At 40.0% G+C, this 57,671-nt stretch carries 54 protein-coding genes (1 of these 54 running past the window's edge); 45 read left to right on the forward strand and 9 right to left on the reverse strand.

What is annotated here, in order from left to right; genetic code table 11:
- Positions 1-374: 374 nt before the first annotated feature.
- Positions 375-764 carry an FxsA family protein gene (locus tag IEX94_RS00585; protein ID WP_188855602.1) on the forward strand — a complete coding sequence of 130 codons (390 nt, stop codon included), beginning with the start codon at positions 375-377 and terminating at the stop codon, positions 762-764.
- Here IEX94_RS00585 and ytvI read toward each other — a convergent pair.
- Complete coding sequence (gene ytvI / locus IEX94_RS00590; RefSeq protein WP_188855603.1) at positions 761-1,873, reverse strand: sporulation integral membrane protein YtvI; 1,113 nt, start codon at positions 1,871-1,873, stop codon at positions 761-763. The genes IEX94_RS00585 and ytvI overlap by 4 nt on opposite strands.
- A 271-nt stretch (positions 1,874-2,144) precedes the next feature.
- Between ytvI and citZ the strand changes: the two genes are divergently transcribed.
- The 14 genes from citZ to IEX94_RS00660 all read left to right on the forward strand — a co-directional run bounded on the left by citZ (position 2,145) and on the right by IEX94_RS00660 (position 19,858).
- Positions 2,145-3,263, forward strand: coding sequence for a citrate synthase (gene citZ / locus IEX94_RS00595; RefSeq protein ID WP_188855604.1), 1,119 nt, complete (start codon positions 2,145-2,147; stop codon positions 3,261-3,263).
- A 79-nt stretch (positions 3,264-3,342) separates the two neighbouring features.
- A complete protein-coding gene (gene icd, locus IEX94_RS00600; RefSeq protein ID WP_188855605.1) occupies positions 3,343-4,611 on the forward strand; it encodes an NADP-dependent isocitrate dehydrogenase in 1,269 nt (422 codons plus the stop codon).
- A gap of 310 nt (positions 4,612-4,921) precedes the next feature.
- Positions 4,922-5,617 carry a response regulator transcription factor gene (locus tag IEX94_RS00605; protein ID WP_188855606.1) on the forward strand — a complete coding sequence of 232 codons (696 nt, stop codon included), beginning with the start codon at positions 4,922-4,924 and terminating at the stop codon, positions 5,615-5,617.
- Entirely contained in the window at positions 5,614-6,975 is a 1,362-nt protein-coding gene (pnpS, locus tag IEX94_RS00610) for a two-component system histidine kinase PnpS (protein ID WP_188855607.1), read from the forward strand. The genes IEX94_RS00605 and pnpS overlap by 4 nt, the downstream gene beginning before the upstream one ends.
- Before the next feature lie 121 nt (positions 6,976-7,096).
- The gene (polA, locus tag IEX94_RS00615; RefSeq protein WP_188855608.1) at positions 7,097-9,733 is read left to right on the forward strand and encodes a DNA polymerase I; all 2,637 of its coding nucleotides are present in this window, start codon (positions 7,097-7,099) and stop codon (positions 9,731-9,733) included.
- Between the two features lie 13 nt (positions 9,734-9,746).
- Positions 9,747-10,574, forward strand: coding sequence for a DNA-formamidopyrimidine glycosylase (gene mutM / locus IEX94_RS00620; protein WP_188855609.1), 828 nt, complete (start codon positions 9,747-9,749; stop codon positions 10,572-10,574).
- 13 nt (positions 10,575-10,587) lie between these two features.
- Positions 10,588-11,196, forward strand: coding sequence for a dephospho-CoA kinase (gene coaE, locus IEX94_RS00625; protein WP_188855610.1), 609 nt, complete (start codon positions 10,588-10,590; stop codon positions 11,194-11,196).
- 174 nt (positions 11,197-11,370) lie between these two features.
- Positions 11,371-12,405, forward strand: coding sequence for a glyceraldehyde-3-phosphate dehydrogenase (locus tag IEX94_RS00630; RefSeq protein WP_188855611.1), 1,035 nt, complete (start codon positions 11,371-11,373; stop codon positions 12,403-12,405).
- Positions 12,406-12,685: 280 nt separating this feature from the next.
- A complete protein-coding gene (nrdR, locus tag IEX94_RS00635; RefSeq protein WP_188855612.1) occupies positions 12,686-13,168 on the forward strand; it encodes a transcriptional regulator NrdR in 483 nt (160 codons plus the stop codon).
- A 16-nt stretch (positions 13,169-13,184) separates the two neighbouring features.
- On the forward strand, positions 13,185-14,540 hold the full coding sequence (locus tag IEX94_RS00640; protein WP_188855764.1) for a replication initiation and membrane attachment family protein: 1,356 nt from the start codon (positions 13,185-13,187) through the stop codon (positions 14,538-14,540).
- A gap of 25 nt (positions 14,541-14,565) precedes the next feature.
- Positions 14,566-15,492, forward strand: coding sequence for a primosomal protein DnaI (gene dnaI / locus IEX94_RS00645; protein WP_188855613.1), 927 nt, complete (start codon positions 14,566-14,568; stop codon positions 15,490-15,492).
- Between the two features lie 699 nt (positions 15,493-16,191).
- Positions 16,192-17,043, forward strand: coding sequence for a sporulation protein YtxC (gene ytxC / locus IEX94_RS00650; protein ID WP_188855765.1), 852 nt, complete (start codon positions 16,192-16,194; stop codon positions 17,041-17,043).
- Between the two features lie 356 nt (positions 17,044-17,399).
- The gene (gene thrS, locus IEX94_RS00655; RefSeq protein ID WP_188855614.1) at positions 17,400-19,346 is read left to right on the forward strand and encodes a threonine--tRNA ligase; all 1,947 of its coding nucleotides are present in this window, start codon (positions 17,400-17,402) and stop codon (positions 19,344-19,346) included.
- A gap of 203 nt (positions 19,347-19,549) precedes the next feature.
- Positions 19,550-19,858: a YlaH-like family protein gene (locus IEX94_RS00660; RefSeq protein ID WP_156857592.1), complete on the forward strand. Its 309-nt coding sequence runs from the start codon at positions 19,550-19,552 to the stop codon at positions 19,856-19,858.
- Positions 19,859-19,868: 10 nt separating this feature from the next.
- Here the strand turns inward: IEX94_RS00660 and IEX94_RS00665 are convergent, their stop codons facing one another.
- Positions 19,869-20,072 carry a YlaI family protein gene (locus tag IEX94_RS00665; RefSeq protein ID WP_156857593.1) on the reverse strand — a complete coding sequence of 68 codons (204 nt, stop codon included), beginning with the start codon at positions 20,070-20,072 and terminating at the stop codon, positions 19,869-19,871.
- A 161-nt stretch (positions 20,073-20,233) separates the two neighbouring features.
- Between IEX94_RS00665 and IEX94_RS00670 the strand changes: the two genes are divergently transcribed.
- Entirely contained in the window at positions 20,234-20,533 is a 300-nt protein-coding gene (locus IEX94_RS00670) for a YbyB family protein (protein WP_188855615.1), read from the forward strand.
- 48 nt (positions 20,534-20,581) lie between these two features.
- Here IEX94_RS00670 and IEX94_RS00675 read toward each other — a convergent pair whose 3' ends face one another.
- Both IEX94_RS00675 and IEX94_RS00680 read right to left on the reverse strand, forming a co-directional pair.
- On the reverse strand, positions 20,582-21,175 hold the full coding sequence (locus IEX94_RS00675) for a YhcN/YlaJ family sporulation lipoprotein (RefSeq protein ID WP_188855616.1): 594 nt from the start codon (positions 21,173-21,175) through the stop codon (positions 20,582-20,584).
- A gap of 645 nt (positions 21,176-21,820) precedes the next feature.
- Entirely contained in the window at positions 21,821-22,303 is a 483-nt protein-coding gene (locus tag IEX94_RS00680; RefSeq protein WP_188855617.1) for a hypothetical protein, read from the reverse strand.
- Between the two features lie 223 nt (positions 22,304-22,526).
- On the opposite strand from IEX94_RS00680, the gene IEX94_RS00685 reads away from it, so the two are divergent.
- From IEX94_RS00685 to pyc, 3 genes are all read left to right on the forward strand, one after another.
- Entirely contained in the window at positions 22,527-22,811 is a 285-nt protein-coding gene (locus IEX94_RS00685) for an Fpa/YlaN family protein (RefSeq protein WP_156857597.1), read from the forward strand.
- A 416-nt stretch (positions 22,812-23,227) separates the two neighbouring features.
- Complete coding sequence (ftsW, locus tag IEX94_RS00690) at positions 23,228-24,421, forward strand: putative lipid II flippase FtsW (protein WP_188855618.1); 1,194 nt, start codon at positions 23,228-23,230, stop codon at positions 24,419-24,421.
- A complete protein-coding gene (pyc, locus tag IEX94_RS00695; RefSeq protein WP_188855619.1) occupies positions 24,399-27,839 on the forward strand; it encodes a pyruvate carboxylase in 3,441 nt (1,146 codons plus the stop codon). Before ftsW ends, pyc begins: the two co-directional genes overlap by 23 nt.
- A 42-nt stretch (positions 27,840-27,881) precedes the next feature.
- Here pyc and IEX94_RS00700 read toward each other — a convergent pair whose 3' ends face one another.
- Complete coding sequence (locus tag IEX94_RS00700) at positions 27,882-28,832, reverse strand: COX15/CtaA family protein (protein WP_188855766.1); 951 nt, start codon at positions 28,830-28,832, stop codon at positions 27,882-27,884.
- A 437-nt stretch (positions 28,833-29,269) separates the two neighbouring features.
- Here IEX94_RS00700 and cyoE point away from each other — a divergent pair, with 437 nt between their 5' ends.
- The 6 genes from cyoE to ctaG all read left to right on the forward strand — a co-directional run bounded on the left by cyoE (position 29,270) and on the right by ctaG (position 35,223).
- Positions 29,270-30,214 (forward strand): heme o synthase, encoded by a 945-nt coding sequence (gene cyoE, locus IEX94_RS00705; protein ID WP_188855620.1) that lies wholly within the window; start codon positions 29,270-29,272, stop codon positions 30,212-30,214.
- A 68-nt stretch (positions 30,215-30,282) separates the two neighbouring features.
- The gene (gene coxB, locus IEX94_RS00710; protein ID WP_188855621.1) at positions 30,283-31,338 is read left to right on the forward strand and encodes a cytochrome c oxidase subunit II; all 1,056 of its coding nucleotides are present in this window, start codon (positions 30,283-30,285) and stop codon (positions 31,336-31,338) included.
- A 96-nt stretch (positions 31,339-31,434) separates the two neighbouring features.
- Positions 31,435-33,231: a cytochrome c oxidase subunit I gene (locus IEX94_RS00715; protein ID WP_188855767.1), complete on the forward strand. Its 1,797-nt coding sequence runs from the start codon at positions 31,435-31,437 to the stop codon at positions 33,229-33,231.
- A gap of 1 nt (position 33,232) precedes the next feature.
- Positions 33,233-33,877, forward strand: coding sequence for a cytochrome c oxidase subunit 3 (locus IEX94_RS00720; RefSeq protein ID WP_188855622.1), 645 nt, complete (start codon positions 33,233-33,235; stop codon positions 33,875-33,877).
- A gap of 1 nt (position 33,878) precedes the next feature.
- Complete coding sequence (locus IEX94_RS00725; RefSeq protein ID WP_156857604.1) at positions 33,879-34,202, forward strand: cytochrome C oxidase subunit IV family protein; 324 nt, start codon at positions 33,879-33,881, stop codon at positions 34,200-34,202.
- A gap of 124 nt (positions 34,203-34,326) precedes the next feature.
- Positions 34,327-35,223, forward strand: coding sequence for a cytochrome c oxidase assembly factor CtaG (gene ctaG / locus IEX94_RS00730; protein WP_188855623.1), 897 nt, complete (start codon positions 34,327-34,329; stop codon positions 35,221-35,223).
- A 72-nt stretch (positions 35,224-35,295) separates the two neighbouring features.
- On the opposite strand, the gene IEX94_RS00735 is transcribed toward ctaG, so the two are convergent.
- Complete coding sequence (locus IEX94_RS00735) at positions 35,296-35,673, reverse strand: YugN family protein (RefSeq protein ID WP_188855624.1); 378 nt, start codon at positions 35,671-35,673, stop codon at positions 35,296-35,298.
- Positions 35,674-35,850: 177 nt separating this feature from the next.
- Here IEX94_RS00735 and IEX94_RS00740 point away from each other — a divergent pair, with 177 nt between their 5' ends.
- The 7 genes from IEX94_RS00740 to coaD all read left to right on the forward strand — a co-directional run bounded on the left by IEX94_RS00740 (position 35,851) and on the right by coaD (position 40,459).
- Positions 35,851-36,912 carry a CAP domain-containing protein gene (locus tag IEX94_RS00740; RefSeq protein ID WP_188855625.1) on the forward strand — a complete coding sequence of 354 codons (1,062 nt, stop codon included), beginning with the start codon at positions 35,851-35,853 and terminating at the stop codon, positions 36,910-36,912.
- A 304-nt stretch (positions 36,913-37,216) separates the two neighbouring features.
- A complete protein-coding gene (gene ylbD / locus IEX94_RS00745) occupies positions 37,217-37,627 on the forward strand; it encodes a spore coat protein YlbD (protein ID WP_188855626.1) in 411 nt (136 codons plus the stop codon).
- Positions 37,628-37,638: 11 nt separating this feature from the next.
- Complete coding sequence (locus IEX94_RS00750; RefSeq protein ID WP_188855627.1) at positions 37,639-37,875, forward strand: YlbE-like family protein; 237 nt, start codon at positions 37,639-37,641, stop codon at positions 37,873-37,875.
- Between the two features lie 57 nt (positions 37,876-37,932).
- Positions 37,933-38,373 (forward strand): YlbF/YmcA family competence regulator, encoded by a 441-nt coding sequence (locus IEX94_RS00755; RefSeq protein ID WP_188855628.1) that lies wholly within the window; start codon positions 37,933-37,935, stop codon positions 38,371-38,373.
- Between the two features lie 208 nt (positions 38,374-38,581).
- A complete protein-coding gene (locus tag IEX94_RS00760; RefSeq protein WP_156857610.1) occupies positions 38,582-38,857 on the forward strand; it encodes a YlbG family protein in 276 nt (91 codons plus the stop codon).
- Between the two features lie 547 nt (positions 38,858-39,404).
- A complete protein-coding gene (rsmD, locus tag IEX94_RS00765; RefSeq protein WP_229782515.1) occupies positions 39,405-39,959 on the forward strand; it encodes a 16S rRNA (guanine(966)-N(2))-methyltransferase RsmD in 555 nt (184 codons plus the stop codon).
- Positions 39,960-39,973: 14 nt separating this feature from the next.
- On the forward strand, positions 39,974-40,459 hold the full coding sequence (gene coaD, locus IEX94_RS00770) for a pantetheine-phosphate adenylyltransferase (RefSeq protein WP_188855630.1): 486 nt from the start codon (positions 39,974-39,976) through the stop codon (positions 40,457-40,459).
- A gap of 38 nt (positions 40,460-40,497) precedes the next feature.
- Here coaD and spoVV read toward each other — a convergent pair whose 3' ends face one another.
- Positions 40,498-41,715 carry a dipicolinic acid transporter SpoVV gene (gene spoVV, locus IEX94_RS00775; protein ID WP_188855631.1) on the reverse strand — a complete coding sequence of 406 codons (1,218 nt, stop codon included), beginning with the start codon at positions 41,713-41,715 and terminating at the stop codon, positions 40,498-40,500.
- Positions 41,716-41,903: 188 nt separating this feature from the next.
- Here spoVV and IEX94_RS00780 point away from each other — a divergent pair, with 188 nt between their 5' ends.
- Positions 41,904-42,926 (forward strand): SepM family pheromone-processing serine protease, encoded by a 1,023-nt coding sequence (locus IEX94_RS00780; protein WP_188855632.1) that lies wholly within the window; start codon positions 41,904-41,906, stop codon positions 42,924-42,926.
- A gap of 207 nt (positions 42,927-43,133) precedes the next feature.
- Here IEX94_RS00780 and IEX94_RS00785 read toward each other — a convergent pair whose 3' ends face one another.
- Positions 43,134-44,354, reverse strand: a complete 1,221-nt coding sequence (locus IEX94_RS00785) for a nucleotidyltransferase (RefSeq protein WP_188855633.1) — start codon at positions 44,352-44,354, stop codon at positions 43,134-43,136.
- A gap of 177 nt (positions 44,355-44,531) precedes the next feature.
- On the opposite strand from IEX94_RS00785, the gene IEX94_RS00790 reads away from it, so the two are divergent.
- The 4 genes from IEX94_RS00790 to IEX94_RS00805 all read left to right on the forward strand — a co-directional run bounded on the left by IEX94_RS00790 (position 44,532) and on the right by IEX94_RS00805 (position 46,706).
- Complete coding sequence (locus IEX94_RS00790; protein ID WP_188855634.1) at positions 44,532-45,071, forward strand: YceD family protein; 540 nt, start codon at positions 44,532-44,534, stop codon at positions 45,069-45,071.
- Positions 45,072-45,108: 37 nt separating this feature from the next.
- Positions 45,109-45,282: a 50S ribosomal protein L32 gene (gene rpmF, locus IEX94_RS00795; RefSeq protein WP_188855635.1), complete on the forward strand. Its 174-nt coding sequence runs from the start codon at positions 45,109-45,111 to the stop codon at positions 45,280-45,282.
- 109 nt (positions 45,283-45,391) lie between these two features.
- Positions 45,392-46,150 carry an enoyl-CoA hydratase/isomerase family protein gene (locus IEX94_RS00800; RefSeq protein WP_188855636.1) on the forward strand — a complete coding sequence of 253 codons (759 nt, stop codon included), beginning with the start codon at positions 45,392-45,394 and terminating at the stop codon, positions 46,148-46,150.
- A 67-nt stretch (positions 46,151-46,217) separates the two neighbouring features.
- Entirely contained in the window at positions 46,218-46,706 is a 489-nt protein-coding gene (locus IEX94_RS00805) for an RsfA family transcriptional regulator (RefSeq protein WP_188855637.1), read from the forward strand.
- A 44-nt stretch (positions 46,707-46,750) separates the two neighbouring features.
- Here the strand turns inward: IEX94_RS00805 and IEX94_RS00810 are convergent, their stop codons facing one another.
- The gene (locus IEX94_RS00810) at positions 46,751-47,248 is read right to left on the reverse strand and encodes an N-acetyltransferase (protein ID WP_188855638.1); all 498 of its coding nucleotides are present in this window, start codon (positions 47,246-47,248) and stop codon (positions 46,751-46,753) included.
- A 782-nt stretch (positions 47,249-48,030) separates the two neighbouring features.
- On the opposite strand from IEX94_RS00810, the gene IEX94_RS00815 reads away from it, so the two are divergent.
- The 8 genes from IEX94_RS00815 to IEX94_RS00850 all read left to right on the forward strand — a co-directional run.
- On the forward strand, positions 48,031-48,411 hold the full coding sequence (locus tag IEX94_RS00815) for a DUF3397 domain-containing protein (protein WP_188855639.1): 381 nt from the start codon (positions 48,031-48,033) through the stop codon (positions 48,409-48,411).
- 73 nt (positions 48,412-48,484) lie between these two features.
- The gene (bshC, locus tag IEX94_RS00820; RefSeq protein WP_188855640.1) at positions 48,485-50,101 is read left to right on the forward strand and encodes a bacillithiol biosynthesis cysteine-adding enzyme BshC; all 1,617 of its coding nucleotides are present in this window, start codon (positions 48,485-48,487) and stop codon (positions 50,099-50,101) included.
- 206 nt (positions 50,102-50,307) lie between these two features.
- Positions 50,308-50,739 carry a division/cell wall cluster transcriptional repressor MraZ gene (gene mraZ, locus IEX94_RS00825; protein ID WP_156855542.1) on the forward strand — a complete coding sequence of 144 codons (432 nt, stop codon included), beginning with the start codon at positions 50,308-50,310 and terminating at the stop codon, positions 50,737-50,739.
- 135 nt (positions 50,740-50,874) lie between these two features.
- On the forward strand, positions 50,875-51,852 hold the full coding sequence (gene rsmH, locus IEX94_RS00830) for a 16S rRNA (cytosine(1402)-N(4))-methyltransferase RsmH (protein WP_188855768.1): 978 nt from the start codon (positions 50,875-50,877) through the stop codon (positions 51,850-51,852).
- A complete protein-coding gene (gene ftsL, locus IEX94_RS00835; protein WP_188855641.1) occupies positions 51,852-52,229 on the forward strand; it encodes a cell division protein FtsL in 378 nt (125 codons plus the stop codon). Before rsmH ends, ftsL begins: the two co-directional genes overlap by 1 nt.
- A gap of 11 nt (positions 52,230-52,240) precedes the next feature.
- The gene (locus tag IEX94_RS00840) at positions 52,241-54,508 is read left to right on the forward strand and encodes a penicillin-binding protein (RefSeq protein ID WP_188855642.1); all 2,268 of its coding nucleotides are present in this window, start codon (positions 52,241-52,243) and stop codon (positions 54,506-54,508) included.
- Positions 54,509-54,588: 80 nt separating this feature from the next.
- Positions 54,589-56,511 (forward strand): stage V sporulation protein D, encoded by a 1,923-nt coding sequence (locus tag IEX94_RS00845; RefSeq protein ID WP_188855643.1) that lies wholly within the window; start codon positions 54,589-54,591, stop codon positions 56,509-56,511.
- Positions 56,512-56,575: 64 nt separating this feature from the next.
- On the forward strand, positions 56,576-57,671 hold the 5' portion of the coding sequence (locus IEX94_RS00850; protein ID WP_188855644.1) for a UDP-N-acetylmuramoyl-L-alanyl-D-glutamate--2,6-diaminopimelate ligase. 377 nt of this gene lie beyond the right edge of the window; 1,096 of the gene's 1,473 nt are visible here — the first part of the coding sequence; the start codon lies at positions 56,576-56,578; the stop codon falls past the right edge of the window.

Consider the following 57,671-nt stretch of genomic DNA (forward strand, 5'->3'; position numbering starts at 1 on the left):
GATAATTTCTTTTTAAAATAATCCTTTAGATCAGTTCAGTTGCCCGGCGGACGGTGACTCCTACGGGAAAAGCACGAGTCCAGACCTGAGCAGGAAGCGGTTTTCTTCCGAGGCAGACTAAGTTCGCCACGTCCTGTGGCAACGTCTGCATTAGCACGTCCTGTGCGTCGAGGCTTCGGCCGTGCCCGTGGAAAGCATCCGTCCGCCGGGCAACTGAACGGTAATTAGAACGCCAATAAAATAAATGCACAAAATACTTACGCTGAGTGAAAGTATAAACGATTCTGGATAAGTTCTATAAGGATTGGCTAGAAGGTTAAGGCTGTGAAAGCCGGTTCTATATCATAAAGTTAGCATGAAAGGTTGTGAAGAATATGCGAAATTTTTTAATTGGCTTTCTTTTATTCAGCTTGCTCGAAATCGGTTTACTCGTTTGGATAGGCAGCCATATTGGAGTCTGGTGGGTGCTGTTCCTAATTGTAGGCACAGCTGCACTTGGACTTATTTTTGGTAGAATACAAGGATTTGAAACATGGAATCGGGCGCTTCGTTCCATGGAGAGACAAGAAGTACCGACCGCCGAAGTTACAGATGGTCTCTGCATTATTATTGGAGCTATTTTGCTAATTTTACCAGGCTTTATCTCAGATGTAATCGGATTGATTCTACTTATGCCATTCACAAGAAATTTTCTTAAACGCAAAATTGCGAACATCCTCAATAAAATGGTGCAAAAAGGGGTCATTATTTATAGGAGATTTTAAGTTTTCCCATTGACATAATGGATCAGCCAGCGGAAAAATCCGGAATCATACATTCCCTTAAACAACACGATAAAAATCGGTGCAAGGATTAATCCGGCAATCCCAAACATTTTAAGTCCGATAAAAGCAGCAATTAGCCAGGCGAGTGGATGGATTGCCAAATTCACCGAATAGACTTTCGGTTCGATTAATTGTCTTACAACGATTACGATGCAGTAAACAACTGCAAGGCCAATCGTCAGACTATAGTTTTCCGATAAAAAAGAATAGCCGATCCATGGAATGAATAAAAGGCCTGTCCCAACGAAAGGAATTAGCTCGACTAATATCATAAATAAGGCAATCGTTAGAGCATGCTCGACTCCGATTAATAATAATCCGCAGAAAATGATATGAAAAGAAATCGTAATTAGAATGATCTGTGCCTTCACATAACCTAATATTGATCGTTTCATATAATAAACAAGGTGCTGCAGCCATTCACTCCATTTTTTCGGAACATGCCCCGCAAAGAATTCTTTCACGCGGGGGAAATCTGCTGATAATAGGAAACTTGCAAATAAGATGAAGAAAGCGATGGCTAGTGATTCTGGGATTATCGCAAGATTCCGCGGCACGGACAATAATAATTGTTGGAAGAAAACGCCAACGAGACTACCGAAGTGTTGGAATAAATTGCTGAAATAATCTTGAATGAAGAGCTGATCGCTTGGTGAAAGTTCATTAAAAAATCGAAAGATCTGTTCATAAAGTGGTAAGATGGTCGTTTGGAAGTAATATTCCACAATCGCACCAAACTGATGAAACCGTTCTGGCAAAATTTCTGCTAGATAAGCAATCCCTTCATAAATCTCCGTTACGACAAGAAACAGTATTCCCATCAACAGAAACAATAAAATAAATAGAATAACGATACTAGCAAGCGGGCGAGGGAATTTAGCCTTTTGTTGTAGAAATTTTACAGCTGGTTCCATGGAAGATGTTAGCAAAAGAACGAGCGTGATCGGGAGAATGATTGAAAATGAGTAGCGGATAAGAAAAAAACCACCGATACAAACTAGTAAAATGATGCAGACTTTAAATATTTTTGTTAATATTGACTTGTCCATAGAAATCCCCCAAATCATTCTTTCTTTAAGATACTATGCCAGCAGGTGAAAAATTAAAACTGCAAAACGAGGAATTTAATGGCGTTTTTAAGTATTTAAGCACTTTCAATTCACTTTAACCGGCAATTACTATATAATTAATCTGGGGAAGACAATATTATATCGAATCAGTAATAGATAGGATTTGGAAGGACTAGCTAAGCAAAAGAAAGCCATTACATATAATATTGTCATGGAGTGTATGAATATATAGAAAAGGAGAGGTTTAAGTATGACAACTACAAAGGGGTTAGAAGGTGTAGTAGCGGCCGAATCATCAATTAGTTCTATTATTGATGACCAACTTACATATGTTGGTATTCCAATTGATGACCTAGCAGAAAATGTGATCTTTGAAGAAGTGGTTTATCTACTTTGGCATTTAAAACTACCAAATAAGTCAGAATTAGAAGAATTACGTAAAGAACTAGTCGAGCATATGAAAGTTCCGGAAGGCTTAATTAATCATTTTAAATCTTATGACTTGAAAGCCGTTCATCCAATGGCAGCGCTCCGAACGGCAATTTCTTACATGGCGCTCGGCGATCCGGATGCCGATCAAGTTGACGCGGAAGCAAATAAGAAGAAAGCAATTCGTATCCAAGGGAACATGGGCGCAATTGTGACAGCGTTCGCAAGACTCCGTAAAGGGGAAGAACCTGTTCAGCCAAAACCGGAGTATACATTTGCTGAGAACTTTATTTACATGCTGAATGGCAGAGAGCCGAAAGATATTGAAATAGAAGCAATTGACAAAGCGCTCGTTCTTCATGCTGACCATGAACTTAATGCATCGACATTTACAGCTCGTGTATGTGTGGCTACGCTATCTGACATGTATTCCGGTATCACTGCAGCAATTGGGGCACTAAAAGGACCACTTCACGGCGGAGCCAACGAAGCGGTAATGAAAATGTTAAGTGAAATCGGAGAAGTCGATAATGCGCTGCCGTATATTAAAGAAAAACTTGCCAACAAAGAAAAGATTATGGGAATGGGCCACCGTGTCTACCGTAACGGGGACCCTCGTGCAAAGTATTTGAAAGAAATGTCCAAACAGCTCACCGGATTAATCGGCGAAGAGAAATGGTATGAGATGAGTGTTAAAATAGAAGATTATATTAAAGAAGAAAAAGGATTGCCTGCGAACGTTGACTTCTACAGTGCATCCGTTTACCACAGCTTAGGGATAGACCATGATTTATTCACTCCGATTTTTGCAGTAAGCCGTACATCTGGATGGCTTGCACATATTCTAGAACAATATGAAAATAACCGCCTGATTCGCCCACGTGCAGATTATGTTGGTCCGAAGCATGCGAAGTTTACCCCACTTGAAAATCGCGAGTAATTAAGTTATAGATAGTTAATAGGAATAGCTGGATATCTTTCCAGCTATTCTTGATGAATACATATAGGAGGTTGTTGTAATGACACAGGGAGAAAAGATTGTAGTAGAGAACGGTGAATTAAAAGTACCAAATCAGCCGATTGTTCCATTTATCGAAGGAGATGGAACTGGTCCAGATATATGGGCAGCAGCGAGCCGTGTAATTGATGCATCTGTAGAGAAAGCATATAACGGTGAAAAGAAAATCGAATGGATGGAAGTATACGCTGGGGAAAAAGCATACAATAAGTTTGGCGAGTGGCTTCCTCAAGACACACTCGATAAAATCGACGAATATAAAATTGCAATTAAAGGGCCATTAACAACACCAATTGGTGGAGGATTCCGTTCCTTAAACGTTGCTTTACGTCAAGAATTGGATTTATATACATGCTTACGTCCAGTTCGTCACTTTAGCGGTGTTCCTTCGCCTGTAAAACGACCTGAAGATGTAGATATGGTTGTGTTCCGTGAAAACACAGAAGATATTTATGCAGGTATCGAGTGGGAAAAAGGCACGGACGAAGTAAAGAAAATCATTGATTTCTTACAAAACGAAATGAGTGTTAAAAATATCCGTTTCCCGGAATCTTCTGGTATTGGAATCAAACCGGTTTCTGAAGAAGGGACAAAGCGTCTCGTTCGTTCTGCAATTGAGTATGCAATAAATGAAGGACGTAAGAGTGTTACGCTAGTCCACAAAGGTAACATTATGAAGTTTACAGAAGGTGCCTTCAAGCAGTGGGGTTATGAAGTAGCTGAAGAAGAGTTCGGCGATAAAGTATTCACTTGGGATGAATATGACCGCATTGTTGAGAAAGAAGGTAAGGATGCTGCAAACAAAGCGCAAGATGAAGCATTAGCTAGTGGCAAAATCTTGATTAAAGATGCAATTGCAGATATCTTCTTGCAACAAATTCTAACACGCCCACGTGAATTTGATGTTGTAGCGACAATGAACCTGAACGGAGACTATGTTTCTGATGCGCTTGCTGCACAAGTAGGTGGAATCGGAATTGCTCCAGGAGCTAACATCAACTATGACACTGGGCACGCAATCTTTGAAGCAACACATGGTACAGCACCTAAGTATGCAGGCTTAGACAAGGTTAACCCTTCGTCTGTAATTCTATCCGCGGTTCTTATGTTAGAACACTTAGGATGGAGAGAAGCAGCAGACTTGATCACAGCTTCCATGGATAAAACAATCGAGTCCAAGGTTGTCACATATGACTTCGCACGTCTCATGGATGGCGCAACCGAAGTTAAATGTTCCGAGTTCGCTGATGAACTAATCAAAAACCTATAAAATTACTAATCCAAACCACCATTCTATATTTTCATAGAATGGTGGTTTTTTGCTTGAAGTCCCGATACCCTTCGCTGTTCGTGGGCGGCTGATGAGCCTCTCACAGGAGTCTCAAGGTATCGGGACTGCGGACCTTGGATAGAGGCTGCTTTTCGTTATATTTCTATTCATATCCGTCCATACTAATTAAAGGTAAATTATGTTAAGATTTCTTAATAATATGTTATTTGATGTACGGTATGCTGCTTGAGATGGTATGATAGAAACGTACAGACAGATAACTAGTTGGTGGAGGAGACGAGAAATCAAAATGAGTCAAAAAATTCTTATCGTGGATGATGAAAAACCTATCGTAACATTATTAAAGTATAATCTGGAAAAGTCAGGGTTCACTACCGATGAAGCCTATGACGGCCCGGAAGCAGTTCGTAAAGCTGAAACGCAAGAATTTGATTTAATTGTACTTGATTTAATGCTCCCAGAAATGGACGGAATTGAAGTTTGTAAATATTTGCGGAATAATAAAATTGATACACCAATCCTTATGCTTACGGCAAAGGATGAAGAATTTGATAAAGTTCTCGGACTTGAGCTTGGGGCGGATGACTATTTAACAAAACCATTCAGTCCAAAAGAGGTCATCGCGAGAATCAAAGCAATTTTAAGACGCACTATGAAAACGAACCACAATCATTTCAGCTCTATTACAATTGGCAATTTGGTTATTTATCCGGAACGATATGAAGCGGAACTTCATGGAGAGATGATCTCGTTCACTAGAAAAGAATTTGAACTACTTTATTATCTTGCCAAAAATAAAGATAAAGTGATTTCACGTGATCAGTTGTTGAGTGGTGTATGGGACTATGATTTTGTAGGGGATACTCGGATTGTCGATGTACACATCAGTCATTTACGGGATAAAATTGAACCAGATACAAAAAAACCGATTTATATTAAGACGATTCGGGGGCTAGGCTATAAAATGGAGGAGCCTGCTGAATGAAAGGACCTTTTTCCAAAGTATTACTCTCCTACATTGTCGGTTTATTCATCATCGTTCTTATAGCCGGACTGATTATTTCCACCTTTGTCGAGAATATTATTTTCTTGATCGCAGTGCTTTTCATTGTGTTTTTTTCTGTTTGCCTTCTGTTTATCCGGATTTATAATAATTATATTTTACCAATTGAAAAGGCATCGAACACCATTAAAGAAATCGGTAAAGGGAATTACCACGCAAGATTCCATTATACGAGAAATCCATTGCACAATGAGTTAAGCACCAATATTAATAAACTGGCTAGAGAATTGACAGAGTTTTCTCTTCAGGAACAAATCCAATCCGAACAGCTTTCGACCCTAATCGATAATATGGCAAGTGGTCTAGTGTTGCTGGATGAGAGAGGGTATATCCATCTTGTGAACCGTAAATTTATTGATTTGTTCGGTAAAACGGAGAAGGATTATGTCGGCTCATTGTATTATAATGTGTTGGAAGATGAGACGATCCAGGAGACAATCCAAAAGGTATTCCTTTATGAGGGAAGAGTAAAAGATACGTTCAAGCATTATGTCGGGATTGAGAATATGTATTTTGAAATATCCGGTGCGCCGATCATTAATGAACGTAACATCCCTAAAGGAGTTGTACTCGTTCTTCATGATATAACAGAACTGAAGAAGCTTGAGAGTATGCGAAAAGACTTTGTCGCGAATGTCTCCCATGAACTCCGCACACCTATTACATCGATTAAGGGATTTTCAGAGACATTATTGGACGGTAATCTTGATGATAAGGAGGCGGTCAGTCAATTTTTGGAGATTATTTATCATGAGAGTAATCGAATTCAGATTTTAATCGAAGACCTGCTATCTTTATCGAGATTGGAAAGTGATAATTTCAAGCTCGTCCTGCATAAAATTAATGCTTTGGAATTAGTGGAATCGCTTATGCCAGCGCTCACTTATAAGGCAGAGCGGAAAGATATCTCATTTACGACGGAAGTGGAAGATATTCAGTTTAAAGCAGATAAGGATCGCATTACCCAGGTGATCATTAACCTTGTGAACAACGCTCTGAACTATACACCGGCAAGAGGGGACGTTTCCCTGCGAATCTACAAAGAAGATGAGTTGGTGAAAATCGAAGTCTGTGATACAGGCATTGGGATCCCAGAGAAAGACTTACCACGTGTATTCGAACGGTTTTACCGTGTGGATAAAGCGCGGGCAAGGGATTCTGGTGGAACTGGTCTTGGGCTTGCCATTGTAAAACATATCGTGGAAGTGCATGAAGGGGAGATATTAATCGACAGTGAAGCGGATCAAGGTACAACGATTACAGTCTGTTTACCAGCATAAGCAACTAGCTTATGCTTTTTTTAAGTCAACCAGCGCCAGGTCGGGAATTTCGTTATTTTTTCCTTTATTAGCGTAGAGTGATAAAATGAATATAACGAGAATGTAAATTGGAGGAATCCGGATGGGAAATAAATTAGTACTTATCGATGGAAACAGTATTATTTACCGCGCATTTTTTGCTCTGCCTTTATTAAATAATGATAAAGGTGTTTACACAAATGCCGTGTATGGTTTTACGACGATGTTATTAAGAATTTTGGAAGAAGAAAAGCCAACACATATGCTAGTTGCTTTTGATGCGGGTAAGACAACCTTCCGTCATGACACGTATAAAGAATATAAAGGAGGCAGACAGAAGACCCCACCTGAATTGTCCGAGCAATTCCCAGTTCTTAAAGAGTTGCTTGAAGCTTTTCAAATTCCGCATTATGAACTGGAGCAGTATGAAGCAGATGATATTATTGGAACCTTTTCCAAATTAGGGGATAACGATGACTGGGAAGTTACCGTCATTTCGGGAGATAAAGACCTGCTGCAGCTTGTGTCTGATCACGTGACTGTTCATGTGACTAAAAAAGGAATAAGTGAGATTGATAAATACACTCCTGCCTTTCTTAAGGAGAAAATCGGTATCTCACCTGAACAAGTAATTGATTTCAAAGCTTTGATGGGTGATAGCTCCGATAATATTCCTGGGGTGCCGGGTGTTGGTGAAAAAACAGCATTAAAATTGTTGAAACAATACCCGACATTAGAAGAAGTATATGAGAACATTGATGCAATCGGTGGGAAGAAATTAAAAGAAAACCTCACAACCCATAAAGATGAAGCGTTTATGAGTAGAGAGCTCGTTACGATTCACCGGGAATCTCCTGTAAGTATTTCCATTGATGATATTCAGTTTAATGGGTTTGACAAGAACCAAGTAATTAATATCTTTAAAGAACTCGGATTCAATTCACTTCTAAACAGATTTTCCGGAGAAGGTGAAGAGGCGGAAGAATCAGTGGAAATGGCAAAGCTTGATTACGAGATTGTTTCGGAAGTGGATGAAACAATTTTTAATGGGGCCAGTGCATTAGTCGTTGAAATCATTGAAGAAAATTATCATCAGGCTCCGATTATCGGATTTGGTCTAGTCAATGAATCAGGTAATTATTTTATCCCAACAGATCTAGCCCTTGAATCAGCTGCATTCAAAACATGGGCAGAAGATCCGGCACAGAAAAAAGCGGTATTTGATGCGAAAGAAACGGTAGTTGCTCTTCTAAGAAATGATATTGAAATAAAGGGAATTACCTTTGATATGCTATTAGCATCTTATCTCTTGAACCCGGCGGAGAACAATCATGATATCCCGTCGATTGGAAGTAGGTATGGCTATACAGATGTCCTCTTTGATGAAGAAGTATACGGGAAAGGTGCCAAGATGAAGGTGCCTGAAGAGGAGATTACTGCAGAACATATTACAAGAAAAACTCTTTCCTTATTTAAATTACAGGCTCGTATGACGGAGCAATTGAAAGAAAATGAACAATATGAATTGCTTGCTGAACTGGAGATGCCGCTTGCTTTAATTCTTGGTGAGATGGAACATCAAGGCGTATTAGTTGATACAGACCGCCTTAAAGAAATGGAAGCGGATTTGAAAGCAAGATTGGATACGTTAATTCGTGAAATCCATGAGCTTGCAGGTGAAGAGTTCAATATTAATTCACCGAAACAGCTTGGCCCAATTCTGTTCGATAAATTAGGGCTCCCTGTTATTAAGAAGACGAAAACGGGATACTCGACTGCCGCAGACGTACTTGAACAGCTTCAAATGGAACATGAGATCATTCCGAAAATCTTGTTATATCGTCAACTCGGAAAGTTACAATCGACTTATATTGAAGGTTTATTAAAAGTCGTGGACAAAGATACAAGCAAGATTCATACCCGCTTCAACCAGGCGCTTACTCAAACAGGAAGACTTAGTTCGGTGGATCCTAATTTACAAAATATCCCAATACGACTGGAGGAAGGAAGAAAGATCCGGCGTGCATTCGTACCTTCAGAGAAGGACTGGATTATCTTTGCTGCGGATTACTCACAAATTGAATTAAGAGTGCTCGCTCACTTTGCAAAAGATGAGAAGCTGGTTGATGCTTTCCAGCATGACATGGATATTCATACAAGAACCGCAATGGATGTATTCCATGTCGAGGAAGATGCGGTCACAGCTAATATGCGTAGACAAGCTAAAGCGGTAAACTTTGGAATCGTCTATGGAATTAGTGATTACGGTCTTTCACAAAACCTAGGCATAACTCGGAAAGAAGCGAAACAATTTATTGAACGTTATTTCGAAAGTTTCCCAGGTGTAAAGGATTATATGGACAGTATTGTTCAATCAGCGAAACAACAAGGGTATGTAACGACAATCATGAACCGGAGAAGATATTTACCAGAGATTACGAGCCGTAATTTCAACAGAAGAAGCTTTGCGGAGCGGACCGCAATGAATACGCCGATTCAAGGAAGTGCAGCAGATATCATCAAGCAGGCGATGATCGACCTTCATCATAAATTAAAAGAAGAGAAACTTGAAGCCCGCATGCTGCTTCAAGTCCATGACGAACTGATTTTAGAAGCACCGAAGTCGGAATTGGACCGATTAATTGAAATTGTGCCAGCAACAATGGAAGAGACGATTGATATACTCGTACCACTCAAAGTGGATTATGAGTATGGGGAAAGCTGGTTTGACGCTAAATAAGGAGATAGAAGAAATGCCAGAGTTACCAGAAGTAGAAACAATAAAGCGAACTCTTGAACATTTAACCATTGGGAAGACAATTGAAGCAGTAGAAGTTCATTGGGGAAAGATTATCAAGCATCCCGATGATGTGGAGCAATTTAAACATTTGCTAGTCGGCCAAACGGTTCAACGTTTGGGTCGGAGAGGGAAGTTCCTCTTATTTTATTTGGATGACTACTGCCTCGTTTCCCATTTGCGTATGGAAGGAAAATATAGAGTCCTACCGGAAGAAGCAGAGAAGGATAAACATACGCATGTTATTTTCACATTTACAAACGGGGAAGCACTGCATTATCATGACGTGCGCAAATTTGGTACGATGCATCTCTATCCGATTGGGGATGAGATGACACACGATCCACTTCGTAAATTAGGACCGGAGCCCTTCGATTCGTCCTTTAGTTTTCCCTATTTTAAAGAGAAGCTGAACAAGACGGAACGATTGATTAAAGCAGTATTGCTTGATCAATCAGTCGTAACAGGGCTGGGTAATATTTATGTGGACGAGACATTGTTTAAAGCAGGCGTACACCCGATGAGAAGGGCGAACACATTAAAAGACAGTGAGATTGAAAAAATTAAAGATGCTGCAATCATGACCTTGACAGAAGCTGTGGAAGCGGGAGGTACAACGATCCGTTCCTACGTGAATTCTGAAGGGGAAATGGGCATGTTCCAGCAGAAGCTGTTTGTCTACGGCCAGGAAAATGAACAATGCACAGACTGCGGACAAGAAATAGTAAAAATAAAAGTGGCTGGTAGAGGAACACATTTATGTACCAAGTGCCAGCCTCTCTAAGGGGTGAAATTTTTTGAGTTTAGTCATCGGTTTAACCGGAAGTATAGCGACAGGAAAAAGTACCGTTGCCAAGATGTTTCGACAACTTGGCATCCCAGTTATCGATGCTGATATATTAGCAAGAGAAGTAGTGGAGCCAGGGGAAGACGCTTATAAAAAAGTGATTGAAACCTTTGGAGAGGATATCCTGCTCGACGATAAGACGCTTAACCGGAAACGGCTCGGTGAAATTGTGTTTACCGACGAGACGAAACGGAAACAATTAAACGGCATCGTCCACCCTGCCATTCGGAAAAGAATGCTTGAGAAAAGGGATCACTTCATCCGTGAGGGTTATCAATGTGTTGTTCTGGATATTCCATTACTGTTCGAGAGTAAGCTTCAAGAATTTGTAGATAAGATTCTCGTCGTGTATGCTGATCAAGAGATTCAATTACAGCGTTTAATGGCGAGAAATGAGTTTTCAGAAGAAGAAGCAATGCAACGCATCCAGTCGCAAATGCCAGTAAAGAAAAAAGCGAGTCTTGCTGACGCGGTAATTAATAATAATAGCACGAAGGAAGAAACATACGAACAGCTGCGGCAATTGCTAGAAAAGTGGCAAATACTTGAAACTAATTGACTTAGCAGTGCCGTAATAAAATGGAGTGCATAAGATACGAATAAGGTAACCAACTTTCTTAATATTAAAACATCTGGATTATGATGAAAATAGCACACATTCCAAGTTTAATGTGTTATACTAATTGCAGTAATACATAATAAAGTATAACTTATTGGGAGGAATGGGGTAAAGATGGGTAAAATTCGTATTGCAATTAATGGGTTTGGACGTATCGGGAGAATGGTGTTTCGCCAGGCTATGGTGGATGAACAATTTGAAGTTGTAGCAGTTAATGCAAGCTACCCGCCCGAAACGTTAGCGCATTTAATTAAATATGATAGTGTTCATGGTATTTTTGAAGGGGAAGTGAAAGCGCTTGACAAAGCGCTGCAAATTAACGGTAAAGAAGTTAAGCTTGTCAGTTCCAGGGAGCCGGATAAGTTGCCTTGGAATGAACTTGATATAGATGTTGTTATTGAAGCAACAGGGAAGTTTAAGACAAATGAAACAGCAGGATTGCATCTTCAGGCAGGTGCGAAAAAAGTTGTCATTACGGCACCTGGTAAAGAAATCGATAAAACTATCGTTATCGGTGTAAACGATGATGAATATAACGGAGATATCCACCATATTGTATCAAACGCATCATGTACAACTAACTGTTTAGCACCAGTCGTAAAAGTCCTTGATGACCGTTTCAAAATTGTTAACGGATTAATGACTACAGTCCATGCATTCACAAACGATCAGAAGAACTTGGATAATCCACATAAAGACCTTCGCCGTGCCCGTGGCTGTACACAATCCATTATTCCAACTTCTACAGGAGCAGCAAAAGCACTTGGCGAAGTATTACCACATTTGAATGGTAAATTGCATGGAATGGCTTTACGTGTTCCAACTCCAGACGTATCGCTCGTTGACCTAGTTGTTGATGTAGAAGAAAGCGTTACGGTGGAAGAAGTGAATGGTGCCTTTAAAGAAGCGGCTGCAAGGGACTATAACGGTATTATTAGCTATACGGAGGATCCACTTGTGTCAATCGACTTTACAACAACCGATTCATCAGCTATCGTTGACGGATTATCAACGATTGTAATGGAGGATAAAAAGATTAAAGTCCTTGCTTGGTATGATAATGAATGGGGCTACTCCGCACGCGTCCTTGATTTGGCGAAACTAGTTGGTGAGTCACTATTGTACAAACAAACTGCTAAAATTTCATAATCAATCAAATCGCTATAAAGATGCATTTTCCGTTCCGGGGGCAGCCGAACGAAGATGCATCTTTTTATTGTATAAAAAACTATATTACAGACCGTTGCGTGGAAAAATAAAAATGCTGTGATAACTTAGGTATTCAGGACTAGCCATGTCCGGATTCTAATCGAATAGAAGATTTTGCGGAAACATGTTAAAATAAAGGATATATTATTTTTTACATTTAGAAGTGTAGGCTTCTATCCTAATAAATGAAACTTGTTTGAAGGTAGAGAGGTGAGCGAAGTTGCGTTGTTCAAACTGTAATTATAAAAATACAAAAGTAACCGATTCCCGTCCGATAGAAGACGGAAGAGCGATTCGGCGCCGAAGAGAATGTGAACGATGTGGTCAGCGTTTCACAACATTTGAACGGATGGAGGAAGTTCCATTAATCGTCGTTAAAAAAGACGGTATGCGTCAAGAATTTTCTCGGGATAAGCTGACCCGCGGATTAATCCGTGCCTGTGAGAAACGACCAGTTCCGGTTGAAACGATGGAAGAGATTGCTCTTGAGGTTGAAAAAGGACTGAGGAATCTTGGTTCATCAGAAGTGGACTCGGAATTAATCGGGGAAATGGTGATGGAAAGACTCTCTAAGGTTGATGAAGTGGCCTATGTTCGCTTTGCCTCTGTCTATCGTCAATTCAAAGATGTTACTGTTTTTCTAGATGAATTGAAAGAATTGATTAATGCGGAAGAACAAGATGAAGCGGAAAAGGAAGAATAAAAAGGGTGAATATCCAGTGAAAAGCATAGGACAGCTATTACCTGTTGATGGGTATTTTGTTCGAATGGATAAAGCATTACCAGTTGATTATCTGCAATCTTTAACACATTTGTACCAACCGCTTATTGGTACAGAGGCACTTATGCTTTATTTAACCCTTACGAATGAAGTATCCTTGCAGGAAGAAGGAATACCGCAAACACATCATACGTTAATGAATTACATGATGCTGCCACTAGATAGAATTTATGATGCCCGTTTAAAGCTGGAAGCTATCGGCTTATTACGTACGTTTAAACAAGAAATGGACGAGTTTACAATTTACACGTATAACTTGCAATGTCCGTTTGATTCAAAAAGTTTCTTTGAAGAAGCAATGTGTTCATCCCTGCTTTATCATCACCTTGGTGAGCAGAAATTCAACCAGCTAAAAGATCTTTTCGCAAAAGACAGTGTACCGGAAGCTGGCGAGAATATTACTGCAGATTTCCAGGAAGTATTCCAGACTACCCCTAAAGAAGGAATGGTTCAAGTGACTGTTCATGAAGATGAAGCAGTAGCCGTTGAGGAAGACGGGACAGTAGACTTCCAGTGGCTGGAACAGATGCTGAAGCAACGGATGATCCCTGTTTATCGTGTTCTGACGAAAGAAAACCGTAAGTTGATTGCTCATATGCTCATTCTCTATGAATTGGAAAGCTTTGAGATCGATAAAGCCGTTAATTGGTCATTAAATGAGGAGAATTATCTCGACAGGGAAGAATTTAAACAGGCTTGCCATGACATTTATCGAGCAAAAAGCAATAGTCAGCCAATCCGTCTTGTGGAAAAGAAAGAACTTAATAAGCAAGTAATCAAAGCGGAAGAACCGGAAAAGCCACTTACAAGAGAAGATTTATTAATTCGTGAGTTAGAAACAATTACGCCGAAACAATTACTGGAAGATTTATCAAGTGGAAGTTCCGCTTCGGCTCAAGATCTGAAGCTGATCAGCGATGTGATGACGAATCAAGGGCTTCCGCCAGCTGTTATGAATGTTCTCATCCATTATGTGCTATTGCAGACAAACATGAAATTGTCCAGAGCTTATCTCGAGAAGATTGCAAGTCACTGGTCTCGGGCGAAATTACAGACAGCAAGAGAAGCTATGGAATTTGCGAAGAAGGAAAAGGCCAGTTATGAAGAAGCGAAGGCAAAGCGGGCGCGGAATCATCAAGGTAATTACGGGCGTGCGTCAAATAATGATATTGTTCCAGATTGGTATAAGTCAGGGAAACATAAAGAGAAAAAAGAAGAGAAAGAATCCCCTGCAATGAACAAGGAGCAATGGAAGGTCGCAAAGTTGCTGCAACAATATTCAGAAGGAAATTAAACCAGTCTTTAAAAGGGTGATTTTAGTGAAACCAATACAATCGAACTTAAAAGCGTGGATGAACAAAAGCGAAAGTTTTAAAGAAAATTATCAAAAAATGAAACAAGAGTTGCTTCAAGATTCAGAAATCAAAGAATTCCTCGCTATTCACCCGGAGTTGGGTCAAGAAGAGATTGATAAAAACCTGATTAAACTATATGAGTTCAAATCCCAATCAAAGCAATGCGATCAATGTGCTTCCTTTGGTGAATGTAAAAACATGATTCAAGGGTACTCGCCGATTCTGCAAGTGACAGGGGATGAAATTCATATCCGTTATGAGAAATGCCATAGCAGATTACTCGCTGAAAAGGAACAGGAGCAGAATAAATTAATTCAAAGTCTATACATGCCAAAAGAGATTTTGCAAGCGAGATTTTCCGATATTGATAATGATTCTTCCAGGACGCAAGTGCTCCTAAAGATATTCGACTTCCTTGAACAAGCAAAACATGAGATTCCGAAGAAGGGAATATACTTACATGGAATTTTCGGTGTAGGGAAAACCTTTCTGCTAGGAGCTCTTGCGAATGAATTGAAAAAATACAATATATCATCAACGATTATTTATATGCCGGAATTCGTAAGAGAAATGAAAGCATCATTGAAAGATGATTCCGTCAACGAGAAGATGGATCTATTTAAAAAGACGGATATCCTCATGCTGGATGATATAGGTGCTGAAATGCATTCCGCATGGTTTCGGGATGAAATTTTAAGTTCCATTCTGCAATACCGGATGATGGAAGGACTTCCTGTCTTTTTCACATCCAATTACAATTTGGAACAGCTGCAAACACATCTTGCAACAACGCGAACAGGTGTTGAAACACTAAAGGCCGCAAGAATCATTGAACGTATCCAACAAGTAAGTGACATCATGCATGTTCAGGGCTATAACCGCAGAAAATAAAAACCTCCCTTCTAGTAGAAACCGGACTCAATACTAGAAGGGAGTTTTTTGCATTTAATTATCAATTTTCCTACTTATACACCCCCTAAAATCAAACTAGCCGAGCCAATTGCTTTCATACAGCGTAAGTGTCTTTGCACGTTCCTTTAATTTAGAACTCTAATCGCCGTTCAGTTGCCCGGTGGACGGATGCTTTCCGCGGGCACAGCCGAAGCCTCCTCGGGCTACCGCCCTGCGGGGTCTCCGGACTCGTGCTATTCCCGCAGGAGTCACCGTCCACCGGGCAACTGAACTGGTAAAGAGGGTTATTATTAATGGAAACCCTCCCACTGCGATAAGTATTCCATTCCTAAAATGAAAAATAGAGTTCCAAATTAGGTTTACCCTCGGAGCAGTCCAGACACCTCGAGACTCCTGCAGGAGGATAGGCTTGGTGAGACCCCACAGGGCACCAGCCCGAGGAGGCTCACCAGCCGCCTGCGGAAAGCGAGAGGTGTCTGGACTGCGGACCTTCAGAAGAGAGTTACAGACACTTACGCTGTATGTAAGGGATTGGAGCTTTTTAAATTACATTAAGATATGTCGAATTGATTGGGCCTGTAAAAGTCGAGTAATTAGTTTCAATAGTTTTATCATTTTTTTCACAACCAGTCCATATAATATAGCAGTTTGGTTGTAAATGAGGGTGATGTGAAAAAAATGGATATTTTCTTTGAGTCGGACAAGGAGGTCATATGTTTTTGCGAACGATTATTTCAGCAAAACAAACAGATCGCCGTATATTGGCAAGTCAATGCAAAGCGGGGAAATCAGCTTACGATCAACGAGGAACCATTAAATGAAATCATCTACCAGTCGATCGCAGTATCTTTAGTTGATGTCTATGTCAAGCATCGTTTAAGAAGTATTATCAATGAAATCATTCAAGATACTTATTATTTTTCTGATGGACATGAAATCGAACAAATTTATGAGCTTGCGGAATGGATTGTAACTGGAGAGGATAAGGATTGTAAAATGCTTCGTAAAAATAAGCATCCCATCCAATTATTACGTGCAATTTTCCTTATGCATATCCGCAATGCGCAAGATGTACATTTCGATTGGATTGTTCAGACGGGGATGAAGGCGTTTAAGCAAGATCTCATCCATTATGTTGGACTGGCCATTGATGAATTCAAGCGCGAAGAAGAGCATCAATCATTTATTAATACGTTAAGGGAATACATCATTAAGAAAGAACCTGCTGTTCCACTTATCCACGTTGTTGGAGGAAATACATTTAGTTATTATCACTTTACCGGTAAACCTTATTCTAAAGTAGAGCTGCGTTCTATTATGAAAAAAGTTCCCCTTTATTTGTTCGGATTACCTGAGGATGAATGGAATCTTACACCATTGATTGCGCTTGCCCCGCAGAAAATTAAATTGTATGTGGACGACTCTTCCAGTCCGCGGACACAAACGGTACTGAATATATTTCAAGAAAGGGTTGATATTCAATCATTTAAGGATTTTCCGTATACCTATTTCACCTTTGGAAATAAATAGCGTATATAAAAAATTATTCAGAGGCTTGATTTTCCAATAAACGGGCGTTATAATACAATTAATCATATAAATTCAGCAATGAAGAGGACATGATTATTTGTATCCCTGTATAGATAAGAGAAGAAAGCCTTGGCTGAAAGCTTTCCGTATGCAGTCAAATAATTACCACCTCCGAGCACTGCCGTGGAACAACAGTAAATGGCAGCGTCTAATCTGCGTTAAAGATCTGAAGCGATTTTTATGAATCGGAAACTGGGTGGAACCACGTTATAGAGATATACCGTCCCTTTGCATGAATGCAGAGAGACGGTTTTTTTATTGTATTTTAATAAATTGGATATAGGAGATGACTTGTGATGGCAGAAGAAATTACTTTAGTCTTCCCAGATGGGAATAAAAAGGACTTCCCTAAAGGTACGACAGGGGAAGAAGTTGCGGCATCGATTTCACCAGGATTAAGAAAGCAGGCATTAGCGATTAAGCTTAATGGTGAACCATGGGATTTACGGCGCCCGATTGAAAATGGGGGAGAGATTCAAATCTTAACATACCGGGATGATGAGGGTATCGATATCTTGCGTCATTCAACAGCACACTTACTTGCTCAAGCTATCAAGCGTCTCTATGGTGACGTGAAATTCGGAGTTGGTCCAGTCATCGAAGAAGGATTTTATTATGACATCGATATGGAACATGCCTTAACTCCAGAGGACTTGCCGAAAATCGAAAAAGAAATGCAACGTATTGTGGATGAGAACTTGGAAGTTAAGCGTATCGAGGTTTCAAGAGAAGAAGCGAAAAAACGTTTTGCGGAAATAGGCGATAATCTAAAACTTGAATTGATCGATGATATCCCTGAAGGGGAGCAGGTGACGATATATGAGCAAGGTGAATTTTTCGACCTATGCCGCGGTGTTCATGTACCAAGCACGAGTAAGATTAAAGTGTTTAAGCTGCTCAGTATTTCCGGTGCGTACTGGAGAGGTGACAGTCAGAATCAACAGCTTCAACGAATTTATGGAACTGCTTTTGAAAAGAAATCTCAGCTTGAAGAGTATCTGAAAATCTTAGAAGAAAGAAAAGAAAGAGATCACCGTAAGCTCGGTAAAGAACTTGATTTATTCACTGTTTCTCAAAAAGTCGGTCAAGGACTGCCTTTATGGTTGCCAAAAGGTGCGACAATCCGGAGAATTATCGAGCGTTATATCGTTGACCTCGAGGAAAAACTAGGCTATGACCACGTATATACACCTGTTCTTGGCAGTAAGGAACTTTATGAAACAAGTGGCCATTGGGATCACTATCAAGAAGACATGTTTCCATCGATGGATATGGATAACGAAACATTAGTGCTCCGGCCGATGAACTGTCCGCATCATATGATGGTCTTTAAAAATCAATTATGGAGTTACCGTCAGTTGCCAGTGCGGATTGCTGAACTTGGCTTAATGCACCGTTATGAGATGAGCGGGGCGTTAGCAGGTTTACAACGGGTTCGGGGTATGACGCTAAATGATGCTCATATATTTGCTCGCCCTGATCAACTGAAAGAAGAGTTCAAACGGGTTGTTGAATTAATCCAACATGTTTATAAAGATTTTGGTATTGAAGATTACAGCTTTAGATTGTCTTACCGTGATCCGGAAGATAAGGAAAAATATATTGATGATGACGCAATGTGGGAAATGACACAACGTCAATTAAAAGAAACGATGGAAGAGCTGGAGCTTGATTATGTGGAAGCAGAAGGGGAAGCGGCTTTCTACGGACCGAAGCTTGATATTCAAGTAAAAACGGCACTCGGTAAAGAAGAGACACTTTCGACCGTACAGCTTGACGTATTGCTGCCAGAGCGCTTTGATTTAACTTATATCGGGGAAGACGGAAAAGAACACCGACCGGTTGTTATTCACCGCGGTGTCGTTTCTACAATGGAACGCTTTGTTGCATTCTTAATTGAAGAATACAAAGGTGCATTCCCAACATGGCTAGCTCCTGTACAAGTGAAAGTAATCCCGGTATCTCCACAAGTACATTTTGATTACGCAAAACAAGTTGCTGAATCATTAACGCGAGAAGGGATCCGGGTCGAGTTGGATGAGCGTGATGAGAAAATTGGCTACAAAATCCGTCAAGCCCAAACCGAAAAAGTCCCATTCTCTCTCGTACTTGGAGACAAGGAAGTTGAAGAAAACACTGTTACCTACCGCCGCTACGGAGAAAAAGCAACAACAACTCTCTCGGGGGCTGCATTTAAAGATCTGCTAAGAGAAGAAATTGCTAATAAATCGGATCACGAATAAGATATAATTTGTTGTAATAAACCTAGGTATAACCTCAATGTATGGATTTTTCATCATAGTTTGGGGTTATACCTTCGTTTTATTTTCGGTTAAATGGTAACCCTGTCCTTAGATTGTAATAAATTATTCTCCCTTTTACCTAGCATGAATTTAAAAGATTTAGTATGATGGAATGAGCGAATGTTATTGGGGGATTAATTGGTATGACAGGATCGTTTAGTTTCGTATTAGATTATATCTTAGACAATTATGGCACGGACAATATTTTTTGGACGATGTATTTCATTAACCTTATACTTTCAGCAATCGCCTATAAGCTTGGTTTTGCAAGAAAGTTATCGGTGGGAAAAAATATATTCGTCTACTTCATGCTCGTTCTCGGTAATTATATTACGACTATATTCAGCATCATGAAGCTGCCGATGACAGAAAGCCTTGTTGTCATCTGTATTGTACTTATAATTTATCGTACAAGACTTCATATGCAAAGAAAAGCAAAAAACGCCTCATAAGGGCGTTTTTTTAAATATATTCATCTTCTTCCTTATTCTCTTCATAAAGCCGGAATTTACCTGTTGCATGTCTTGCTTTTGTTTTTATTTCAATCCGCTCATAACATTCGTCACATAGGTACATATACGTCCGGCGGTTTCTTAAACGTTTCGCTTTAAATGAGTCGTCAGGAAGTTCATTAATTTCATCGCATATTGTACATTTAACTTGCATCCTTTCACCTCATATATCCTGATGATGAAACAAGTATACCATAATAGGTAAATGCTAGGAAAATCTTTTTTACCAAAATCTTTTTTATCGAATAAAGGTTTTATTCTTTTTTATGGGGGAATATAAAGATAACTTCACGTTTGGAAAGGAAGGTAAAGTTGATGAAGAAGCGTAATATTATTACAGCTGTGGGTGCAGGTGTTATCGGAGCAGGCGCAGCAAGCTACTTTCTGCTGAATGACTCACAAAAATCAAAGATAAAAGAATCGGTAAATAATCTTCTTAATAACCAGATGAATCCAAGTGAATCGACGTTTGAAAAAGCTGGTCATCCAGACCAGATGGATATGAGGGATAACGCTGATTTGGAAAATGCTAAAATGGTATCGGAAGGGTCGCAATTTGGAGTTCAGTACTACAACGAAAAAAACGAAAAACAAGAAAATACACAACTTCAATAAACAAGTATACGGAGGCGTCCTTGAAAACAAGAACGCCTCCACTTTTCGTTATTCTTTTCTATTATGTGACTGTTCGTTTTCTATTTCTTCCAATTCATTTTTATCTTCTTCATCAAGCATTTCTTTATTATCACCTTGCTCTTGTGGCAGGTCATCCATTACAGGGAATTCAGGTATTGCCCTCCCGACAATTGCAGAAAGTTCATCGACAATACCTTGGATAGGATAGCCGGCTTGGATTTGCTCGCCCATCCCGCGCACTCTAGCCATCAAGTCGGCATCCGCGACTACTACTGCCGTTTTCCCCCAAGGGTCGTGATACAAGGCTTCAGAAACGGAGTATTTGATCGTCCCGACTCGTGAACGATCCATGTCTTCCTCGACATCAATAGCAACGACTGTGTAAGGACCGGCAACTAAGGCAGATGCTTCGTTAACTCCTGGTACATTGTTTGCAACGTTTGACAGATGCTCAGCTATTTCCGTATTCGTCAGCTGCACATCATCCGTATCATTCCTATTCTCCACTTGCATGAACCGGTTATTTGGCTGCGTTTCCTCTTGTGCTGCATTGTCTTTACCTTGACAACCGTAAAGGGCAGCAAGACATAAAATAAGAAAGCCCCATTTACGAATATTCATTATTCATACCTCCTCATAAAGCTTTGTTTATTTTTAGCAGAATAAATTAAAATATTCGTAGGACTTCCTGTCATATGAAAATAATTATCCAAAAGATTGCTATTTAAAATGAACCGCTGACACCGTTCGCTTTCATTCAGCGTAAGTTTTTGCACATTCACTAATTTTGGCGTTCTCATCGCCGTTCAGTTGCCCGGCGGACGGATGCTTTCCACGGGCACAGCCGAAGCCTCGACGCACAGGACGTGCTAATGCAGACGTTGCCACAGGACGTGGCGTTCTTAGTCTGTCTCGGAAGAAAACCGCTTCCTGCGGGGTCTTCGGACTCGTGCTTTTACCGTAGGAGTCACCGTCCGCCGGGCAACTGAACTAGTAAGAATGATTATTTTGAATGGAAATTATTCCGTCACGATGAAGATTATATTTCTGAAATATTTATATAGTGTTCCAAATTAGGCCCTCCCTCGGAGCAGTCCAGACACCTCGAGACTCCTGCGGGAGGATAGGCCTGGCGAGACCCCACAGCGCGTTAGCGCGAGGAGGCTTGCCGGCCGCCCGCGGAAAGCGAGAGATGTCTGGACTGCGGACCCCGAGACGATAGCTGCACTTACGCTGATTGAAAGTAGTTAGGCTGCGGGATTTTGGTTAGTTGATGATGATTTCGGTAACTCCTTTAATCGGGTCGTCTTTATTCGTGCCATCACTGAAATAAATATGTACAGGACCGTCTTCTTTTAGTGGTTTGCCCTCAAAAGAAAACAAAAAGTAACTATTTGCAAGTTCTTCCAAGTCGAGTGTTATCTCATTGCCGTCTGCTTGTACGATTGTAGCACTGGTTGCTTCCTCGTTCGCTCCTGCATTTTCAAAAAATGGTTTAAAAGGTATAACGTAAGTCGACTTTAAAATTTCATCCGCATCTTTACGGGGAATGGGTTTATTATCATTTGTTGCTTGAACTACTTCCCGGTTAAACCGCTCCTCTGAACTGAAAGTATGCTCCTGTTCTTCGCGCGGATCAAGCCTATCAGAAAATGCTTCATCAAATTTAATTCTTCTGTCATCAAAAATCCAGACACTTGGATCAAGTGTAATTGGAAACTTTACATTCCCCTTTATTGGAATAATCATTTCTTGTGCCCCCATCTTTTATTAATTCCCTATGAATCTCTTTATTCATATCAGGCAATCGATACGTTATAATTCTATCAAATTGATTCAATATTTTCACCTAATCGAGATATTTACAAGAGAAGAGCAATTCTTTTCCGGGATATCCTTCGATTTTGTTTGCATTTTTTTTTAGCAACCGCTAATATATAAGAAAGAGTCTTTATTACTGGAGGGGATTATAATGGTTCCTGAGGTGACAGTTAATCATCGTGAAAAAGCCTACGCCCTTCTGAAGGCTGACGCTGACAAAATTTTACGATTAATAGAAGTTCAAATAGAAAATTTAACGATGCCACAGTGCCCGGTCTACGAAGAGGTGTTGGATACACAAATGTTCGGTCTCTCTAAAGAGATTGATTTTGCTGTTCGTTTGAACTTAATCAGCGAGAATGAAGGTAAAGCACTTCTGGAAAATTTGGAGAAGAAGCTTAATATTTTGCATGAAGCCTCACAAAATACGTTGTGAACGTTTTGTGTATGTTGATTTTGCAGCAAAACTTTGCCTGAAAGAACTCGGCAAGGTTTTTTTGTTTAGGTAAGTTAAAATAAAATTGTTGTGGATAAAAACTAGAATTGCTAGTGACAGCCACGTCCGGCTCCAGCGCCCAGCGACTAGCAAACTTCACACTCCTTCAATCGATAAGTCAACATCAACTCACTGCGTTCGTTGTGTTTCCTTTATCTCATTCCGGAGTGCTCCAGTTTGTACGTCGCTAAACGGGCGCTTGCGCCTTTGTTCATTTAGGATAAGTTAAAATAAAACTGTGGGTGAAAGAAAAACTTTTTATAAATAGTATGTACTATTTATTTAATTGTGTTATACTTTATAAAAAGTTTCTCGATATCCTTCCGCTAAAATCTATCAATCTGAGGAGAAGAAGGATGTTAAAAAAATTAAAATACTATGATTACACCTTAATCATTACACCATTGTTCTTAACAGCATTCGGCCTAGTGATGATCTATAGCGCCAGTATGGTGACCGCGGTAGTGGATGGGCTGGAGAGTACATATTATTTAAAACGGCAAGCAGTCTGGTTCGGTTTCGGCTTCTTTGGATTTCTGGTTACTTGTATATTTCCTTATAAGTATTATCAGAAATTGATGAAGTTTATTGTTATAGGTGTTCTCATCATGCTAGTTAGTGTTATTTTATTTGGAACGAATGTAAATAACGCTCAATCGTGGATTAAGATTGGACCAATGAGTTTACAACCTGCCGAGTTTGCCAAGATTGCACTGATTATGTACCTTGCTTCCGTATACTCCAAGAAGCAAGCTTATATTGATAAATTTACGACCGGTGTACTCCCTCCGTTAATTTTAACCGGTGTATTCATCGGTTTAATTATTATCCAACCGGATATCGGTACATCTTCCATTATCTTTTTGATCGCCTGTTCTATAATCATTAGTTCAGGTATCCGCTGGAAGCATTTAAGTATTTTAATAGCTTTCGGAATGGGACTTTTACTCCTTGTTGCACCGTCTATGGTGACAGACGAGAGGATTTCCCGCTTTACCGGGGCATACAAGCCATTTGAAACACCAGATTCAGATGGATACCAATTAATCCAATCTTATGTAGCGATTGGAGTTGGTGGGCTTACTGGAGAGGGACTTGGACAAAGTGTACAGAAATTGGGTTATTTAACACAGGCGCATACTGATTTTATCATGGCTATCGTCGCTGAAGAACTTGGATTCGTTGGTGTAGTTATCGTAATAGGCTTACTTGCTGTCATTGTACTTAGGGGCTTCTTTATTTCAAGGAAATGTACAGACAGCTTTGGTGCACTGCTTGCCATTGGTATTTCTTCGATGGTCGGAATCCAGGCTTTCGTTAACCTAGGTGCTATTAGCGGGCTGATGCCGATTACTGGAGTTACCTTACCATTTATTAGTTATGGCGGTACTTCATTGTTAGTATTGCTTATCTCCATGGGTGTTCTAAACAACATTGCAATGAATGTGAGAAGAAAGGAACATGAGACAGAGAATCAACAAGATAATGCAGATAGAAAAATAAAACAACTAAACAGAGGTGGGAAACATGGTAAATTTAAAGCATATTAAGAAAGTCTTAGTAGCAAACCGAGGGGAAATAGCAATCAGAGTATTCCGGGCGTGTAATGAGCTCGGAATCCGAACGGTAGCTGTTTATTCAAAAGAAGACCTAGGTTCGCTTCACCGTTTTAAAGCAGATGAAGCATACTTAATCGGGGAAGATATGAAGCCAATCGATGCATATCTTGATATTGAAGGCATTATCGAACTTGCCAAAGAAAAAAATATCGATGCGATTCATCCGGGTTACGGTTTTTTATCCGAAAACATTGAATTCGCTAAACGTTGTGAAGAGGAAGGTATTATCTTCATTGGTCCGAAAAGCAAGCATTTAGATATGTTTGGGGATAAGGTGAAAGCTCGCGAACAGGCAGTGAACGCAGATATCCCTGTCATACCTGGAAGCGGAGCTGTACATAGTATAGAAGAAGTTCTTACCTTTGGTGAAAAATATGGTTACCCAATCATCATTAAAGCAACTCTTGGTGGTGGCGGTCGGGGAATGCGGGTCGTAAATAGCCCAGAAGAAGTTTCCGAGGCGTATGATCGCACGAAATCTGAAGCGAAGACGGCATTTGGTGATGATGAGATTTATGTAGAAAAATTGTTAACGAATCCAAAACATATTGAAGTTCAGATTCTAGGAGATAGCCATGGTGATATCGTCCATCTTTATGAACGGGATTGTTCGATTCAGCGTAGACACCAAAAATTGATAGAAGTTGCTCCAAGTCTTACTTTATCAGATGAACTGCGCGAGGAAATTTGCGAGGCGGCAGTGAACCTAATGCGTAATGTAGATTACCTCAATGCCGGAACAGTCGAGTTCCTTGTTTCAGAAGGCGAGTTCTATTTCATTGAAGTAAATCCGCGTGTCCAAGTGGAACATACAATTACAGAGATGATTACTGGGATTGATATTGTGCAGACGCAAATCTTAATCGCGGATGGTTACGGCTTACATGGAGGAGAAATTCAAGTTCCAAAACAAGAAGATATTATTACGGATGGATATGCGATCCAGTCAAGAGTCACAACAGAAGATCCGTTAAATAACTTTATGCCTGATACTGGAAAGATTCTTGCTTACCGGACAGGGGGCGGGTTTGGCGTAAGACTTGATGCAGGAAATGGTTTCTCAGGGGCAATCATCAGCCCGCATTATGATTCTCTGCTAGTTAAGGTGTCGACATGGGCGAAATCATATGAACAAGCCATTATGAAGATGGTACGTAACCTTAAAGAATTCCGAATTCGCGGAATAAAAACGAATGTGCAGTTTTTGGAAAAAGTAATGCACCACAAACAATTTATCACGGGGGACTATGATACAACCTTTGTTGATAAAACACCGGGACTATTTGAATTCAGAAAATCAAGAGACCGTGCAACAAGAATGCTTAATTATATTGGGGATATCACAATCAATGGAGTGGACGGTGCAGCAAAAGTAGAAAAGCCGGAATTTTCTAAGCTGCTGATCCCTCAAGTCGATCATCACGCCCCATTCCCTGACGGCACAAAGCAAATATTAGATGAAAAAGGCCCTGAAGCGTTAGCGGACTGGGTGAAAGATCAGAAAGAAGTTCTCTTAACAGACACGACTTTCCGTGATGCCCACCAGTCATTACTAGCAACTCGGATTCGCACGAAGGATCTCGTACAAGTTGCTGAACCAACAGCGAAAATTCAACCGAACTTATTTTCTGTTGAAATGTGGGGAGGAGCAACTTTTGACGTTGCCTATCGCTTCTTAAAAGAAGATCCTTGGGTACGCCTTGAGCAATTACGGGAACAAATGCCGAATGTTCTATTCCAGATGTTGCTGCGTGCAAGTAATGCAGTTGGTTATAAGAACTACCCGGATAATTTAATCCATGCATTTGTTGAGAAGAGTGCAGAAAAAGGTATTGATGTATTCCGTATTTTTGACAGTTTAAACTGGTTTGAAGGGATGAAGCTCGCTATCGAATCAGTTCGAAACAATAATAAGATTGCAGAGGCTGCAATGTGCTACACCGGTAATATGCTAGATAAAGGTCGATCAAAGTACGATTTGGATTACTATGTGAGCTTGGCAAAACAGTTGGAAGATGCCGGTGCTCATATTTTAGCAATTAAAGATATGGCCGGACTATTGAAGCCTGAAGCAGCATATCAGTTAATTTCAACATTGAAAGAAAAGACAGATTTACCAATCCACTTACATACACACGATACAAGTGGAAATGGAATATATATGTATGCACGAGCAGTAGATGCCGGTGTAGATATTGTTGACGTTGCGAATGGTCCGCTCGCAGGGATGACTTCGCAACCAAGTGGACAGACGCTTTATCATGCACTAGAAGGACATGTTCGTCAGCCTGAAATGAATATCGATGCAGTGGAAGAACTCTCGCATTATTGGGAAGGGATTCGGGAATATTACAGTGATTTTGAAAGCGGGATGAAGTCACCTCACACTGAAATCTATAACCATGAGATGCCTGGCGGGCAATATAGTAATTTACAGCAGCAGGCTAAAGCGGTTGGTCTTGGGGACCGCTGGAATGAAGTTAAGAAAACATTCCGTCTCGTTAACGATATGTTTGGTGATATCGTGAAAGTAACACCATCTTCTAAAATAGTTGGTGATATGGCACTATTCATGGTACAGAATGATCTCTCGGAACAAGATGTGTATGAAAAAGGGCACCAGATTGACTTCCCGGAATCTGTCATTGAGTTTGCAGCCGGATATATCGGCCAGCCTTATCAAGGTTTCCCAGAAAAATTACAGAAAGTCATTTTAAAGGATAAGGAACCGATTTCTGTCCGTCCTGGTGAATTGCTTGAGCCAGTTGACTTTGAAGCTTTAAAAGAAGAATTGGAGAAAAAGCTAGAGCAATCCGTTACTGATCAAGACGTGATTGCATATGCACTTTATCCGAAAGTATTTCTTGACTATAAAGATTTCACGGATACTTATGGCGATATGTCTGTTCTCGATACACCGACATTTTTCTATGGTATGAAGCTTGGTGAAGTGATTGATGTGACAATTGAAGAAGGGAAAACATTGATTATTAATCTTGTTTCCATTTCTGAACCGAAACCCGACGGTACCCGTGTGATCTATTTTGAACTAAATGGTCAGACCCGTGAAATTCAAATTAAAGATAAAAGTATTCGTTCATCCGTTGCCTTTAGACCAAAAGTGGAGAAAGGGAATGAGAAGCATATTGGTGCAACGATGCCTGGTACAGTTTTAAGTGTAAACTGTAAGAAGGGCGATCAGGTGAAGAAAGGCGACCATCTCCTTACAACAGAAGCAATGAAGATGGAAACAAGTATTCAAGCGCCGTTTGGTGGAACCATTAAAGATGTCTATGTAAAAGACGGCTCTGTCATTGAAGTTGACGATATTTTAATCGAATTTGAATAAAACAAAAAAACATCGCTCCAATTCAGGAGCGATGTTTTTGTTTTAAGAAATAACTGTATTTGTGTGGTTAGGCTGTTCGTGCATTTCTCTTGCTGCACTCCGGTTTGATAACAGAAGATAGTAACTTAGCATTCCGAAATAACAAGAAATGAATAGAGCGTGTGCAAGTGTTGCGTATAGGCTAAGCATCGTAAAGACACTTAACGCACCAGACAGAGCTTGTAATACAATAAGCGAAAGTGCTATCGCCCAACCGCCTACCATGACTTTAGAGTGTTTATATTCTTTAATAATTTTAACGAACAACACAATCATCCAAAGGAACAAAATGATTGCGCTCAAACGATGTCCCATTTGTACCCATTGCTGGAAGTTATAACTCGCAAAACCGCCAGGATTATTATTGTAGCAGAAGGGGACATCTGGACAAACGAGACTGGACTCGGTATGGCGGACAAGCGCCCCTGTATAGACGACAGCGAGTGTATAAATCGTAAGCGCAATAAATTCGATTCGATGCTTTTTCTTAATGATGAGCGATTCTGTATCCCACTTCTTGTCGGTTTCAAAAATAAGTAGCATAAGCAGGAATACAGTAGCAAACGAAATGAGTGAAATTCCGAAGTGTAATGCAAGCACAAAGTCTGATTGTCCCCATACAACAGCAGCTGCACCGATTAGTGCTTGTAAAAATAGAAAGACAACTGAACTGATGGAAAGGAATTTAACTTCACGGATATGACCGATTTTTCTCCATGCTAGAATTGCTAATAATACAACGATAATTCCCATCGAACCGGATACTAAGCGGTGACTGAGTTCGATAATCATCTCGAAGTTGAATTCAGATGGTATTAATTGTCCTTCACAAAGTGGCCAGCTATCTCCACAGCCATCTGCTGAACCGGTCTTTGTAACTAGTGCACCACCTAAAAGTACAAAGATCATCCCGATTGTCGCAACAACGGATAACCATTTTAAAAGTTTCATGATATTTTAAGCCTCACTTCTTCTTAGTATATGTATACACTTTATAACGTTTATAATAATATTTTACGGGAACAATATCAAAGAAATATACCCTTAGTTGAAATTCGTCATTAATTTGTAACAGTATTCAACATAAAAGTAGTATTTACCATTCAAATAGTAAAAAATACTTGCAATGTGGGGCGTAGTTTGCTAGAAATAGTATGAGGGCCGAGTGGGTTATACTTCCGGATGAGAGAAATTCTAAAATAATGATTTGATTTAATTATCCAAAGTCATCCAGTCAATAATTATTTTATTTAAATAGTAATTATTGGTTAGATAGAATTTTATTTGATTCCATGATACAATAAAAGTAATTATCGGCTATATTTGTCATGTGTAAAACTAGCTATGGTAATGAAAATCTTGGCTTTTTCGAAAAAAGGGGGGAAATGAGAATGAACAAGGTGGAAACGCCGTATACAGATGTAGTAAGTGACACCGCAATTCCTGCCAAAAGAAATATGAGAAGTACGGTGCAAGCTGTTAAAGCTCTTATCAAAATCGGAATTGTCAATTCAAATTTAATAACTGTTATTGCTGGTTTTTGGTTGGCTATATACATACATGGTCTGACGTTCAGTGAACATATCGGTACGCTGATTATGACCTTAATCGGTAGTGGTTTAGTAATCGCCGGTGGGGCTATCCTAAATAACTGGTATGATGTTGATATAGATCCGAAAATGACCCGGACAAAGACAAGGCCAACTGTAACAGGGCTATTTTCGCTTAGAGCAGTCCTGATATCTGGAATCGTCACAACGATTATTGGGTTAGGGATTCTTTTTCTGTTTACAAATGCTTATGCCGCATTATTTGCCTTTATCGGTTGGTTTGTTTACATTGTGTTATATACGATGTGGACGAAACGGAAGTATACATTAAATACGATAGTGGGCTGTATTTCAGGAGCAATGCCGCCACTGATTGGGTGGTTTGCAATTACTCCAGAGCTACATATTTTTCCGGTTGGACTATTTTTAATCATGTTTATATGGCAGACACCGCATTTCCTTGCTCTTGCTATGAAGAAGATGGACGAATATAAAGAGGCTGGTGTTCCAATGCTTCCAGTCGTCTATGGATTTAGCATAACGAAGCGGCAAATTATTGTATACATTGCGTGTCTATTACCGTTGCCATTATTGCTTACATCACTCGGTACGACATTTGTCGTTATCGCTACCGCACTAAATATTGGATGGTTAATTCTAGCTCTTACAGGATTATTTGTTAAAGACGATTTGAAATGGGCAAACAGAATATTTGTTTTTTCTTTGAATTATCTCGTCATCCTGTTCCCGCTCATGGTTATTGTAACGCTCCCAATATTTAATTAACTATTGTCCTTAAATATAAAATTAATATATAAGGAAACAACAACAAGAAGAAAGAGAGGTATGAACACATGAAAAGATGGATGGGAAAATTTAAAGCACTCATGCTTTTTACTTTCTTAGCAATCCTATTAGCAGGGTGTGGAAAAGAGAATTTAACTTCCCTTAATCCTAAGGGCTATGGGGCAGATATAACATTAGATCTAATTCTTTATATTACATTCATCATGATTGGTGTTTTTGTAGTTGTAATGGTGATCTATACGATTGTATTGATCCGTTACCGTGAAAAGAAGGGTCAAGAGAATGAAATTCCAGTACAGGTGGAAGGGAATACGAAGTTAGAGATTGTGTGGACTGTAATTCCAATCATTCTTGTTATTATTATTTTGGTCCCTACAATTTACTTCACCTTTGATCTCGCGGATACGTCAGAGGCAAGTTCATCGATTAATATTGATGTAACAGGTAACCAGTATTGGTGGCATTTTGAGTATCAAGATGAAGAAGTCGCGACAAGTCAGGACTTGTATATTCCAACTGGAGAAAAAGTATACTTGAATATGATTTCATCAGACGTAATTCACTCATTCTGGGTGCCTTCAATATCTGGGAAAATGGACGTTAACCCGGAAAACGTGAATACAATGTTCATTGAAGCTTATGAAGAAGGAGTTTACTGGGGTAAATGTGCCGAGCTTTGTGGACCATCCCACTCGCTGATGGACTTCAAAGTAATTGCAGTAAGTCCAGAAGAGTATGAACAGTGGATCACAGACATGCAAAACGTTGATCCTGAAGAGGTACCGGACGATGCAGTTGCACAGGAAGGTCAAGACCTATTCCAAAATAACTGTATGGGATGTCACGCGCTTGGATCTGCACCATCTGGTGTTGGACCAAACTTGACTAACTTTGGTGACCGTACACACTTTGTAGGATATCTTGAACCGACAAAAGAGAATCTTGTTAAGTGGATTACAGATCCAGAGTCAATTAAGCCTGGTAACCTAATGACGGGTACGTATGATGTGACAGAAGAAGAAGCTGATAAGATAGCAGAGTATTTAATGCAGCTTCAGCCTTCTGAAATAACCCCTGAGAGTGCTGGGGGCCTTATCGACTAATAATATTAATTAAGGGATGGAAGACACAAGAGGGAGGTTAAAGCTTTGAGTACTACTACTCAAAAAAGAAGCTTGGGAACCGTGATTTGGGATTACATGACCACCGTTGACCATAAAAAGGTCGGAGTATTATATTTGCTTTTCGGTGGGATATTCTTCCTAATGGCCGGATTACAAGCATTAATTATTCGAACTCAGTTAATGACACCAGAAAACGACTTTGTTTCTGCTGGCTTATATAATGAATTGATTACGATGCATGGAACGAACATGTTATTCCTTGCAGCAATGCCGTTGTTCTTCGGCTTAATGAACTATGTTATGCCACTTCAAATTGGAGCTCGTGATTTGGCATTTCCTTTCTTGAACGGTTTAGGTGTTTGGCTATTTATCTTTGGTGGACTCTTAATGAACTCGAGTTGGTTTTTTGGAGGAGCACCAGATGCAGGGTGGACAAACTACGCCCCACTTTCCGTACAATCACCTGGACATGGTATAAACTTCTATGTATTGGGACTGCAGCTAGCAGGTGCAGGAACAATTATGACAGGGATTAACTTTATAGCAACGATTGTATTAATGCGTGGACCAGGGATGACATATATGAGAATGCCGTTATTTACATGGACAACATTAGTAACAAGTATTCTTATTTTATTTGCTTTCCCAGCATTTACAATTGCGCTATTCTTAATGCAGTTTGACCGTATGTTTGATTCTGCTTTCTTTGATATTGCTTTAGGTGGTAACTCGGTTATCTGGCAACACTTATTCTGGATAATGGGTCACCCTGAAGTTTATATTTTGGTTCTTCCCGCATTCGGGATATTTAGTGAAGTCATCCCGACATTCTCGAAGAAACGACTATTTGGTTATACCGCGATGGTTTTCGCTACATTCCTAATCGCATTTTTAGGATTCATGGTTTGGGCGCACCATATGTTTACTGTAGGCCTAGGACCAGTAGCTAACGCTCTTTTCGCAATTGGTACGATGGCGATTGCCGTGCCAACGGGAATCAAGATATTCAACTGGCTCCTCACAATGTGGGGCGGTAGTATTAAGATAACTACTCCGATGCTTTATGCACTTGGATTTATTCCATCTTTCACAATTGGTGGGATGACAGGTGTTATGCTTGGTTCAACAGTTGCGGACTATCAGTTCCATGACACGTATTTCGTAGTTGCGCACTTCCACTACGTTATAATTGGTGGATCAGTATTTGGTATACTAGCGGCAGTACACTATTGGTGGCCGTTGATGTTCAACCGGATGTTAAGTGAGAAGTTAGGTAAACTTGAATTTTGGCTGTTCTTTTCTGGTTTCCATTTAACATTCTTCATTCAGCATTTCTTAGGACTAATGGGTATGCCACGTCGCTACTGGGTATTCCTAGAGAATCAAGAACTGGATTTAGGAAACTTAATCAGTACGTTAGGTTCTTACTTGATGGGTCTAGCAGTAATTGTGTTATTAATTAATGTTGTGACCTCATACTTCAAAGGTCCAGCACCAAGAGACCCGTGGGATGGAAGATCATTAGAGTGGTCAGTACCGAATCCAACGCCTTACTATAACTTTAAATACACACCATTAACTCGTGGATTAGACCCACTGTGGATTGAAAAAATGGAAGGTGATGGTAAGATAAAACCAGCTGAACCATTACATGACATTCATATGCCACATGGTTCAATACTTCCATTTCTAATCAGTCTTGGATTTACAATTGCATCGTTTGGTTTTATTTACCAGTTAGATGGTCCACATGGCAGGATATTAATTTACATCGGTATGGCATTTGCTATCGGTTGTATGATTGTTCGATCATTGAAAGATGACTATGGTTATAACATCCCCAAAGAAGAACTTGAAAAGGAGGATGATTAAGATGAGTCACCAGGAAGCAATTGGCAGGAATGCACATAAAATAGATCCAAATAATATTCCTGCAGAGCCTGCGAGGGCTACAGCAGAGGGTAAACATAAACACCTCGGTATATGGATTTTCCTTGGGAGTGAAACGGTTCTTTTTGCAAGTTTGTTCGGGACATATATCGCGCTTAAAAACTCTACTGCTGGCGGACCGACGACACAAGAATTATATGGTCTTGAACTTGTATTCTTAATGACACTTCTTTTACTTACAAGTTCTTTAACGAGTGTTTATGCAATTTACCATATGAAGAATAACAACTTTAAGAAAATGCAATTATGGATGGGTATCACTGGGTTACTAGGACTCGCATTCTTAGGTTGTGAAATTTATGAGTTCGCTCATTATATTACAGATTACGGCTTTACTTTCCGCTCTTCTGCGTTTGGTTCAGCTTTCTATGCGTTAGTCGGTTTCCACGGAGGACACGTTATTTTCGGTTTGAGCTGGTTAATCGTATTGATGGCACGTAATGCAAAACGCGGATTGGACACATATAACGCTCCGAAGTACAATACATTTGCATTGTACTGGCACTTTATTGACGTTGTATGGGTGTTCATCTTTACAGTCGTATATCTAATGGGGATGGTGGGTTAAAATGACAGAAAATACTACGCCTAACAAACTCGATTCTTACCGTAAACAAGAAAGTAAAGATGAGATGAAAATCCAAGTAATTAGCTTTGTTTCAATGATTGTATTTACCGTCATTGCATTCGCTCTTGTTGGAACGCAGTTAATGACTGGTTCGTATTTAAGTATCTTGCTAGTTGTCCTGGCAATCGTGCAGGCGATGTTCCAATTCTTATATTTTATGCATTTGAAAGATAAGGGCCATGGACCAGCTTCTGCATCAATCTACGGAGGAATGTTAATTGCATTTCTAACTATCCTTGGATTAGGAGTTATTACTTGGTGGTAAAATTAAAAAAAGATCGGGAGAGTATTCCCGATCTTTTTTTGCGAATTTCGTCACATTTTTATTAAATTCTCATGAAAATATGGTATATAATAAGTGAATAAACCTTTTTATGGAGTGACTATATATGTGGTTAGAATTACAAATCTTCGGCTTTAGAGCTTTGTGGAGTCCATATTTCTTTACATTCTGTGTACTGCTAGGAGTTATTTATTATTTAGCAACAGGCCCTTACCGCCATAAATTCGGTGGAACAGAAAAGCCTACGATAAAGCAACATATTTTGATGTATACAGCTTTATTTCTTTTATATGTAGCTAAAGGTTCGCCAATTGATTTATTATCTCATATAATGTTTAGTGCGCATATGATACAGATGGTAATATATCTGCTTATCTTTCCAATCCTTGCCATTAAAGGACTTCCATTATGGGTTTGGGAAAAGGTTCTAAGAAACAATATCTTAGGTCCAATTATTCGACTACTCACAAAGCCGATTATTTCTCTGCTTTTATTTAATGGATTGTTTTCTATCTACCATATACCAGTTGTCTTTGATTTTTCAAAGTCGGCTCCAGTATGGCATTTCGTTATTCATGGTATTTTATTGATTGCTGCTTTTATCGTGTTTATTCCACTGTTATTACCATTTAAGGAAATAAATACGATGACTCCTTTATTGAAAGTCGGCTATATCTTTGCTAATGGTGTATTGATAACTCCGGCTTGTGTCTTGATTATCTTTACGAAAACACCTGCTTATGAAGCTTATTTGGCAGGAGGTGCATGGTTACAATCATTAGCAATCTGTGTACCTGGTGATGTGCTTGACGGAATCGAATTAGCTCTTTCCGGGCCTGAAATGTTTTCACCATTAAGTACGATAAACGACCAGCAATTCGGTGGTGTTATTATGAAAACACTGCAAGAAGTCGTTTATTTATCATTAATGATACGAGTATTCTTTGGTTGGTTCCGGGAGAAATCAAGAGACGTCGACCCAGTTAGTGTAGAAGTAAATTAAATTATATAAAATAATACAGTAGTGCGATTTTAAAAAAATCAGGTCAACTATTTTGATAGCTGACCTGATTTTTTAATTACCTTTTTCTTGAGCGAGTGGTTTTAATTCATTGGCTAAATTTGTAAGCAATGTTTGCGCACGTTCCACGAGTGATTCTGGGAAGTTCTCTTCTTCCCCATACTCGATTCCATGTGGATAATAATGCTTACCGAGTAAAGGAGTTAATAGTTTGATCACCGCATCTCTGCGATCTACATCGCCACTTGTCGCATAACCTTGAACACGGATATAATATGTAATATTTTTTTCATTGGAACCAATTTTGTAATCATATGTTACCCGTTCATAGTCCCACTGTCCAGCGCGGATAAAGGCATGTTGCCCCGTAATTTTATCAAGCGGTTTCAAGTCCATTACTAAACCATCAATTCCAGTGTTTTCAATTCTCATTTTTTTCACCCCTAATAATTGTCCACTTTATTTAATCATAGTATGAATAGAAATAATTTGCAATGAAAAACCTGTCCACTTAAAAAGGATTATAATTAGAATTAATAGGGAAAACATTGAATGTATCATACTATATCTTCATAGACTGTAATATATCATAATAGAGGGGCTGTACCGATGCGTATATTACGAAGTTTAGTACTACTTACTATCGTTGTTATTCTTGCTTTTTATTGGATAGAACAAGACGAACTGAATAGTCAAGAAAAAGTGGAGTCACAAGCAGTTGAAAAAGCCCTTATGCTGCAAGCAAAGTCAGCACCTGTCCTCACAGCGAGTAAACAAGTGTTACAGGGGGATTTATACCATTGGATTGGAAAACCCATAGAAGAGCTCGAACAGGAGATGGGCGAGCCTGTACGGAAGGATTTGAGCGCTTACGGGTACATATGGTGGGTTTACACGAACGAAAGTGATTACTATATCCAATTCGGAATAGAAGATGACCATGTGCAAACCATTTATGCTATTGGGAATGGTTTATCATTAGAGCCGATTCAACTTGGAGCATCTTATGAATCAATTAGAGAAGAGTTTCCGTTCAAGGAAGAAGTCGGTTATACAGACGGTTACGCAACTTATACATTCCGTATGACAGCAGAAGATATGATCCAGCGACCTTTAGTAAAGATTTCCGACGATTTATTCATGCAATTTTACTTTGATACGTTTACAAATGAATTGTCATCTGTTCGTCTTATGGAAGCGGACGTCTTATTACGCCATCAACCATATGAAGTTGTCTACCGCGGTCCGCTTCCAGCTAAACCAGATCTTACAGATAATGAATGGAGTCAAGTGGAAAAGGGGATGGAACAACAAATTTTCAATATAAGTAACGTGCTAAGGAACCGTTTTGATAAATCATCATTGGAATGGGAAGAAGATGTAAGCGGTGTGGCATACAACCATAGTAAAGATATGAATGATAATAATTATTTTTCCCATTATAGTTTGAATGGAGATGGATTGAAAGAAAGACTAGAAATTACAGGGTTACTTTATATATCTGCTGGGGAAAATATTGCAGCACAATACCCGGATGCCCCAGCTGCAGTAGAAGGTTGGTTAAATAGTGATGGCCACCGGGAAGCACTGCTTCAGGAAGAATATACTCACCTAGGAGTAGGAGTTTATCGCTTCTACTATACACAGAACTTTTTAGCAAAGCCGATGTAACTCGGCTTTTTCTTTTTGCTTTCGTTAAACCGTATACTTTTTCAGCGTAAGTGATTTGCTCGTCTTCAGACTGGCGCTCTAATCGCCGTTTAGTTGCCCGGTGGAGTGGATTTTTATTAATGGAAATATTCCACCATTATCTTACCATAATGAGCGTTTGCTTCTGAAATAATAAATAGTGTTCCAAATTAGACATACACTCTGATTGCAAAAGTTGAGTTGGTTATAAGCTTTTGAACAGTTCATGCCTATTTGCATATTTTAATAATATACGAATATCTAATTGCAAATGAGGTGAGTGATAATGGCAGAAGAATCTAATGTGGAGCTTAACCGGTTCAAATCATTTCTAAACAGCCACCCAAAATTAGTCCGTAAAATCCGTAAAGATGGAAAGAGCTGGCAAGAAATCTATGAGCAATGGGTTCTTCTCGGTGAAGATGACATCCACTGGGAACAATATAAGGAAGAAACTGATGAAAAAAATAAAAGCGGTGAAGAGAAGAACCAGACATTTTCTAAACTTGACTTAAAACCTGACTTTATAAAGCAAATTTTAAAATATACAGAAACGGTAGATGTGAATAAGCTTCAAGAACAGGTACAGCAACTAAGTAATACAATTGCAACGGTACAAGAAATAGTCGATATATACAAAAAACCACCGGCACAAGAGAATAGAACTAGACAGCCTTTTGATTGGTTTAGAGACTAGGGGGGAAGTACATGGAACAGGCAGTTTACCTCTATTTACGTGAGCAGCCGAAATTGCTTGAGTTTATCAGACGACAACCAATATGGTATCGATATTTACTTAGGGAGGGAGCAAAGGTACTTCCAGAACTTGAGAAGGAAGCTAAAGTGTTCTATGGTCAAACTTTCTCCGGCAGGTTAAATCGTGTGAGTGATCAAGTCCAAATGGCTTCTATGTTGATTAATGTTGCTAACATTTTAAAAGATTAGTGCCGTTTTATTTTCATAAATCCAATTAAATGTTAAAATCAGGGTGGAGGTGTTAAAATGATTGCGACAATGGAGTATGTAACCATTTTAGATGATGCGGAAGAGCTTGGAAGAGTAGTTTTCGATTCTGATGTAATGCGAGACTATCTTGAGAAAAAAGCATCGTTAGAACAAGATAAAGAAGCGCAAAAGCTAGTAAAAGCTTTTAACGATATAAAAGAACATTATGATGATATACAACGGTTCGGACGTTATCATCCTGATTATCAAGAAATAATGAAGAAAGTCCGCTCAACAAAACGGGCGATGGATATGCATGAAAGTGTTGCCGCTTTTAAAGTGGCTGAACGGAATATGCAAAGTTTATTAGATGAAATTAGCGAAGTGATCGCCTTTAGCGTCAGCAATCAAATAAAAGTACCGAAAGATGGAGCACTTCTAACCGATAGTGGCTGTAGTTCTTGTGGAAGTGGCGGCAGTTGTGGCTGCGCGTCTTAATGATAAATTTACTTTTCATTATTTCCTTTTAACACGTATTAACGTTCTGTAATACCCCCTCCTCTAAACATGAGGGAAACACAATATGTGAAGGTGGGGGTAAACAGTCCGTAAATTCCTGATTCTGTTCAACTAACATTCATTGGGGAGGTAAGGAATTCCCCAATGAATGAAGTTTCACTTTATAAATATGAAGTAGGTGAAAATCTTGATCCCAAAGCGACAAGGGTTGATTGTATGGTTCCAACATATGAAAAACCTGAAGCATATTAAACGATATGGTAATCTCATCCATGCCTCTAAAAAACATAAATATGCCGTAGTCTATGTTAATCAAGAGGATATTGAAACGATTGAGAAAAAGCTTCTCCGGCATTCCTTCGTATCCAAAGTAGACCGGTCGTACAAACCTTTTGTCCGCACAGACTACGAGAATACGAAGCCTGACGAAGCGAAAAAATTTGATTATAAAATGGGTATTTAAGAACAAAGGCGGAAGCGCCCGTTTAGCAACGTACAAACTAGAGCACTCTGGAATGAGATAAAGGAAACACAACGAACGATAGTGAGTTGATGTTGACTTATCGATTGGAGGAGTGTGAAGTTTGATAGTTGTTGGGCGCTGGAGCCGGACGTGGCTAACCCTGAATAACTAAGTTATCACAGCATTTTTATTTTATAGTACTACAACACGAAAAAAAACCTGCAGAACAAACATCTGCAGGTTCTTTTTGTTTTCATGATGAAAACAAAAAGACAAAGGGAGAGGAGAAACCAGAGTAAAACCTACGGGGAAGAATAAGTATACTCTGTTTGAATCAACCAACTAACGTTTAGTTGAATCATTATGCTAGTATGTACAAACAAATAAAAATTATACAATATGAAAAAAATAACATATCTATCTACCCCTAGAATATGAAACAGCCAACTACTGATTTCACTAATTGTTAATAATAAGTAAAGATAAGTTTAATTATTTTTGGTTTTGTGGTAGGATAATGTCGAATCGTCGAATTGGAGTGACCGCCATGAGAGTAATAGCCGGAAAACGAAAAGGACAGGCATTAAAAGCTGTTCCCGGTAATGAAACAAGACCAACAACAGATAAAATCAAAGAAGCGATCTTCCAATCCATCGGCCCGTTTTTTGATGGGGGACATGTATTGGATTTATTTGCCGGCAGTGGCTCCCTCGGAATCGAAGCGCTCAGCCGTGGAATGGACCAAGCAATATTTGTTGATAAGCAAGGAAAAGCAATACATACAATCAAAGAAAACTTAAAAACGGTGAAAATGGCTAATCAAGCAGAAGTATATCGGGCTGATGCAAAACGCGCCTTGAAGGCAGCAGCAAAGCGCGGACTTGTCTTTGACTTAATCCTGCTTGACCCGCCGTACGGAAAGGTAAATCTAATCTCTCTTATTCAAGAGATTATCGAATATGAGCTTATCAGAAAAAATGGTTTACTATACTGTGAACACGATCCACGTGATAAACTGCCGGAAGAAACAGCGAATTTGACGATACAAAAACAAGAAGTTTACAGCAGTACAATTGCAGTAACTATTTACCGTTTTAAATAGGAAGGGGTTAGATCATGTCTAAGTTAGCTATAGTTCCTGGCAGTTTTGATCCATTTACAAATGGACATTTAGATATTGTTGAGCGAGGGGCAAAAACTTTTGATGAAATTCTTGTAACGGTTTTTAATAACCAAGCAAAATCACCGTTGTTCACTGTGGAGGAACGTGTGAATTTAATTAAAGAATCGACAAAACATTTGCCAAACGTAAAAGTAGATTCTTCCGACTTTCTACTTATGGACTATGCTGCCGAAAAAAACGCAAATGCAGTCATTCGTGGTTTACGTGCAATTAGTGATTTTGAGTATGAAATGCAGATTACCTCGATGAACCGGAAATTAAATAAAGATATTGAAACGTTTTTTATAATGACTAATAATCAATTTTCCTTTTTGAGCTCGAGCATGATTAAAGAAGTTGCCCAGTATAATGGTAATATTACCGGGCTTGTACCGGAGATTGTTGAATTGGCATTAAAGAAGAAATTTAATTTTGCATAATGCTTGAGAGCTAACATTCGGGTAAAGTGAACAGAATGTTAGCTCTCATTTTTTCTATACTTGATAAACAAGAGGAAACCTACCCATAGGAAAAGAATTGTAATAAATGGTCCAATATTTGTAAGCTGCTGAAGTATATAGGAAAAGAAGGTATCTGTAGGCTGAGTTGCTACCGGAATTTCGCTCTCCGTTGTTTGGTAATTCAAATAAAGTGGCTTGTAGAATATAATGGTCAAGATACTTGCAATGATTCCGTGTAAAACGCGGGCAAATACATAAGGTGAAAAGCGTATGTCTGTTTTAGCAAGGATACTGGCGACTTGCGCTTGAATAGAAAAGCCATTAAAACCGAGTATGAAGCTCACGAGAATTACTTTCGGGAGTAAGGATTCAGTTGTAATTTCGGATATCAACGTTGCGCCAAGGGTAATTTCAAAAAGTCCTGAGAAAAGCGGAACTGCAAGTGTACCGGGAATGCCGAGCAAGAAGAATATACCTTCAAATAGTTTACTGAATAATATAGTGAAATTTACAAGGTGAAGCAGTTGAACGATAACGGAAAATAAAATAATAAATCCACCGACCATGACAAGAGTTTTAATTGATTGTAAAACTGCATCTCCAAGTACTTCTCCAAGCGGCCTGGGATCTCTACTGCGTGTCCGGTGCATTTGTTTTACTGCTTGAATAAGAATCGGGCTATTATTTTTTTTCTTCGCCTTATTAATTATCGGCTTCTCTTCGCGTATTTTATAAAACCGCATGAGTATCCCGACAACCATGTTGCTTCCATAGTGGGCTGCCGCAAGTAACGCGCCAAGCGCAGCATTATGGAATAAACCGACGGAAATAGCTCCAAAAATAAATAATGGGCTCGAATTATTTGTGAAGGATACGAGCCTTTCTGCTTCAATTTGGGTTAATTGTTTCTCTTCTCTAAGTCTTGCCGCTATTTTCGCTCCTGTTGGGTACCCACTCGCCATTCCCATCATCCATCCGAAACTACCGGCACCTGGCACATTAAATAGCGGTCGCATGATCGGCTCAAATAAGACACCGAGAAATTTAACAACACCGAAAGCAAGTAATAATTCTGCAGTAATAAAAAATGGCAGAAGAGAAGGGAAGACTACTTCTGCCCACATGTTCAACCCACGTAAGCTAGCGGCTAATGCTTCGTCGGGAAAATAAATAAGTAATATCGTTAAACAAATCGTAATTGCTGCTAACAAAATAGTTTTCACAAATGGATTCAAGTTAAAGCCCCCTAATACACGAGCATGTTCTGTACAACCAATTTTAGAAGGTGTAAAATAAACACGAGAATAATTGCGCGAATTAAGTACAAGCTATATATTCTCTATCAATATACGCAGCTTAGGGCTTTGAATATGACTACTATTTACAGAATATAGTTATTCGAAAGGAAGGTGTTGACTGGAAGATGAAATTCTCAAAGAAAAAAATACTGTTTTATTTAATTTTCTTCATCGCTTTATACTTTTTTGCTACATATCAATTACCATATTATATTCAAAAACCTGGGAATACCGAGCCATTAAATCCAATTGTGGAAGTGGCTGATGGATACGAAAGTGAAGGAGAAATGTACTTAGTGACGGTTAGCGGACTACAGGCCACACCACTCCATTATATCCTTGCAAAAATTCTTCCACATAACGAGATTAAACCTCTCCATGAAGTAATTCCAGAAGGAATAAGCACAGAAGATTATATGCATGCACAACTTCAAGTGATGGAAAGCTCCCAGGAAGCCTCTCTTGTAGTCGCTTACGAGGCAGCTGATCGTGATATTACAATCGATTATGAAGGTGTGTATGTCGTAAGTGTTGTCGAGGATATGCCGTCTTATGGGAAGCTTGAGATGGGAGATTTAATAACTCGAATTGATGGGGTCGAAATCACTGAATCCACTGATTTAATCAATTATGTTGAGGAAAAAGCTGCCGGTGAAACAATTACGGTTGAATTATTGAGAGAAGATGAGCAGTTAACGGAAGAAATAACGTTGGATTACTTTCCAGACGATGAGACTCGAGTAGGAATGGGCATCAGTTTGGTAACCGATCGGGAAGTGACGGTAAATCCTGAAGTCGAGTTTTCCAGTGGTCAAATTGGTGGTCCAAGTGCCGGGTTAATGTTCGCTTTAGAAATTTACGATCAATTGACCGAGGAAGATATTACAAAAGGCTACAAAATTGCCGGTACAGGAGAAATCGATTATGAAGGAAATGTATACCGAATCGGTGGAATAGACAAAAAGGTTGTCTCTGCTGACAGGGAGGGAATCGATATTTTCTTCGCCCCATATGAGGAAGGAAGAGCGGATTCCAATTATGTCGTTGCTAAAGAAAAAGCAGAAGAAATCGGTACAGCGATGGAAATTGTACCAGTTGATACGTTTAATGATGCATTAGAGTATTTAGAAGCACTACCTGAAAAATAATAAAGCTTGCGGGCAGGGTAATTAATCGTAACGTTACCCTGCCTGCAAGCTTTTTTTATCACGCATAAACGGTCTGTAATACCCTCACTTCTAAACATGAAGGAAGCCCAACATGTGAAGGTGGGGTATACAGTCCGTAAATCCCTGATTCTGTTCAACTAACATTCAGTGGGGAAGTAAAGAAACCCCACTGAATGAAGTTTCACTTTATCTAACGATTCGGATTGGCCCTTTTAATTCTTGTTTAAATAGCATTTTTCTGGTGGAAGGCTTAAGGATACTGTAATAGGAAAGGCTTGCTTTTTCTTCTAGTTGCATTAAGGGATGCATGTTTTTACGATAGCTGGATAGAACAGGAATTTTGATTGCTTTTTTTACATGGTTTAAATATTTTTGCCCTTGCTCGGTGATGCCGAGAACCCGGACATATGGAAGTTCAGAATTCTCGGCCAAAAATGGGACTAGTTCATCTTTAGTCGTATTCGTTAAGAGATGTGTAAAGATCCGCTGAATTCTCGTCCACGTATATCGTTTGGTTTTAATTTTACGGAACCAATCTTCCATATTTTCCACTTGGTTAGCAGTATTTTTTAAGCGATATTCGATTCCCTCTGTTACTCCGTGGATTTGCCGGAGTTCCTGGGGAGTCATTGTTTGCACCCGGTAATTCACAAGTTGAAAATAATGTTCCCAGTGATGCCAAAGAGAAGTTGTTTGTTTATATTGCTGGAGCATTTCAGCAGTGATCGCTGGAAGTGCTGCGCGAGCCTGTGATGTTACGCTCTGATGCGCGATGATTTCTTTTCGAATACTTGTCGCACTGGCAATTTTCCCCGTAATGTCCGGATCATGAAACTCATTGTTTAATCGTTTGATTGTATGGATATCCATCGGCAAATCCTGTTCAAGGATTGTATTTACATAACCCATGCCGAGAATATTATTCGGCTGGGACAGATCGAATTGTTTATTTACAAGCCCAATTGCTTCGTACGCTTTCATGCTCGCTTCTGGAAAAGACAGACCTTGATGTAAGCGTGCTTTTAACTCGATTTCATACTCTTTTTTCCGTTCTTTCTGTACCAGGTTAGCTGATATAAACGGCTCTGCATTACCAGCTTCACTCCCGAAACAAATACTTGAAGCGCCGAGCGCATAAAGCAATTGTACAGCCCCTCTTGCAAAATAATCACTATTTTGCACCGCGTAAGCATATGGTAACTCTAATACGATGTCAACACCGGAGGAAAGGGCGGCTCTTGTCCGGTCAAATTTATCGATGATTGCAGGCTCCCCACGTTGTAGGAAATTGCCACTCATAACTGCAATTACGGATTCAGCCTGTGATACTTCTTTAGCTTTTTGGACATGATATGCATGACCATTGTGAAAGGGATTATATTCGACAACGACGCCACAAGCTTTCATTTATTTCAACTCCCAGCATTAATGTGCTATTATTGTAACAAATAAAGGAAGAGAATTTCAGCTAAAAACAGAAAAAAGATTTAGGAAAAAGATTTTATTAATTAGCTGTAAAGAAAAGATATTGACAAAAGATCAATTTTCTTTTAAAATAACTCTTGTTGCCTAGAGGTGATGAACATGAAAATTTCTGTCTCACAGATTCAGAGAGGGAGCTTTAGTGAGCCCCTTGAAGTGGAAGAAACAGTTGATGTTTCGGAATTGGAAACGATGAATAATGATATTCGCCGAATTGGACCTGCACAGGTTAAAGCTTTATTGACAATGGACCAGAATGAAGAAATAATTGCTTCTTTAACCATTAAAGGTGAAATGACTTTACCATGTGCAAGAACACTTGTGGATGTTCCTTATTCGTACGACATTTCGGTTGATGAAGTATTCTCTACTTCCCCATTTATTACCGAAGATGAATTGGAAGAAGAAATTCATCCGGTTGAAGGAGAAGTGCTTGACTTAAAGCCGTATATCATGGAAAATATTCTATTGGACATCCCATTTCGAGTGTTCTCAAAGGAATCCAATCCGGAAGGCGCAGCACCTAGAGATGGTGACGGCTGGAGTTTTGTTCAAGAGGAAGAACCAAAGGAACAAACTATTGATCCGCGTTTAAAAAAATTGGCGTCTTTACTTGAAAATAATAAGAAGGAAAATGAATAGTGAATAACGTTCTTTTCATTTGAAGGAGGTGTAGGTCATGGCAGTACCTAAGCGTAAAACATCGAAAAAAGTAAAAAACCAACGTCGTACTCATAAAAAACTACATGTACCTGGCATGGTAGAATGTTCTAATTGTGGTGAATTGACGAAGCCGCACCATGTATGTAAAGCATGTGGACATTATGATGGAAGAGAAGTTGTTAGCAACTAATCGATAGACAACAGCGAGGAGCAGATCACAATCACGTGGTCTGTTTTTTATTTTTTTCTTGTATAATAACTAGGAGACTAAAAGAACGAATGAAAAGGGGCGAATTTTCTTGGGAGAAGTAATCAGCTATGAAATGAATGACGAAGGTTACGGAACAATCCGTTTGAACCGACCAGAGAAGCAAAATGCAATTTCGTTACATATGGCAGAACAGTTACAAGAAAAGCTAGTTGAAGCAAGAGGGGATAATTTGAAATTTTTAATTCTTACAGGGGTAGAGAATCGAATGTTCTCCGCTGGTGGAGATTTAAATGATTTACACGGAGAACTATCAACTGGTGAAGCATTCGCCAGATTAAAGCCAATGATGGATGTATTGCAGATGGTCCTTCATTTCCCTGTACCGGTAATTGCCCTGTTGAACGGGAATGCGTTAGGTGGGGGCTGTGAACTTGCGACAGCTTGCGACATCCGGATTGCTAAAGCGAATACAAAATTTGGATTTATCCAGTCGACAATTGGTATCCTACCTGGCTGGGGCGGTGGTGCGATTCTTTATAAAAAAGTGCAACCGGATTTTGCACTTGACTGGATTGCAAGGGGAGCTATATTAGACGCCTGTGAGCTCGAAGAAAAAGGGTGGATTCACCATGTAATTGATGACAGAGATTGGGACGATGCCATTTATCTAGAAAACTATATAGCAAAGTCGGAAGAACAGATGCGTCTATTAAAAAAACAATTCACAATCAATATCGCAGCAGATGAACTTTCTAGGCTGATGGTGGAAGAGGTGAAAAGCGCTGCTAGTCTATGGGAATCTGAAGCTCATAAGCAAGCAATTGAAAAATTTTCTAAAAAGAAATAGCTAAACATGATTCTATCAACCCTCACTTCTGCATACATTGATAGCAAAGTAATGAAGGAGGATTGCGATGAAAGAAACTAGACAGGATGCATGGACGAAAGAAGAAGATGTTTTATTAGCAGAAACCGTCCTGCAATATATTAAGAATGGTAATACCCAGCTGGAAGCGTTTAAAGAAGTGGCTGCTAAACTTGCAAGAACACCGGCTGCTTGTGGTTTCCGCTGGAATGCGACAATTCGGAAGCAGTATGATTCAGCGATCCGCAAAGCGAAAGAAGAGCGAAAAAAGGTGAGTAGCCAAGCATTGCGTGCGCTCCAGGCGAATGAAGGGGCTCTTGAAATGAATGCAATTGAGTCTGCTATACAACTTCTGGAACAATTGAAAAGTAAAGGCCCTGAAGCCGAGAATAATGAACAAGTGCAATTGATTGAGAGGCTTAAACAGGAGAATGAGCAACTGAAACAACAAATCGAACGGTATAAAAATGCTTGGAGCGAGATGGAAAAGTTATGGAATTGGGTGGATGGAAACAGTGAACGTAATCTCGGTGTTTAAAAAAACCACGTGAAGTTCGTTCACTAACTTCACGTGGAAATTTTTCATTCATCGTCATGATTAGGGAGTGCGGCCTTTTCCTGGACACCTTGAGGTAGCCAAATCAATGGATTCTCCCCAAGGTCCCGTTCGAGATCATATTGGGCTTTTTGGAAACCCATCTTTTCCCAGAAGCCTTGTGAATTGATCCGTGGACTTGTTTTAATTGGTAAATTAAAGCTCTTCGCATAGTCCACCATCAATTTTCCATACCCTTTCCCTTGGTAGTCTGGTAATACTTCCAGCTTCCAGAGTGCTAAATAATCCTGTGGTGGGTCAAAATAGTTATCATATTTTTCTTTTATTCTGTATAAACTCATTCTCGCTATTAGGTTCTCCCCGATATAAACCCCGTAAAAAGGTGATTCACTATTGTTTTCAATCAAGTTGTTCTGTAAGTCTTCGAGCATTGAGAGCTCTTGGTTGCCATATTCTCGAAAGCGTTTAAATTTCTCAAGTGTTTTGAAGTTGATTAATAAGTTTTCCACCTTCACTTTATTCATACTTACATCCCCCTTAGTTTATCATGGATATTCATTCATGAAACATTAAATGATCAAAGCATGTTAGATGTATTCTTTCTCTTTATAATTATACATTAATTAATAGTTTTTTTAAATCTTGAGGTTGTGTAACATTGTTATTTCGAATATAGTAGAATCAAAATAGTGCAATCTTGAATGCCAATTTTTATACACTCAACTTACTTGAGCAGATCACTTCCATTCAGCGTAAGTGCAACTATCTTCTGGAGGTTCGCAGTCCAGACACCTCTCGCACCTGCTGAGCGGCTGGTGAGCCTCCTCGCAGGCAAGCCTGCTGCGGGGTCTCACCAAGCCTATCGACGAACAGGATGTTCTAATGCCGGCATTGGTCACAGGACGTGACCGTACTTAGCCGGCCTCCCGCAGGAGTCTCGAGGTGTCCGGACTGCTCCGAGGAAAGATTCAATTTGTAACACTAATTGTTATTCGGGAAGTACAACTTTCATTTTGATGGAATAAACTCCATTCAAAATAATCTTCCCAACCAGTTCAGTTGCCCGGTGGACGGTGGCTCCTGCGGGAATAGCACAAGTCCGGAGACCCCGCAGGGCGATAGCCCGAGGAGGCTTCGGCTGTGCCCGCGGAAAGCATCCGTCCACCGGGCAACTGAACGGCGATTAGAGATCCAGCCGAGAGAACGTGCTAAACACTTATGCTGAATGAAAGTAATTTATTGTTTGGTTTGTGAAAGTTAAGTTATACTGGGAAAATTGGTAAATCACATAAGGAGAAACTACGGAATGCTAGATTTTATTGTTTATATTCTATCGTTTTTTATTACGATTCCGCTGCTTGCCAGTTTTCTTGTTTATATTATTCGTATGATTCGTGAGCGGAATAAGTTAAAAGCGTTTCATGCTGCAGTGAATTGGACGACACTTTTATATATTATCGCTGTGACGATTATGCTTGGGATTGTATTTGACCGCAGCTTTGTTGGGATTGTTTTAATCTTCCTGCTTTTATCCCTGTCATTAATTGTATTTATCCAGTGGAGGATGGGGCAAGATGTACAAATTAAGAAAGCGGCCAAATTATTATGGAGAATATCTTTTCTTCTATTCTTTCTCCTTTACGGGTGCTTAATGATTGTCGGGATTATTAAATATTTGGCAGCATAAACAGAAAGAGTGAAATTTCTGTTGGGATTAGATACAATACAACTTGGACTTATTCATAAAGGAGTAGAATCAGATGCGAATCGACGCGGTAAACATACGGAATCAAGGTCAGTTGATCGCTGATTATAAAAGCAATAGATCGGTTATGAAATTTTTTGATTATCATCCTTTCGAATCGGTGGATGAAAGGGTGGAGGAGTTAAGCAATAGATCATTCAAACGTGAGGAATTGGCGGCGATTCTTGCGGAGCGCAATACAGCCTGGGGTGCAGGGGAAGCGACATTAAAAAATATAAAAAAGTTTCAGAACCCAGAAAGTGTTGTCGTCGTAGGTGGGCAGCAAGCGGGACTCCTCACAGGACCGCTCTATACGATCAACAAAATAATTTCGATCCTTCAATATGCAAAGGAGCAGGAAAAAAGATTAAATATACCCGTTTTACCCGTCTTCTGGATAGCAGGAGAGGACCATGATTTTGAGGAAGTCAATCATGTATTCTTCCCGCATGGAAAAGGGCTGAACAAGTATCCGCTCAAGCAATCCCATTATAAAAAACTTCCCGTAACGGATATTACATTGGACCAAGAGGTTGCAGCCAAATGGGTGGACGAACTTTTCTCCAAGCTTCCGGAAACTATACATACGAGAGATATTTACCAGTTGGTAACGGGTGCGTTACGCCAATCTGTAAGTTTCACCGATTTTTTTGCTGTTGTCATTCATAAACTCTTCCAAGAAGAAGGGATTATCTTGATGGATGCAGCTGATGAGAAGATTCGTAATATCGAACAAGATTATTTTATCCGCTTGATTGAGAATCAGCCAAAGATCAGCCGAGGTGTATTTGATATTGCAAAAGAACTGGAAGACTGTGGATACACGGCTGCTCTCGAACTAGACCCCGCTGATGGTCATTTATTCTATCACTTGGATGGAGAACGTATTTTATTAAGCCGGACGGAGCAAGGGACTTGGAAGGGCAAGCAAGATGAAATCGAGCTAACGACAGAGGATTTATTAAAGCTTGCGGAAACAAATCCAGAGAAGCTAAGTAATAATGTCGTCACCCGTCCAGTTATGCAGGAACTTCTCCTGCCTACATTAGCTTTCATAGGGGGACCAGGAGAAATTAGTTATTGGGCACTGCTGAAGCCTGCGTTTCACGCATTAGATTTGAAGATGCCTCCAGTTATCCCAAGGCTTTCATTTACTTATCTCCCTGAGACAATTAATAAAGCGCTCGCTGCAACAGGTTTAACTGTTGAGGAGGCAATTAACGAAGGAAGTTCTGCCAAAAGAGAGCAATGGCTCTTAACGAAACAAGAGCCACCGATTGATGAACTTGCTAAGAACTTGAAAGAAACAATTAAAGAAGCCCATAAACCACTCCGAGAAACGGCAGAAGCAATCCGGGATGATGTGGGAGCACTTGCAGAGAAAAACCTTCATTACTTGCAAAGGGAAATCGAATTTTTGCAACACCGAATGAAGCTAGCTTTAGAGGAGAAGTATGCAAAAGATATCAAACAATTTGATGAGATTCAATTACTGCTTCGCCCAGGAGAAGGATTACAAGAGCGGATGTGGAATGTTTTACCGTTTTTGAATGAATACGGAAGAGAGTTCATTTCAAAAGTAGCTCGTTGTACCTGTTCTTTCCAAAACTCGCATTACGTTGTTTATTTATAATCCACTTTGGGAACATTTACCACCACCATCCACCACTTTTAAAAAGAATAGAGAAAAGCAGTTAATCATTGATATGACAGCTTTTCTCTTTTTTTGTTTCTATTACTTTTCTCCAAGCAAGTGAAAATCTGAAAAAATATCGAAAAAGAAGTGGAGGATAGTGGAGGGTTGTGGTAATATAATATTACGAAAGTGGGGAGAAGAATATGTTCATGGGGGAATACAAGCATAATGTTGATACGAAGGGCAGAATGATTGTACCCGCCAAGTTTCGTGAAGAACTTGGGGATACATTTGTTGTGACCCGCGGTCTTGATAAATGCTTGTTCGCTTACCCAATGAACGAATGGAAGATTATTGAAGATAAATTAAAACAACTCCCACTAACAAAGAAAGATGCCAGAGCCTTCACCCGTTTCTTCTTTTCAGGTGCCGTTGAATGTGAAGTGGATAAACAGGGAAGAATAAATATTCCTTCCACACTAAGGACATATGCCGCACTGGAAAAGGAATGTGTTGTCATCGGGGTCTCTGATCGAGTAGAGATCTGGGCAGGAGAGAAATGGGAAGAATACGTGGAAGAATCGGAGGAATCTTTCTCCGAGATCGCAGAAAATCTATTGGATTTTGATATTTAAAACAAAAGCAGAAGCGACTGTTTAGCGCGACGTGTGGCTGTGTCCCTTATAGAGACAATTGGCATGTCTCTTTACCACACGGATGCTCAAAAAGTCCGCTAGTCGCTGATGGAAGTAATTGAAGCAGGTGATCACTTGTTTGAACATTATAGTGTATTGAAACAGGAAACAATAAAAGGCTTGAATATAGTGCCAAATGGTACATACGTAGACTGTACAGTTGGCGGCGGAGGTCACTCAGAAGAAATAGCATCGAGATTGAATAAGGATGGACTCCTAATCGCTTTTGATCAGGACATTGATGCGCTAGAAGCAGCCAAAAAAAGATTAGCGCCTTATGAGGACCGGATCCAATTTATCCATGCGAATTTTCGAGAAATCAGTGAGGAACTCGAGAAGCTCGATAGGGATCGAATCGATGGTATCTTATTTGATCTCGGAGTTTCCTCTCCGCAGCTAGATCGTGGGGAAAGAGGATTTAGTTATCACCAGGATGCCGAACTCGATATGCGTATGAATCAGGAAAGTGATTTGACAGCAAAGGAAATAGTGAATGATTGGCCTTATGAAAAGTTAGTAGGCATCTTTTTCCAATATGGTGAAGAGAAATTTTCAAAGCAAATCGCAAGGAAAATTGAAGACTATCGCAGGACCGCTACGATAGAGACAACCTCCGAACTTGTAGAGATCATCAAAGAAGCAATTCCCGCTCCTGCAAGAAGAAAGGGGGGGCACCCTGCAAAACGGATATTTCAAGCATTACGGATTGCAGTAAATGATGAACTGGCCGCTTTCAATGATGCACTGCATCAAGCAGCAGAACTTGTAAGTATTGATGGAAGAGTTGTCGTAATCACATTCCATTCTTTAGAAGACCGTTTATGCAAGCAGGCCTTTAAAAAATGGAGTACAGCGAAAGAAACACCACGAAATTTACCAATCATACCGAAAGAGCACGAAGCACCGTTTCGGTTAATTACGAGAAAACCAATTATAGCAAAGGAGAGTGAACTCGAGGAAAATCGCAGGTCACGCTCTGCTAAATTAAGAATTGTAGAGAAAAGAAAAAAATGGGATAAAGCATTTATATACGAGGAAGGGTGGAGAAAATAATGAGCGCAAATCAAGCGAGGAGCTGGAACGCGAATCCATCTCCTAGTCCAAATCACGAACCAAAAAAGGTATCTGTAAAGGTTAAGAAACAGGGTTGGATTACCAAAGGTGAAAAAGTCATTTATTCAATGATTGCTGCTGGTTTAATTATTGCTGGTGTATTTATGGTTTCTTTATCTTCCGAGACAGATGCCTTAAACCGGGAATTACAACAACTTGAACGCACTGTCCAACAACAACAAATCGCAAATGAAGGCCTCGCTTTCGAAGTGAAAGAATTATCCCGTCCAGAACGTATTATCTCCATTGCCGAATCACATGGATTAACAATTCAAAATGCTGAGGTAAAACAAGCGCAAGCAGTAGAACAGGATTAAGAGGTTATCGTATGAGGAAAAACAAGACGACACATATGATGGCGGGTATACTAATCATCTTTTTTGTAGCGATTTTTATCGTGCTAACGGGCAGATTTATTTACATCCAGGCAACTGGAGAAGTAAATAATATTTCATTGGAAGAATGGGCGAAACAAAAACGTACCTCTTCCTATACGCTCCCGGCAGAACGTGGCAAAATTCTCGATAAGAACGGTATGATCCTCGCCTATGACCGGCCGACATACCGTGTATTTGCCATTCTCGATGATGCATACTCGGAAGACCCTGAGAAACCGCGGCACGTTGTGGATGTTGACAAGACTGCTGAAGCCCTTGCTCCAATATTAGATGTGGAAGCAAGTGACATCCGTAATTCTTTACAAGCGGGTCTGGATGCCGATCCGCCGCGATTCCAAGTGGAATTCGGTAATGCTGGCCGGCAACTTAGTCAGAAGCAGAAAGAAGAAATTGAAGAACTTAAATTACCAGGAATTTACTTTGATGAAGAGGCGATGCGCTTTTATCCAAATGGCGTGTTCGCATCGCACATCATCGGGTTTGCAAGGGAAACGGAATTTGAAGACGAGAATGGAGAAATCAAGTCTGAAATTTCGGGTGTAACTGGTATGGAAAAGCAGATGGATGATTTGCTTCGAGGGAAAAATGGCTATATTTCTTACCAGCGGGATTTGTATAATTCAAAACTGTTGAACCCGAATGAAGTTATTAAAGAACCAGAAGATGGAAATGATGTCTACTTAACCCTAGATCAAAAAATCCAAACATTGTTGGACGAGGCAATGTCTACGGTAGAGTCTTCCTATAGCCCGGAACGGATGACGGCCGTAGTGATGCATGCGAAGACCGGGGAAGTCCTAGCAATGAGTAGTCGACCAAGCTATAATCCGAACAATCCGGAAGACGTACAGAATTGGTATAATGACGTTATCTCCACTCCAATTGAGCCGGGCTCTACTGTGAAGATGTTTACTTGGGCCGCTGCGATTGAGGAAGGCGTATATAACGGCGATGAGACATACTTATCTGGAACATATAACGTAAATGAGAAAATCATCCCGATCCGAGATGTAAACGAAGGAAAAGGTTGGGGAACAATCACCTTTGATGAAGGATTTGAACGTTCTTCAAACGTGGCAGCTTCGAAGCTCGTTTGGGAGAAGTTAGGAACAGAGAAGTTTTTAGATTATCTGCATGCATTTGATATGGATAAAACGACAGAAATCGATTTGCCAGGGGAAATTACCGGTGAGATTTTATATAATTGGCCTCGTGAAAAACTCACTACTTCCTTTGGTCAAGGAAGTACGGTTACGCCAATTCAGATGATGAAAGCAGCAACTGCAATTGCAAATGATGGAAAAATGGTGAAACCATATGTCATCAATAAAATTGTCGACCCATCGACTTCTGAGGTAATTGATCAAAATGAACCGGAAGTTGTTTCCGAACCAATATCCCCAGAAACCGCAGAACAAGTACGCGGTCTATTACAGCGGGTTGTTGAAGGGAAAAATGGTACGGGAAGACAATTCCGCCTTGAAGATTACTCGATTGGTGGGAAGACTGGTACAGCTCAAATCCCTAGCGCGGATGGAGGCGGGTATTTAAGAGGCAGGGAAAATATGATCTTTTCATTTTTAGGAATGGCCCCGATTGAAGATCCGGAATTGGTCATGTTCGTCTCTGTGCAGCAGCCTAAGCTTGAAGCTGATGAACATGGATCTCAACCTGTTTCTTTTATAGTGAAAAGCGTAATGGAAAACAGTTTACATTATTTAAATATCGATCCAGACGGTGAAGATATCGAAGAAATTGAACGAGTTGAAATTCCTGAACTTACGGGAAAAAATCCAGAGAAAATAGCTGCTCAACTTGAAGAAAAAGGATTTAACGTGACTACAGTTGGTAGTGGAAAACAAGTAGTGCAAGCTAATGTGACAGCAGGAGAAAAAATCCTACCGACAAAACATATTATTCTCGTCACGGATGAACCAGCAATGCCAGACATAATGGGGTGGTCTCAACGCCAAGTTGTCGAGCTCGCAGATATGCTCGATTTACAGCTTGAAAGCTTCGGAAACGGCTATGTTGTAATGCAAAGCGTTGAGCCGGGCACTTCGTTAAGAGAAGGTTCTTATCTAGGTATCGAACTGCTCCCTCCGGGGGAAGAAAGAGAAGAAGTTCAAGAAGACGAATCAGCAGATGATGAACAAGCGGAAGAAACAGATGTAGAACAAGAGGAAACAAACGAATAAAGACAAGGAAAACAGTGTTCTATTCGTTTTTTGAAGCTCATATAGTGGATACAAGCCTATCTATGAAGAGGAGTGCAGGTATGAAACGCGTATCCACGATTACAGTCAAAAAACGAATTGTCACTGTTTTTCTTTTTTCCTTATTTATTTTACTTATCATCATCTTCAGGTTGGCCTATGTCCAATTTGTAATGGGGGACAAATTGTTTGAAGAAGCGAATGAACTTTGGACAAGGGATATCCAATTTGCTCCAGAGCGAGGGAAAATATTGGATATGACCGGGACGCCGCTTGCTGAAAATGTCACCGCTCCAAGCGTGACTATCGTACCGAGACAGGTAACGGATGCCGAAACGACTGCGAAAGAGCTAGCAGCAGTGTTAGAAGCCCCGGTGGATAAAGTATATGAAACGATCACAAAACCAGCATCAAGTGTGACCATCCGGCCAGAAGGAATTAAGATTTCAGATGAAAAGGAGCGGGCTATTCGTACATTAAACCTTCCCGGGGTCTATTTGGCCAAAGATTCGAAGCGCCATTATCCTTATGAAACATCCCTTTCCCATGTACTTGGATTTACCGGTATCGATAACCAGGGATTAATGGGCCTCGAGCAATACTATGATGAAAAGTTAAAAGGGTCGGTAGGTAGCTTATCTTTCTTTTCGGACGCGCGTGGCAACCGGTTAGATACGCTTGCTGACGTATATACCCCACCAATGGATGGAATGCATTTAAAAACGACAATTCACTCTCAAGTACAAGCAATATTAGAACGCGAAATGGACTTAGCAGCTTTAAAATATAATCCTGACGGTGCAATGGCTATCGCAGTCAATCCGAAAACTGGTGGCATCCTCGGAATGACGACGAGACCAAATTTTCACCCGGAATATTATCAGGAAGCAGATGCGGAAGTGTTTGACCGGAATCTGCCGATTTGGAGCACATATGAACCAGGGTCTACTTTTAAAATAATCACGCTTGCTGCCGCCTTGGAAGAAAAGGTAATTGATCTTCATGACGGTCATTTCCATGATGATGGAGATATTAATGTCTCTGGAACCCATATCCGCTGCTGGAAAAGGGGAGGGCATGGTCACCAAAGTTATCTTGAAGTTGTACAGAATTCCTGTAACCCCGGATTTGTAAACTTGGGGCAACTGCTCGGAACGGAGAAACTGTTTTCTTACATTGATTCGTTTGGTTTTGGTAAGAAAACAGGGATCGATTTGGAAGGAGAGGGAAATGGAATCCTTTTTAATCCCGAGAATGTAGGACCAATCGAACTTGCTACGACAGCTTTCGGGCAAGGTGTATCTGTTACACCTATTCAACAGGTCATGGCTGTAGCAGCTGCTGTAAATGGCGGATTTTTATATGAGCCTTATATAGCTTCTGAGTGGCTTGATCCCGTTACGGAAGAAGTTGTCGAACGGATTGAACCGACAATTAAGCACCAGGTGATTGCCGAGGAAACGTCAGAGGAATTACGTTATGCCCTTGAATCTGTAGTTGCACAGGGGACGGGCCGACCTGCATATGTTGAAGGGTACCGAGTGGGAGGAAAGACAGGAACCGCACAAAAAGTAGGTCCGGATGGTCGCTATATGCAAAATAACTATATTGTTTCCTTTATCGGTTTCGCACCGGCGGATGACCCGGAAATCGTCGTCTATGTAGCTGTCGATAACCCGAAGAATACAGTTCAATTTGGAGGAGTTGTTGCAGCGCCGATTGTCGGAAAAATTATCGGGGATAGTTTACCGGTCATGGGAGTGGAAAAGCGTTCAGATGGATTAGAGAAAGAATATCAATGGCCGGAAGAGCCGCTTGTAGAAGTACCTGATTTAATTGGACTGAAGCCAGAAGAACTTTCGGAGTACATGCTGAATTTATCTGTGGATGTGAGCGGAAGTGGTGGAGAGATTATTGATCAAGCACCACGCCCAGGTGAAAAAGTAGAACAAGGAGCAAAAATCCGGATATTCTTAAGTGAATAATAGATTGATAGATTGATTGTCATCCTTTTCCCATCGGTATAGTTCTTTGGAGAAGGGTGAACCGATGAAATTAAGCGAATTGATTCAGACGCTGCCTTTTATAAGCTTGACTGAAGAAGCTGGGGAAATAGAGATAACTGCTATCTATACAGATTCCCGCCAAGTGACGCCAGGAAGTTTATTCATCTGTATTGAAGGCTTTCAGACAGATGGGCATCTCTACGTTCAAGATGCGATTGAAAAGGGCGCGCGCGTCATTATTGCAGAGAAAGAAGTCGAGAGCAAGGTTCCGGTTATTTATGTGAATGATTCGGTACGGGCTCTTGCAATAATAGCGAGTGCATTTTACGACAGTCCAACAACAGCGCTCCCTTTAATCGGAATCACAGGAACAAATGGGAAAACAACGGTCAGCTATCTTCTCGATGCAATATACAACCATTTTGGAAAGAAAACTGGTGTGATCGGGACAATTCATAATAAAGTTGGGGAACGCCTTAAGGAAACGAATAATACGACGCCAGACGCGCTCATCCTTCAACAGCTTTTTCACGACATGAGGAATTCAGGGGTTGAACAGGTGATTATGGAAGTATCATCACACGGTCTTGATTTAGGAAGAGTATATGGCTGTGATTTTGATACGGTAATATTTACCAATTTAAGTCAGGACCATTTGGATTATCATAAGAATGAGTTCAATTATTTCTTTGCTAAAAGTCAATTATTCTCACGACTCGGGAACACTTATGACGGGAGAAGAAAGTATTCCATTATCAATGCAGACGATAAATATGTAGGAATGCTGAAAAAAACGAGTGCATTTCCAACTATAACCTATGGAATAGATAGTGAAGCAGACGTAATGGCTGATGATATTGAGCTTTCACAAGACTGTACGATATTTCAATTGAAAACACCAGTCGGAACGGTTAAAATTACGAGTAGGCTTACCGGCAAGTTTAATATTTATAATATGCTTGCAGCGGCCTCTGCTGCGCTGATAAACGATATTCCGCTGCATATCATTAAAGATACACTTCAGGTTGTTCCACCAATTCCTGGACGATTCGAGACGGTCGATTTCGGGCAACCGTTCGGAGTAATTGTGGATTATGCTCATACGCCTCATGCGGTGAAAAATATTCTTGAAACATGCA

Origin of the sequence: Oceanobacillus indicireducens (genome assembly GCF_014647195.1) — a bacterium.
In the GTDB taxonomy this organism is placed as follows: domain Bacteria; phylum Bacillota; class Bacilli; order Bacillales; family Amphibacillaceae; genus Oceanobacillus; species Oceanobacillus indicireducens.

Excerpts from the sequence above, each read along its gene's own strand:
- IEX94_RS00725 (WP_156857604.1), top strand. The coding sequence starts at position 33,879 with ATGACAGAAAATACTACGCCTAACAAACTCGATTCTTACCGTAAACAA.
- IEX94_RS00740 (WP_188855625.1), top strand. The coding sequence starts at position 35,851 with ATGCGTATATTACGAAGTTTAGTACTACTTACTATCGTTGTTATTCTT.
- IEX94_RS00810 (WP_188855638.1), bottom strand. The coding sequence starts at position 47,248 with ATGAATAAAGTGAAGGTGGAAAACTTATTAATCAACTTCAAAACACTT.
- bshC (WP_188855640.1), top strand. The coding sequence starts at position 48,485 with ATGCGAATCGACGCGGTAAACATACGGAATCAAGGTCAGTTGATCGCT.
- IEX94_RS00670 (WP_188855615.1), top strand. The coding sequence starts at position 20,234 with ATGAAGAAGCGTAATATTATTACAGCTGTGGGTGCAGGTGTTATCGGA.
- ytvI (WP_188855603.1), bottom strand. The coding sequence starts at position 1,873 with ATGGACAAGTCAATATTAACAAAAATATTTAAAGTCTGCATCATTTTA.
- pyc (WP_188855619.1), top strand. The coding sequence starts at position 24,399 with ATGGTAAATTTAAAGCATATTAAGAAAGTCTTAGTAGCAAACCGAGGG.
- IEX94_RS00815 (WP_188855639.1), top strand. The coding sequence starts at position 48,031 with ATGCTAGATTTTATTGTTTATATTCTATCGTTTTTTATTACGATTCCG.
- rsmD (WP_229782515.1), top strand. The coding sequence starts at position 39,405 with ATGAGAGTAATAGCCGGAAAACGAAAAGGACAGGCATTAAAAGCTGTT.
- coaD (WP_188855630.1), top strand. The coding sequence starts at position 39,974 with ATGTCTAAGTTAGCTATAGTTCCTGGCAGTTTTGATCCATTTACAAAT.
- ftsW (WP_188855618.1), top strand. The coding sequence starts at position 23,228 with ATGTTAAAAAAATTAAAATACTATGATTACACCTTAATCATTACACCA.
- IEX94_RS00605 (WP_188855606.1), top strand. The coding sequence starts at position 4,922 with ATGAGTCAAAAAATTCTTATCGTGGATGATGAAAAACCTATCGTAACA.
- IEX94_RS00750 (WP_188855627.1), top strand. The coding sequence starts at position 37,639 with ATGGAACAGGCAGTTTACCTCTATTTACGTGAGCAGCCGAAATTGCTT.
- icd (WP_188855605.1), top strand. The coding sequence starts at position 3,343 with ATGACACAGGGAGAAAAGATTGTAGTAGAGAACGGTGAATTAAAAGTA.
- IEX94_RS00735 (WP_188855624.1), bottom strand. The coding sequence starts at position 35,673 with ATGAGAATTGAAAACACTGGAATTGATGGTTTAGTAATGGACTTGAAA.
- IEX94_RS00585 (WP_188855602.1), top strand. The coding sequence starts at position 375 with ATGCGAAATTTTTTAATTGGCTTTCTTTTATTCAGCTTGCTCGAAATC.
- pnpS (WP_188855607.1), top strand. The coding sequence starts at position 5,614 with ATGAAAGGACCTTTTTCCAAAGTATTACTCTCCTACATTGTCGGTTTA.
- IEX94_RS00755 (WP_188855628.1), top strand. The coding sequence starts at position 37,933 with ATGATTGCGACAATGGAGTATGTAACCATTTTAGATGATGCGGAAGAG.
- IEX94_RS00805 (WP_188855637.1), top strand. The coding sequence starts at position 46,218 with ATGAAAGAAACTAGACAGGATGCATGGACGAAAGAAGAAGATGTTTTA.
- IEX94_RS00840 (WP_188855642.1), top strand. The coding sequence starts at position 52,241 with ATGAGGAAAAACAAGACGACACATATGATGGCGGGTATACTAATCATC.
- IEX94_RS00665 (WP_156857593.1), bottom strand. The coding sequence starts at position 20,072 with ATGCAAGTTAAATGTACAATATGCGATGAAATTAATGAACTTCCTGAC.
- thrS (WP_188855614.1), top strand. The coding sequence starts at position 17,400 with ATGGCAGAAGAAATTACTTTAGTCTTCCCAGATGGGAATAAAAAGGAC.
- IEX94_RS00680 (WP_188855617.1), bottom strand. The coding sequence starts at position 22,303 with ATGATTATTCCAATAAAGGGGAATGTAAAGTTTCCAATTACACTTGAT.
- citZ (WP_188855604.1), top strand. The coding sequence starts at position 2,145 with ATGACAACTACAAAGGGGTTAGAAGGTGTAGTAGCGGCCGAATCATCA.
- IEX94_RS00675 (WP_188855616.1), bottom strand. The coding sequence starts at position 21,175 with ATGAATATTCGTAAATGGGGCTTTCTTATTTTATGTCTTGCTGCCCTT.
- IEX94_RS00685 (WP_156857597.1), top strand. The coding sequence starts at position 22,527 with ATGGTTCCTGAGGTGACAGTTAATCATCGTGAAAAAGCCTACGCCCTT.
- rpmF (WP_188855635.1), top strand. The coding sequence starts at position 45,109 with ATGGCAGTACCTAAGCGTAAAACATCGAAAAAAGTAAAAAACCAACGT.
- mutM (WP_188855609.1), top strand. The coding sequence starts at position 9,747 with ATGCCAGAGTTACCAGAAGTAGAAACAATAAAGCGAACTCTTGAACAT.
- ytxC (WP_188855765.1), top strand. The coding sequence starts at position 16,192 with ATGGATATTTTCTTTGAGTCGGACAAGGAGGTCATATGTTTTTGCGAA.
- IEX94_RS00785 (WP_188855633.1), bottom strand. The coding sequence starts at position 44,354 with ATGAAAGCTTGTGGCGTCGTTGTCGAATATAATCCCTTTCACAATGGT.
- coxB (WP_188855621.1), top strand. The coding sequence starts at position 30,283 with ATGAAAAGATGGATGGGAAAATTTAAAGCACTCATGCTTTTTACTTTC.
- IEX94_RS00780 (WP_188855632.1), top strand. The coding sequence starts at position 41,904 with ATGAAATTCTCAAAGAAAAAAATACTGTTTTATTTAATTTTCTTCATC.
- IEX94_RS00660 (WP_156857592.1), top strand. The coding sequence starts at position 19,550 with ATGACAGGATCGTTTAGTTTCGTATTAGATTATATCTTAGACAATTAT.
- IEX94_RS00720 (WP_188855622.1), top strand. The coding sequence starts at position 33,233 with ATGAGTCACCAGGAAGCAATTGGCAGGAATGCACATAAAATAGATCCA.
- ftsL (WP_188855641.1), top strand. The coding sequence starts at position 51,852 with ATGAGCGCAAATCAAGCGAGGAGCTGGAACGCGAATCCATCTCCTAGT.
- IEX94_RS00630 (WP_188855611.1), top strand. The coding sequence starts at position 11,371 with ATGGGTAAAATTCGTATTGCAATTAATGGGTTTGGACGTATCGGGAGA.
- IEX94_RS00845 (WP_188855643.1), top strand. The coding sequence starts at position 54,589 with ATGAAACGCGTATCCACGATTACAGTCAAAAAACGAATTGTCACTGTT.
- mraZ (WP_156855542.1), top strand. The coding sequence starts at position 50,308 with ATGTTCATGGGGGAATACAAGCATAATGTTGATACGAAGGGCAGAATG.
- IEX94_RS00715 (WP_188855767.1), top strand. The coding sequence starts at position 31,435 with ATGACCACCGTTGACCATAAAAAGGTCGGAGTATTATATTTGCTTTTC.
- polA (WP_188855608.1), top strand. The coding sequence starts at position 7,097 with ATGGGAAATAAATTAGTACTTATCGATGGAAACAGTATTATTTACCGC.
- ylbD (WP_188855626.1), top strand. The coding sequence starts at position 37,217 with ATGGCAGAAGAATCTAATGTGGAGCTTAACCGGTTCAAATCATTTCTA.
- IEX94_RS00790 (WP_188855634.1), top strand. The coding sequence starts at position 44,532 with ATGAAAATTTCTGTCTCACAGATTCAGAGAGGGAGCTTTAGTGAGCCC.
- cyoE (WP_188855620.1), top strand. The coding sequence starts at position 29,270 with ATGAACAAGGTGGAAACGCCGTATACAGATGTAGTAAGTGACACCGCA.
- ctaG (WP_188855623.1), top strand. The coding sequence starts at position 34,327 with ATGTGGTTAGAATTACAAATCTTCGGCTTTAGAGCTTTGTGGAGTCCA.